Raw genomic sequence first — 56958 nt, forward strand, 5'->3', positions numbered from 1 at the left:
CAGGCCTGGCTGATCTCGTCCATCTGCTCGTCGCTGCGCCGCGTGGCGGCAAAGGCCGACGCTTCCGGCTCGATGATGTGACGGAACTCCTGCACCGTGCGCAGGAAGGCCTCCCGGTCCGGCCCGGTCGCGTACCAGGCCAGCACATCGCGGTCGAGCAGGTTCCAGCGTTCCCTGGGCTCGACCCAGCTGCCGATCTTGGGCCGTGAAGCCAGCAGGCTTTTGGCCATCAGCATCTTGATGGCTTCGCGCACCGCCGAACGACTGACATCGAAGGTCTCGGCCCATTTGGCCTCGTTGGGCAGAATCGTGCCGGGCGGATAATCGCCGCGCACGATCCTGAGGCCGATCTCGCCGGCCAGCGAGACATGGACGCTCGCTCCCGGAAAATGCGCGGCACCGGCCCTGCGCATGACAGCCGGACCGCGGCTGGCTTGTGCCTTGGCCCGCTCGGTTCGCTTCTTTGATTTCTCGTCCGGCATTCACGTTCCAATGCGTCGGCCGTCTGCGTCCGGACTGGTCCGAACCTGCACGGCGCGCCGATCTCGTTGCCGAAAAATCCAAACTACAGGCGCGTCAAAGCCGGAGCCTGCTGCCCCAACCGTTGCGTCCGTTCGGGAAGAGACGGGGCGCCCGTCAAAGGGCGCCCCGAAATCGAGAACCTACTTCTGGATGCAGGTGTCGACCGTGTCCTTTGTGCATTCGTCGAGGCCGGTGAACACCGGATCGGCGACGGCCTTGCCTTCGACCAGATCGATCATCACCGACGGTGCCTTGTAGCCCATTTCGAACGGCCGCTGACCAACCAGAGCGGTTACAAGGCCGTCACGGGCGATCGCCACTTCATCGCCGATCGTATCGGCGGCGCCGATGACGAAGTCGTTGCTGGCGATGCGGTCCTTGAGCGGCCCGAACAGGTCGCGATAGGGCTGCGGTGCGCCAAACAGCGGCCAGCCGCCCATGATGCCGAAGGCGTCGAGCTTGGGATTGGCGGCGAGGATGTCGGTCATCGCCTGCACGCCCTTGGCGCCGTCGTCATTGGTGAACACCGGGCAACCGGCGACTTCGGTCCAGCCGCCTTCGCCGGCAAGTGCCGCCAGGCCTTCCTTGCCCGACAGCGCGTCACGCATGCCCTGCGCGCGGCGCAGGATGTTGTCGGCCGCGGGATTGCCTTCGATGGTACAGATCGTGCCGCCGTTCGGCTTGCCCTTCTTGATGTACTCGCCGATCTTGTGACCCATCAAATAGTTGTCGGTGCCGAGATAGGTCTTGCGCAGCGCGGCATCTTCCTTGCTGAGATCGGCGTCGAGCGTCATGATCGGGATCGTCGGATTGGCGGTCTTGATCGTCTGAGCGATCAGCGGCGCGTTGGATGGCGAAATCGCCATTGCCACCGTGTCGGCCTTGCTCAGCATGTCCTGAACGATCTGCGCTTCGCCGGCCTCGTCGGAGGTCGATGCCGGGCCGGTGTAGAAGCATTCATATTCCGAGCTTGCATTTTCCTTGTTCCATTTCTCGCAGCCCTGGTGGATGGCTTCGAAGAATGGATTGTCGAGACCCTTCACCACGATGACGAGCTGTTTCTTGGCCAAAGCCGGCCCGGCGCCCAGCGCCATGGCGGCGACGGCGGCGAGCAAAAGTGTTTTTCTCATGTCAGTCCTCCCTTGAAACAGACGGACACGGCGTGCCCGCCACACAGATCGACCGGATGCTTAATGACCGAGGTTCGTTTCACGAGCACTCGTGTCGCCAAGACAGATCGATAAGCATTTCCAGATGCGGCATTGGCCCGGCTCACACAAGGGTGGCGCCGCAACCTCGACCGATAAACCTCCGCCGATTCCGCCCGGCTAACCGCCAGCGGCATCGGCATAATCTCCTCCGACGCTTAGCTAATATCGGCTTGCGGCCAACGTCAATGCTATTTGTCCTACAAAACGGATTTTTGGATAACCAAGGCTTCAATTCGTCCGACAATTGATTGACGAGCGCCGGCTTTTGCGTAAAAGAACGCTGACGCTGTTTCCGGGAGGAGATGGGGAGAGCGGGGCCAAAGCAGCGCCGGCATTCACGCCGGGAACAGCAGCGGGTCGCAAAACACGGGGAGGCAAAGACTGGTGGCGGTTCTCGAACTCACCAATATCTCGAGGCATTTCGGCGCCATCCAGGCGGTCAACGACGTATCGCTGTCGATCGAGCCCGGACAGGTGGTCGGCCTGATGGGCGACAACGGCGCCGGCAAGTCGACACTGGTCAAGATGATCGCCGGCAATTTCCGCCCCAGCCATGGCGTCATGCGCATGGACGGCAAGGAGTTGATCCTGCACAAGCCGGCGGAAGCTCGCCAGCACGGCATCGAGATCGTCCACCAGGACCTGGCGCTGTGCAACAATCTGACCGCCGCCGCCAATGTCTATCTCGGCCGTGAATTGCGCCGCGGCCTCGGCCCTTTACGCATCCTCGACTATGCCGCCATGTACAAGCGCGCCGGCCAGCTCTTCGCCGAGTTGAAGTCCGAGACCCGTCCGCGCGACCTCGTCAAGCAGATGTCGGGCGGCCAGCGCCAGGCAGTAGCGATTGCCCGCACCATGCTGTCGCAGGCCAAGATCGTGTTGATGGACGAACCGACGGCCGCGATCTCGGTGCGCCAGGTCGCCGAAGTGCTGAACCTGATCCGCCATTTGCGCGACCAGGGCATCGCAGTGGTGCTGATCAGCCACCGCATGCCTGACGTGTTCACCGTCGCCGACCGCGTCATCGTCATGCGGCGCGGCCGCAAGGTCGCCGACAAGACGATTGCGTCAAGTTCGCCCGAGGAAGTCACCGGGCTGATCACCGGCGCCATCGAACAGGTTTGATCTCAGCGAATTTCACCACGCACAGCACATGAAGGTCGACGATGGCACTGACAATTGACCAGCCGATCGAACAAAAACAGCAATCCTTGCCGGCAAGACTGTTTGCCAGCCAGACCTTCTGGGTGGTGATCGCGGTCATCCTGGCCTGCCTGTTCCTGTCTTTTGCCACCGACGCCTTCGCCACGTCGAAGAACCTTTACAACATTACCCGCAACATCACCTTCGTCGCCATCATCGCGCTCGGCATGACCTTCGTCATCATCACCGGCGGCATCGACCTGTCGGTCGGTTCGGTGCTCTGCCTGTCGTCGATGGTGCTGGCCGTCACCATGCATGCCGGCTACTCCATAGAAGTCGGCATCCTCGCCTCGATCGCCACTGCGCTCGCCATAGGCGCCTTCAACGGCATCATGATCGCCTATCTCGGCTTTCCACCCTTCGTGGTGACGCTCGGCATGCTGTCGATTGCCCGCAGCCTCGCCATGGTCGCCTCCAACAACACCGTCGTCTTCCAGTTCGGCCCGGATCACGACAAGCTTCTGGCGCTGGGCGGCGGCGCCTGGGTGTTCGGCATCGCCAATCCGGTCCTCTACATGATCCTTCTGGCGCTGATCACCGGATTCACGCTGCGCTGGACCAAGTTTGGCCGCCACATCTTCGCCATTGGCGGCAATGAGCACGCGGCGACGCTGACCGGCGTTCCCGTCAAGCAGATCAAGGTCGCCGTCTATATGATCTCGGCGCTGGCGGCGGGCATTGCCGGCATCATCCAGACCGGATGGCTGGGCGCCGTCACCACCAATCTCGGAACCGGCATGGAACTGCAGGTCATCGCCGCCACGGTCATTGGCGGCGCCAATCTCGCCGGCGGCGTCGGCACCGCCTTCGGCGCCATTGTCGGTGCCGCGCTCATCGAAGTGATCCGCAACAGCCTTGGTCTGCTCGGCATCAATGCTTTCTGGCAAGGCGTGTTCATCGGCGGCGCCATCCTGCTCGCGGTGCTGTTCGACCGGATCCGCAACTTCAGGCGCAATGACTGAATGTTTTTGGACTGAACCTTTCGGCTGGAAACCATTGCTTTGACATCGAAATCCCTGTTCGACCTCAACGGGCGGCTGGCGCTGATCACCGGCTCCGGCCAAGGCATCGGCCTGGCGCTGGCGCGCGGCCTTGCCGAGCATGGCGCAAGTGTCGTGCTCAACGGCCGCGATGCCGGCAAGGTTGCCGGTGCTGTCGCCGGCTTGCGCGACGCCGGGCTGAACGCCCATGCCTCGACCTTCGACGTCACCGATTTTCGTGCGGTCGATGTGGATGTGGCCAGGATCGAGGCCGAGATCGGCGCCATCGACATCCTGATCAACAATGCCGGCGTGCAGTTCCGCGCTGCGCTCGAGGACTTTCCCGAGGAGCAGTGGGAGCGGCTGTTCAAGACCAATGTCTCCGGCGCCTTCCATGCCGGCAAGGCGGTCGCCCGCAACATGATCGCGCGCGGCAAGGGCAAGATCATCAACATCGGCTCGGTGCAGAGCGAACTCGCCCGGCCCAACATCGCGCCCTACACGGCGACCAAGGGCGCGATCCGCAATTTGACCCGCGGCATGTGTACCGACTGGGCGAAATACGGCTTGCAAATCAATGCTATCGCCCCCGGCTATTTCCGCACCGAGATGAACCAGGCGCTGGTCGACAACCAGGAATTCTCCGCCTGGCTGGAAAAGCGCACGCCGGCCGGCCGCTGGGGTTATGTCGACGAACTGATCGGCGCCGCCGTGTTCCTCGCCTCCGACGCCTCATCGTTCGTCAACGGCCATACGCTTTATGTCGACGGCGGCATGACGGCTTCGGTTTGACGAGAAACCCTATCGCTCAGTCTGAAAATCCGTCGGCATAAGCGGCCCCCCAAGCTCACCACACCTCCTAGCCTTGACGCGACCCCGAACTCAGCCGCACAATCCCGTTGCAGGCGAAGGGAGGCCAGTCGTCTGCGGGAGGTATACCCATGACGGACGCGATCAGGCTCTATTGGGGCCGGTTCGGACATGTTTCTGTCCTGAATGTCGCCAGCGACTTCGTCACCCATGCGCATGTCGAGGCCCACATCATCATCTGGCTGGAGGGCACGGCCGGCGAGATGACCGTCGGCCGCGAGACGGTGCTTCTGGGACCCGGCACCGCCGCCGGCATCAATTCCTACCAGCCGCACAGCCACATTCTGTCGCAGAACGGCAGGCCCGGCCTGTTCCTCGCCTTCTACATCGATCCGGATTGGGCGCGCCGGCGCCGCGACCTGCCTTCGTCGGCGCCGCTGTTTGCACAGGCGGCAATCACGCTCGAACCATGGCTGCACCGGGCCGCCGCCAACCTGCTTGACCATTTGAGCGAGAATGAAAGCATCGACGACGTCGCCAATTACGAGATCGAGCGCTTCATCGATAGCGTGCTCGACGCCGCCGACGCCTCGGCGCCGCAGGAGGCGCGCATCCGGGTCAACACAATGCAGGACTTTCGCGTCCGCAAGGCAATCCAGCTGATGAAGGCCAATGTCTGCGAACGCATCTCGTTCGACGACGTCGCCCGCAGCGTTGGCTTGTCGCGGCCGCATTTCTTCGCATTGTTCAAGGAACAGACCAATCTCACGCCCAATGTCTACTGGAACACGCTGCGCATGGAGGAAGCCGTGCGGCAGTTGCAGTGGTCGCAGGAGCCGCTGATCTCGGTCGCCTGCAATCTCGGCTTCACCACCCAGGGCAATTTCTCGCGCTTCTTCCGCGACCATGTCGGCGTGCCGCCGACGCTTTACCGCGAGGCGGCGCGGGCCATGGCCTGAGCCAAGCCGCTCGTTTTTCAGACTCCTTGATAGGGCCGCAAGACCCATTGATAAGCGCAGCACCGGCCGCCGCCCTACCCTGCTGCGTATCGAATTCGTAGGGGAATGATCATATGGCCGAAGTCACCGTCTCCAGCGTCATCGACGCGCCGGTCGAAAAGGTCTGGGCGCGCATACGCGACTTCAACGGCCTGCCGGGCTGGCATCCGCGCATGGTCAAGAGCCATATCGAAGACGGCAAGAGCGCCGAAACCATCGGCTGCGTGCGTAATTTCGAGCTCGCCAGCGGCGCGCGTATCCGCGAAAAACTGCTCGACTTCTCCGATGCGAATTTCCGCGTCAGCTACTCCATCCTGGAGACGCCGCAGCCGCTGACCAATCACAAGGCGACGCTGCAATTGCGCCGCGTGACCGACGGCGATCGCACCTATGCCGAATGGACCGCGAGCTTCGACGCGGCGCCCGAAGAGGCCGACAAGATCGCCGCCGGCATGGCCGCCAATGTCTTCCAGGGTGGCTTCAATGCGTTGAAGAGCCATTTTTCTGGCCAGAGCTGAACCAGGGAGACTGCCATGGCGCTTGCCCTCCAGACCTTTTCGGCCGTCAGGGATGCCAACGCGGCGCTGAAGGCGCCCGGCACCCGCTATCTCGGCGGCGGCACGCTGGTCGTGCGTGCCGCCAATGAAGGCGATGTCTCCGTCACCGGCCTCGTCCGCTCGACCGATCCGACCCTATCCGGGATCACCGTTGCCGGCGGCAAGGTCCGCATCGGCGCTTCGGTGACAATGGCGGCCATCGCCCGCCATCCCGAGCTTGCGGCGCTGTCCAAGGCTGCGCGCGCCGTCGGCGGCCCGGCGATCCGCAATATGGCGACTGTCGGCGGCAATTTGTTTGCGCCGGCGCCCTATGGCGATTTCGCCGTGGTGTTGCTGGCGTTGGATGCGACGGTTGGCACCGATGATGGGGAATTGCCTATCGAGGATTTTCTGGCCAGGCGGGACGGCAGCCGCGCCATCGTCACGTCAGTCGCCTTCGCACTGCCGAAGGCCGAGAATTTCCGCTTCCTGAAAGTGTCGCGGGTCAAGCCGAAGGGCGTCTCGGTGCTCAGCATCGCCGCCGTTCTCGAACAGGCCGGCGACGGCACTGTCTCCTCGGCGCGGATCGCGCTCGGCTGCATGGCAGACCGGCCGATGCGCGCCCGCGCTGCGGAAAAGGCACTGATCGGCAGCAGGCTTGACCAGGACGGCGTCGCAGCGGCGCTGGCTGCAGCCGGTGAAGGCACTTCGCCAATCACCGATCCGATCGCCAGCGCCTGGTATCGCGCCGAGGTTCTCCCGGTCCATCTCGGCCGGCTTCTGCTTACTTAACCACCGCTTGGGGGCGCGCGTCTGTCCGATCAACCGGGCAGGCGCGCTGGGAGGAAAACATGGCAAAGGTTCCGGTTCAGTTCACGCTCAACGGCTCGGAGAAGGCCGAATTTGTCGACAGCGGCACGACGCTGCTGCACGCGCTGCGCGACAAGATCGGTGACACCTCGCCCAAGGGCGGCTGCCACCAGGGCACCTGCGGCGCCTGTTCGGTCATCATCGACGGCGAACTCCGGCTCTCTTGCCTGATCCTGGCCGAGACCTGCAGCGGCGCCGACATCCGCATCACATCGGGCCTCGCCGAGGCCGGCGTGCTGCACCCGCTGCAGCGTGCCTTCCTCGATGCCTTCGCCACGCAATGCGGCTTCTGCACGCCGGGCATGATCATGGCCGCCAAGGTGCTGCTCGACCACACGCCCAATCCGAGCCGCGAGGACGTGATCGAGGCGCTGTCCGGCAATATCTGCCGCTGCACCGGCTACGAGCCGATCATCCAGGCGGTGCTGACGGCGGCCCGAGCCAATTCGCAGAACGCGGCCTAAGGACCAAAAGAATGGAACTGCGCAAAAACTATTTCGCCGATCAGCGCAAGGACGGCCTGCACGAGATCGGCCATGGGCGGCCGCGGCTGGATTCGCCGGGACATGTGACGGGCAAGACCGCCTATTTCGCCGACCGCAACGTCCCGAATATGCTTCACCTGAAAATGGTGCGCAGTCCGCACCACCATGCCCGCATCCGTTCGATCGACACTTCCGAAGCGGAGAAGCATCCCGGCGTGGTGAAAATCCTCACCGCCAGGGATGTGCCGCACAATGTCTACACCATCCTGATCCTGATCCAGGTCGGACCGGAAGACGAGACGGTGCTGGCCGACGGCAAGGTACGCTGGAAGGGCGAGGCGGTGGTGGCGGTGCTGGCCGAGACCGAGCGCGCGGCTCAGGAAGCGGCAGCCAAGGTCAAGGTCGATTATGAGGTGCTGCCGGCCGTCTTCGACATGGAAGAAGCGCTGAAGCCCGGCGCGCCTTTGGTCAACGAATATCACGGCCAGAATTATTACCTCTACGACAGCGGCGAATGCCGCAAGGTGCGCTTTGGCGATGTCGAGGCGGGCTTCGCCGGCGCCGACCACATCCTGGAACAGAGCTACCAGTCCTCGCCGATCGAGCATGCGCCGACCGAGACCACGGGTTGCGTCGTGGTGCCGGAAGGCAATGACCGCTTCACCGGCTACACCAACACCCAGGCGATGTTCTTCACCCTCGACAACGCGTCGATCATCCTGCAGATGCCCGGCTCAAAACTGCATTTCGTCGGCGGCACTGTCGGCGGCGGCTTTGGCGGCAAGGTCGACGTCATCGTCGAGCCGATCGCCATTCTTGGCGCCAAGCTGACAGGACGTCCCGTTTCATTTATCTACAGCCGCGAGGAGGAGATGCAGATCTCCTCACCCCGCGCCGCCGAAAAGATAATCATCAAGGACGGCGTGATGAACGATGGCCGCATCGTGGCTCGCAAGGTCACCGGCTACACCGATGCCGGCGCCTATTCGCGCCACTCGCCCTATGGCGCGCAGAAGGGAGCGGCGCACTATCCCGGCCCCTACACCATTCCCAATGTCTGGATCGACACCTACTGCGTCTACACCAACCGCACACCCTCCTCCGCGATGCGCGGCTTCGGCGTCACCATCGGCGACTTCGCGCTTGAGGTGCAGATGGACAAGCTGGCGCGGCTGATCGGCATGGACCCGCTCGAATTCCGCTTCATCAACGCCTATCGCGATGGCGACATGAAGGCGCATCGCCAGCCGACCGAAGGAGCGGCGCTGATCGAGTGTATGCAGGAGGCGTCGCGCGCCGCCAACTGGCCGGTGGCGGAGAAGTATATGGCGATGTCCTCCTACAAGAAGGGAGCTTGAGATGGCGATAAGGCGCGGACGCGGCGTCGCCGCAATCAACTATCCCACGGGCATGAACCTTGGCGGCGACCCGACGCAGGCGCTGGTGCATTCGACGCCGACCGGCAATTTCATGGTGACGCTTTCCAGCGTCGATCTCGGTCAGGGCTTGAAGCAGATCATGGCGCAGATCTGCGCCGAAACCATCGGCGTGCCGACGGACCGGGTTACCATCGACACCGCCGACACCGACACCGGTCCGCACTGCATGGGCACCTTCGCCTCGCGCGGCACCCACCGCGCCGGCAACGCCGTCATCCAGGCGGCCAAGGAAGCGCGCCAGGTGATGCTGGAAGTGGCGGCGGAAGAGCTGGAGGTGAACGCCTCCGATCTCGAAACTGATGGCGAGGGCAACATTCTGGTCAAGGGCGCGCCGCAAAAGTCGATCTCGATCTTCGATGTCGCGCTGTCGGCTCATTTCAAGCGTGGCCGCTCGATCTCAGGCCGCGGCATGTTCCTGATCCCGCGCTCCTATCCGGAGAAAGAGACCGGCGCGATGAAGCCGTCGACCTGCTACGCCCATGCCTGCACGGTGGCCGAGGTCGAGGTCGATGACGAGACGGGCGAGGTTACGGTGCTGACCGTGAAGAACGTCTTTGAGATCGGCCGCGCGCTGAACCCGAAAATGGTCGAGCAGCAACTGGTCGGCGGTTCCTGGATGGGCATCAGCCACGCGCTCTACGAAACGACCGAGCCCTATTATCCCAACCGCGACCATGGCGGCACCGACTTCAACCAGTATCTGATGCCGGGACCGGGCGATCTCGCCCAAACCGAGATCATCGTGCTGGAGCGGCCGTCGGCGGATGGTCCTTACGGTGCCAAAGGGCCAGGCGAAATGTGCGCGAACCCGCAGATCCCCGCGGTTGCCAATGCCGTCTTCGACGCCGTCGGCGTGCGCATCGACACGCTGCCGATCACACCGGAGCGCATATTGCGCGCGCTGAAGGCGCAAGCGGCCAATTGATGACGCCAGAGGTGAACGCAGAGACTGTCGCGACCTCACCGGAGGCGGTGGCACGCCACCTCGCTGGATCGCGCTATCTCGCCGACGACAGCCTGGCGACGGCGATCTTCCTGGCCATACGGCTGGGCAAGCCGTTGCTGCTCGAAGGCGCGCCCGGCGTCGGCAAGACCGAAGCGGCCAAGGCGATCGCGCAGCTGCTGGGCCGCGATCTGGTGCGGCTGCAATGCTATGAAGGAATCGACGCAGCACACGCGCTCTATGAATGGAACTACCAGCGCCAGCTGCTCGCCATCCGCCATGCCGGCGAGCACGAGATCGACATCTATGACGACCGCTTTCTGATCGCGCGGCCATTGCTGCAGGTGCTGCGGGCGCCGGAGCAGCGCGTGCTGCTGGTCGACGAGATCGACCGCTCCGACCACGAATTCGAAGCGCTACTTCTGGAATTCCTCTCCGACTTCCAGATCAGCATTCCCGAACGCGGCACCATCCGCGCCGAAGCGCAGCCGATCGTCATCCTGACGTCGAACCGCACCCGCGAACTCGCCGAAGCGCTCCGGCGCCGCTGCGTCTATCACTGGATCGGCTATCCCGACGCCGAGCGCGAAGCCGCCATCATCATGCTGCGCGCCGGCGATGTCGCCGAGACCACCGCCCGCGCCGTGGCGGCCGCTGTGCAGGAGATCCGCGTCCGGCCGCTGGCCAAGCCGCCCGGCATCTCCGAGGCCGTAGAATGGGCCAACGCCGCCACCATCCTGGAGAAGGGCGGCAGCCCGTGGCCGGAAGCCTTCCGCCGCGCCATCGGCGTGCTGATCAAGGACGAGGAGGATTTGTCCGCGATCGCGCCGGAGCTTGGCCGGATTGTCGAGGAGGCGCTGGGGTGACGTGTGAGGTCAACAGCTCGTTCACAGCGAGGTGGCCTCACCTGGGCACTCTGCAACGCTGGCGGGACAGCGCCCCCCTCTGTCCTGCCGAACATCTCCCCCACAAGGGGGGAGATCAGCCGTCATCCTGGCTTTCGCCAATCTCCAGCGGCGCAGAAAGAACCGAAGCGCCAAAGCTGCTGATCTCCCCCCTTGTGGGGGAGATGTCCGGCAGGACAGAGGGGGGCGCGAAGGAATGATGCGTCAGGGAACCCTTCCTCTCGCCTCCGCGCCCTTCCTCCACTTCGCCCGGCTGCTGCGCCGCCACGCCTTTGCCGTCGCCCCCGAGCAGGTCTCCAGCTTCATGCAGGCGGTCACCCTGCTCGGCCCCCGCTCGATGGCCGACATCCGCGAGGCGGCGCTCGCAACGCTTGCCCCCCCGCCCAATCGCCGCGGCGAATTCGAGGCGCATTTTCGCAATCACTTCCATGGCGATGGCCAACCCTCGATCGAAGGCGAGGAAGACGAGGAAACCCGCATCAAGGACGATCACGGCACGCGCCAGGAGGAGAAACAGACCACGCGCCAGGAGAAAGGCGGCGAACTGTCGTCGGCAATCGAACAGCTCAGCAGCCGCGACTTCCTCCGCGACAACGATGGCCTTGGGCCCTTCCGCCGCAAGCTCGCTTCAGCCCTCCCCGCGCGCCGCTCATTCCGCACCGTGCGCACCCATTCGCGCGGCAAGCTCGATCTGCGCCGCTCGCTCAGGGAAATCGTCAGCGCCGATGGCGATATCCCCTCGCCGCAGCTCCGCCGCCGCCAAACCGTTTCGCGCAAGCTGCTGATCCTGATCGATGTTTCCGGCTCGATGAAGCTGCATACATCGGATTATCTCAAACTGGCGCACGCCGCCGTACAAGGTGCTGACCGTGCCGAAATCTTCACCTTCGGCACGCGGCTCACCCGCATCACATCCGCACTGCGTATCCGCGATCGCGACCAGGCTCTCGCCCGAGCGGCGGCACTCGTCGACGACTGGGACGGCGGCACGCGCATGGGACCGACCCTGCTCGCCTTCCTCTCGGTGCCGCGTTTCTCAGCTTTCGCCCGCGGTGCCGCTGTGATCATCCTGTCGGACGCGCTGGAGCGCGGCGACCATGCCGATCTCGAGACCGCAATGCGCCGGCTGAGCGCCCGCGCCTTTCGCCTGTCGCTGGCCACACCGCTGGCCGGTGACCCGCGTTTCCTTCCCGCCACGGCAGCACTCCGCGCCATCCTGCCTAATCTCGACGATCTCATCGACGGCTCGTCGCTCGGGAGCCTCACCGATTTCATCCTGTCGCTCGCCCGCCCCGCCCCGGCGGCGTCGGCAATCTGGAAAAGGGTATCGTGATGCAGAAAGCCATCGACGCGCATTTCCACATCTGGCGCCAGCAGGACCAGCCATGGCTGGTCGGGCCGATGGTGCCGCGCATTTTCGGCCCCTACGAACCGATCCGCCGCGACTATCCGATCGAGGAATTTCTCGCCGATCAGCAAGGCGCAGGTGTCGAGAAGGCCGTCTATGTCCAGACCAACTGGGCCAAGGAGGATTTCGAAAAAGAAGTCGCCTTCCTGCAGAAGACTGCCGACGAGACCGGCTGGCCGCACGCTATCGTCGGCTATACCGATATGACCGTCGACGATGTCCGGCCCCAGATCGATCGATTGAAAAAGTACCCGCTGCTGCGCGGCGTGCGCATGCAGATGCATTGGCACGAGACGCCGGCCTTCCGCTTCGCTGCCTCGGCCGATCAGGTCATCGACCCCAAGGTGCGGGCCAATGTCGCGCGGCTTAAAGACTATGGCCTGTCTTTCGACCTGCAGCTTTTCCCTGCCCAGATGAAGGACGGGCTGACGCTGGTCGGCGAGAACCCGCAGATCAACTTCATCCTCACCCATGCCGGCATGCTGACCGGCTTGGAGCCGGAAACCACCGAGGCCTGGAAAGCCGGCCTGAGTACGCTATCAACAGCGCCGAACTTCTACGCCAAGCTGTCGGGCCTCGGCACCTTCGCCCACCGCAACGATCCGGCGTTGATTGCCTACATCGTCGACAATGCCATCGACATTCTGGGCGCTGACCACCTGATGTTCGGCTCCAACTTCCCGATCGAAAAACTCTGGACGACCCATGCCGAACTGATCAAGGCGCACCGCGCCGCGGTAGGCAAGCATGGCGCAGCCGCCGAGGCGGATATCTTCTGGAACACGGCCGAGAAGGTTTACAGACCGGCATAGCGCACTGCTTCCCCTCTCCCACAGGGAGAAGGGAAATCCGCCCCTCACCTCACTTCAAACTCGGGATCGACCGGAATCTGCATCGCCGTCACCAGATGGTTGGTCTGCCCGGCCAGCCCGATGATCGACACCATCTCGCCATGCTGCGCATCGGTCATGCCTTTGGCGCGGGCAGCTGCCGTATGCGAGTGGACGCAGTAGGAGCAGCCATTGGCGGTCGACACCGCGATATAGATCATTTCCTTGGTCAGCGGGTCGATGGCGCTCTCCGTGGCCATCACCACCTTCACCTGTTCCCATGTCCGTTTCAGCAAGGCCGGATCGTTGGCGAGACCACGCCAGAAATTGTTGACGAAATCCGATTTGCGCGTCGCGCGGATGTCATCGAACACAGCCTTCGCAACCGGGATTTTTTCGACCTCAGCATCGCTGAGGAGTTTTGTGGCGGCCATGGCGTTTCCTTTCGTTGAATCGGTGGATCAGGTGGTTGAATCAGGTCTCGAGCAAGGGCGGCTAACCGGCTATTCCGATTCAGTTTTTGATGCTGACAGAACCATGGCGATTGGCCGAAGCATCTCAGCTTCGTCATTCACGGGCGAAGCAGGCGCGAAGCGCCGTCGCGGAGACCCGAGGATGACGAAGGCGCTGAGGCCTTCGCCAATTGGCGACGTATGCGCACCCTCAAACACCGACCAGAAACCTAATGAACCGCCGCATACATGATCTTCTCCTCCGTCGCCTCGGCGGGCGAAAACTCCTCGACCATGCGGCCCTGCCGGCACACCAGAATCCGGTCCGACAGGTTCATGATTTCCGGCAGGTAGGACGAGATAACGACGACGGCCAATCCCTCGTCGGCCAGCCGGTTGATGATCTGGTGGATCTCGGCGATGGCGCCGACATCGACGCCGCGCGTCGGCTCGTCGAAGATCACGATACGCGGCTGCTGCACCAGCCCCTTGCCGATCACCACCTTTTGCTGGTTGCCGCCGGAAAGCTCGACCACGCGGGCATTGTCGTTGATCGCCTTGATGTTCAGCGTCTTCGTCCATTCAGCGGAAAGCGTGCGCATCTCCTGCTGGTTGATCACCCAGGCCTTTTCGCGGCCCGCCGCCAGCAGCCCGCCGAACAGGTTCTCGGCAATGCCCATCGTCTCGAAAATGCCCTCGCTTTTGCGGTCCTCTGTGACGTAGACGATGCCGTCGGCGACCGCCTCACTGGGCACGAGATAGCGCACCGGCCTGTCGTCGAGTTCAATCGCGCCACCGCGCAGGAAATCGCGCTTGTAGATGCCCGACACGATCTTGAAGGTCTCGGTGCGGCCGGAGCCGATCAGCCCGAACACGCCGGTGATCTGTCCCTCGAAGATCGAGAAGGAGGTGTTGCGCACGACATTGCTCATCGAAATGTCCTGCACCGACAGCACCTTCTTGCCGGCCTTGCGCAGCCTGGCCTCGTCGCGCTGGCGATAAATCTGTCCCGACAGTGTACGCCCGACCATGGCGGCGACGATCTTGTCGCGATCGAAGGCCGATGTGTCGTCGGTTATGACCAGCTCGCCATCGCGCAGGATTGTGATGCGGTCGGCGATCATCAGCGCCTCTTCCAATGCATGGCTGATGAAGACGATCGAGACGCCGTTCGCCTTCAGCCGCCGGATCAGTGCGAAAAAGTGCCGCTTCTCCTCCGGCGTCAGCGTCGCCGTCGGCTCGTCGAAGATGATGATCTCGGCATTGTGGTGAACGGCGCGCGCGATCTCGACCATCTGACGCTTGGCCGCGCCGAGCGTTGCCACCATGGCGTTCGGGTCGACCGGGAAGTTCAGCGATTGCAAAAACTGTTGCGCCGAAATGTAGGTGCCGCGCAGCCGGTTGAGAAACTTTTCGGTGCCGAGATAGAGGTTCTGCGCCACTGTCATCGACGGCACTAGGCTGGTCTCCTGGAACACCATTGCGATGCCGGCCTCGAGCGCCGCATGCGGCGAGGCGTAGGCGATCTCGCCGCCTTTGTGGAACATCTTGCCGGAAGTGGCGTCGACGACGCCGGCAATGATCTTGGTCAGCGTCGATTTTCCGGCGCCATTCTCGCCGAGCAGCGCGTGGATTTCGCCCTTGCGCAGTTCGAAGCTGACTTGTCTGACCGCGGGCACGCCGCGATAGTTTTTGGTGACGTTTTCCAGGCGCACGATCGGTTCCATCAGAGACCTCCTGCGTCGATGGCCAGCACGCAATCGCCGCCCCTGGAGGCGATGAACAGGCGGCCGTCCGTTTCCGCCACGCTGCAGATGCCATGGCGCCTGCCGTCGGCGCGGCTGTGCAGGCTGAATTGCGGCTGCATGTTCTGATCGAGCCTGACCACCAGCCCATAGGAGCGGCTCGGCGACCAGGGCTTGTGGATGCCCATGGTGCGGATGCCGCCGCATTGCAGCGGTTCGAGGAAGCTGCGATTGGAGGCCAAAGCCGGCGCGATCCAGTAGGCCGGCGCCACCTGGTCTAGCATGTCGCGCCGATAGTGGGTTTCCTGGAGAACGAATTCGATCAGCCGGTTGCGTGGCGCGAACAGAGCCAGCCACGCGCCGCCATCGCCGGCCGGCGCGAGGCGCGCGGGATAGCCGGGCAGATGCGTCAGCACGGTCGAGCGGCTACCGGTCGCACCATCGAAGCGAACGAGCTGATGGCGCCAGCTTTCGCTGACCAGCACATCCCGCCCAATGGGATGCAGCCCATAGGGAAAGGCGATATCGCCGGCCACTTTGCGGAACTCGGCGGCGGCCGCGTCCCGCCTCCAAAGCGAACCGGACGCGCCCTTCTTCATCAGGTCGGCGGCCCATTGCGACGACGTGTGCTCAGCCGAGCCATTGGCCAGCCACAACGTGCCGTCGTCTGCATAGGCAAGCGCGGTGATGCAGCTGACGCCGGCCGGCAGCGAAACCTCCTTGCCGGCAACCAGCAGCTTGCCGCTTTCCAACCCCACCGTCAGTTCGCCCGACAGTGATAGAGCCAGCGCCGTGATGGGGGAAAGAAAGGTCCCGACAACTTTCGGCTCCACCCCTGCGGCAAGCGAATATACCGCATTGCCGCTGGAAACGAGCAGCCGGCCATCGGCAACCAGAAGATTGTCGGGCTCCGTCAAATCGGCGAACACTGGCGCCTCGTCCAGCCGCGTGTTGGGACGGAAGGCACCGTCGAGCGGTGGGATGGTCACCGCCTTGCCACGAAACAGGTCGAGCACAGGATCGAGGATCATGGCTTCGCTCCCCAGTAAGAAGCGGAGCTGGTCCAGTTCGGGTCGGCGCCCGCAATCTTGTAGCGGCCGATGCGGTTGTTAAGGATGCCGCCGACGAACAGGAAACCCTTGTGCTCGCGCATCGAGGTGACCATCGGATGCGCGCCGCCGGTGAGGTCGCCCATCGCCTCGACAATGCCGCCCTTGTCGTTGAATTTCACCACGCCGCCGGTGTTGATGTTGGGGAACAGCCACTCGTCCTGCGGCAGCCGGCGCGTCATGCGCTTGCGCATATCGGGATGGCGCAGCGACAGGTCGAAGCTCGGCGTGCGCATGCCGAGCCATGCCATCCAGTAATTGCCGTCCGACGCCCGGTTGATGTTGTCGGGATAGCCCGGCATGTCGCGGATGACGCATTCGGCGGTGCCTGCTTTCGGCCCTTCCAGCCAGTATCGATGCACACGGCAGGCCCAGCTCTCAGCGAAGAACAGCGACTTCCCGTCATGCGCCATGCACACGCCATTGGTGTAGCGGTAGCCGTCGAGCAGTGTCTTCGTCGAACCGTCCTTCGGGTCATAAACCAGCAGCCGGCCGGTGGCGCGGTTCTCGATCGAGTCCAGCGCCCAATCGTGGGCGTCATAGCGCTTGGTGGAGTCAGTGAAATAGATCCGCCCGTCCGGCGCGATGTCGCAATCGTTGGGGTCGCGCAGCCGCGCATCGTCGACGATCGAGGTCCAGGAACGCGACGTCTCCGCCGACAGGCGTTTCACATCCCGATCCGGCGAGACGGAATAGAGCCCCATGGCGCCGACGCAGCTGATCAGATTGCCCGATTTGTCGAAGGCCAGGCCCAGCGGAAAGCCGCCGATATGGGCAAACACCTCCGATTTCATATAGTCCGGCGCGAAGAAGCGGACGATCTCGCCATGGCGCGTGCCGCAATAGAGGTGATCGTCGCGGTCGAGGATGACGTCTTCCGGCCCTTCCAACTCGCCGAGCCCGATATGGTCGGCCGCCGACAGCCGGTTGTCGAGCGCGTAGGGCGTGCCTGAGCCCGGCACCGCAGACTGTGTCTCGCCCATCTTGAGATAGACCGGCGCGACATAGACTTCGTTGAGCACCTTATGGCGGTTCTTCAGCCAGCGGATGTCGATCGTCACCGCCACCGCCAGCATGATGCCCAGCACCATCTGGTTGGTGCCGGTGCCATAGCCCAGCCGGATCAGCCCGTTGGTCATGGTCAGCACGATGATGGCGCCCATCAGCCCCTTGATGACCGAGCCGCGGCCACCACCCAGGCTGACGCCGCCGACCACCGCCGCCGTCAGCGCCATGATCTCAAGGTTGAGGCCGGTGCCCGGCCCTGCCCCACTCAGGCGGCAAGCGATCAGGAAGCCGCCGATCGAGGCGCAGAAGCCGGAAAAGACATAGGTCATGAACACGGTGCGGCGCACGCGAATGCCGGCATTGTGCGCCGAGCGCCTGGATCCGCCGACCGCCAGCACATGCCAGCCCGGCCGTGAGCGCGTCAGCGCGATATGGGTGACGATGGCAAGAATGATCGCCAGCCACACCGAGACCGAAAGCCCCCAGAAGGTGCTGTCGCCGATGAAGTCGAGCACATCCGATGTCGCCTGGGAAAGCTGCACGTCGGCGGCATAGGTGGTGACGAGAATATCGAACAGCGCCCGGCCGAAGATGAACGTCACCAGGGTGGTGAGGAAGGCGCGCAGCCTGAGGTAGCCGACGAGGTAGCCGTTGACGGCGCCGAAGATCAGGCCGGTGGCGAGCGATGCCGCCAGCGCCAGCCAGATAGACTGTTCGAGAATGAAGAAGACATAGACGGCGGAGAAACAGGACAGCGCGAAGATCGAGCCGACGGACAGGTCGATGCCGCCGCCCAGCATCACCACCGTCATGCCGGTGACCACCATCGAGAACTCGCCGAGCTGGCGGGTCGATTCCTGCAGCGAGGTCAGCTTGAAGAAGCCGGGAATGATCGAGCCGAACACGCTGAGCGTCGCCACCAGCGCCAGGAACGGAATGGCGTTGTCGGTCCAGCGTTTTGTCAGGATCTCGCCGACCAGATGGTCGGGCACGAGATTGTAGCGCCAGGACTGGAGGCGTTCGCGAAAGGACATCGGCGGCTGCTATTCCATGAGGGAACGAGGTGACCGGATTGTCCAGTCACCTCGTTTATTTCAGTCGAAAAGCGCGGCTTACTTCGCCGCCGCTTCGGCCTGCAGCGCCTTCAGGTCCCAGCAGCTGTCGGGCTTGAGGTCGGCCTTGGTCGTAGCCTTCTCCAGCGTGTAGATGTAGGTGTGCGACGTGCCGGCCGGCTGGCCGCTCTGCAGCAGGAACTTGATGATAGCGTTCATGTCGCCGGACTGGCGGGCCAGATCGGTCATCACCACGGCGCCGTAAGTTCCGTCCTGCAATTTGTCGCAATCGGCCGCCTTCTCGCCGCCGCCGGTGGTGACCAAAAAGACCTTGCCGTCGAGCTTGGCGTCGCGGATGGCGGCGGATGCGCCGGTGGCGTCACCATCCCAGAAGTCGATGATCGAGCAGATGTCGGGGTTCTGCTGCAGCATTGTCGTCGTCACGTTGCGCGACGTCGTCGGATCCCAGTTGGAGTCGGGCTTGGCCACGACTTTGAAGTCGGGGTGCTTCTCCAGCACCTTCATGATGCTGGCATACTGGTAGAGACTGGACGAGTTGGCCTGATCACCCTGCACAAGGCCGATCTTCTTCGACGAATTCTCGCCGCAGCCCTTGATCGCCGCTTCGGCCTCGAGTTGGCCGAGCCGGTCCCAGTCGCTGCCGACAAAGGCGTCGGCCGGGAAGTTGGCGGGATTGTCGACCAGTATGACGTAGGTGCCGGCGGCCTGCGCCTTCTTCATCAGCTTGGAATAGGAGTTGAGGTCCGGCGCATGGATGATCAACACGTCCGGCCTTGTGTCGGACGAGATCGCGTCGGTGATCGCCTGTGCACCGGCATCGACGACCCAGTTCGGATCGCGTGTTTCGAAGGTGCCGCCCCAGGCCTCGACTTCCGTCTTCAGATAGTGCGACCAGCCCTGCGCAAGGTCGAAGCCCATCGCCAGCGGCACCAGCATGACGCGCTTGCCCTTGAGCGCCTGCGCGTATGCGGCCGGGCCCGGATCGTCGGCGGCGAAGGTCGGCGCGACGAAGGCGGTAGCGGCAAGCGCCGTGGCGGCCGCCATCAGTGTTCTGATCAGTTTCATGTCACATCCTCTGTTTTTCACTTATTGCCGGCCGGTCGGCATGACCCGGTCGGGTACCCCTTAGATGTCGCCCTGCTGCGCGGTCTGTTCGTCACGCGGATTGATGATGCCGTCGACGATGATGGCTCCGAGCAGGATCGCCGCCTTGATCAGGTTTTGATAGAGCAGCGGAATGTCGATGATGGTCATCGCGTTCGACAGGATGCCGATCAGTGCAGCGCCCACCAGCACATTGCGCACCCCGCCCCGCCCGCCGGAAAGGCCGATGCCGCCGATCACCGCCACCAGCACGATGTCATAGAGCAGCGTCGAGTTGACGACGCGGGTGTTGATCGAATGCAGGCTTGCCGCCGTGAGCAGGCCGGCGATCAGCGCGACGAAGGCCGAAACCACATAACGCAGCACCAGCATTGGCCGCACCGGAATGCCGATGTTGCGCGCGGCGACCGGATTGTCGCCGGCGAAATAGATGTAGCGGCCCCATTTGGTGTAGCGCAGGAACAGGAAGAACAGGAAGGCGAGCCCGGCGAAGACGAACACTTCGATCGGAATGTCGAGGAAACGCAGGCCGCCGAGCAACTCCACCCAATGGCCCTGAGGCACCGGCACCGCATCCTGTGTGATCAGTTGCGAGCGGACATAGCCGAAGACGAAGGAGCCGGTCGCCAGCGTCACGAAGATCGCCGGCACGTCGGCATAGGCGACGAGAAAACCGTTGAGCAGGCCGATGGCGAGCACGCCTGCCAGCACATAGGCGAAGGCGAGCCCATCAGGCGTTCCGGCGTTGAGCAATTGCAGATACCAGGCGACCGACATCGCCATGATCGCCACCGCCGACAGGTCGATGCCCCTGCCGATTATGACGACCGCCATGCCGAGCGCCAAAATGCCCAGCACCGACACCGAGCGGACGATGGCAACGAGATTGTTGGCAGCGATGAAACCAGGCAGCCCAATGGCAGCGGCGACGAACAGCACCACGGCGATGGCAAAAACAATGCCTTCCTGATTTAGGCTCCTGACATTTGGCCAGCCAATCGTGTTCATGTCTGCATTCGCCCCGATGGCAGCTCTGCCACCCCTTCCGAAGAAAGCTAATCGGCTCGGCGCCGCTTCGTCAAATGAATCCGCGCTCGGAACACCCGTTGGCAGTGATAATCTTCCAGTGGACGCACCGATTGCTAGAACTGGCGCAATGCTAGGAAAAGGCTGCGCTTTTGGCATTCGGTTGCGCCATTGCGCGTATGCGCGAAGGTGCCGTTCTGAGGCGAAAGCACAAGGCGGAATTAATTGCCGCCTGAGCGGCGAAAATCGCGAATTCAGGTCCTGGTCATGTGGCCTGAAACTTCGGCGCCTGCACCGGGCGGCAGCACGAGGAACCGCAACGCCGCCGCCAGCCCGATGGCGCCGATGACCAGGAAGGCGATGCGAAAATCGACGAGGTCGAGCGCCGGCCGGTGCCTGACGATCTGCGACAGGTTCAGAATGGCAGCCGCCACCGCCACGCCGAACAGCATCGATATCTGCTGCAGCATGGACGACAAAGTCGCCGCCGAGTTGCGCTGCGCGGCATCGATGTCGGCGAAGGCCAGAGTATTCAGCGCCGTGAACTGCATCGAGCGCGTCAGGCCGGCGATCAGCATCAGCATCACTACCAGCGCCTGCGGCGTTTCGGGCGAGATCGCCGCGCAGGCCATGATCGAGGCCGAGGCGATCAGGCCGTTGACGACCATGACCGTGCGAAAACCAAAGCGTCGCAGCGTCGGCGTCGTCACCGTCTTCATGCCGAGATTGCCGAGGAAGTAGGCCACGATCATCAAGCCGGCATCGACCGGCGAAAGGCCAAAGCCGACCTGAAACAGCAGCGGCAAAAGGAACGGCGTGGCGTTGATCGCCACGCGGAAGATGGTGCCGGCGGCAAGCGTCGAGATGGCGAAGGTCTGCACCCTGAACGCGCTGAGATCGAGCAGCGGATGCGGCGCGCGCCGGAGATGCCGCACCGCCAGCCAGCCGATGACGATGCCGGCGGCAACCAGCAGCACGGCGGGCAAGGCGCCGTCTTCCGGATGTGCGATGCGCTCAAGGCCGTAGAGCAGCAGCGCGAGCCCCAGCGACGTGAGGAAAAACCCCGGCCAATCCAGCGGCTTGGGATCGGCCGCGCGGTCGCCCGGAATGAAGCGCGCGACCAGCGCCAGCCCGACCAGCCCAAGCGGGATGTTGATGAAGAAATTCCAGTGCCAGGACAGGTACGTGGTAATGAAGCCGCCGAGCACCGGCCCGACCACGGGAGCAAACAGCGCCGGCCAGGTGATCAGCGCCGTGGCGTTGAGCAGCTCCGATTTCGACGCATTGCGCAGCACCAGAATGCGCCCGACCGGCGTCATCAGCGCGCTGCCAAGGCCTTGCACGACACGGGCCGCGACGAACTGGGTAAGGCTCTGCGAAAAGCCGCAAGCTAGCGAGGCCAGCGTGAACAGTACGATCGCCAGCAGGAAGATGTTGCGCGCGCCGAAGCGGTCGGCAAGCCAACCCGATAGCGGCACGAACACTGCCATGGTCAGCATATAGGCGGTGATGCCGATACTCATAGCCACAGCCGGCACGCCGAAGGATTCTCCCATCTGCGGCAGCGAGGTCGAGATGATCGTCGAATCCAGCAGCTGCATGAAAAACGCGATGGCAACGATCAACGCCACGCGCCGCGCATTGCTGGCGGTTGCGGCGGAGGCCTCGGTGTCGGGAACGGCAGTCATAGCGAACCGCGTTGAACAGCATATGGCTGGCCCCGTCCAGAGCTTATCCAACAAACTTCCGTGTCGGCTCGCAGCCTGTTATGGATGGGCGGGCGGCCAAGGACATTGCATGAAGCCTATCTATATCGACTACCTCAATGCCCTAGATATCGAAGCCCTGGAGATGACCGACGGCGAAATCATTGCCGCTGTCGAAGCCGGGCTTGTCGCGCAAGGCAATGGCCAGACGGTGATCGAGCCGCGCGTCCATCTTGAACCCGACCCTTCCTTCCATGGCCATTTCAACGTTCTGCGCGGCTACGTTGCGCCGCTCGACACGGCGGGCGTGAAAATCGTCGGCGACTATGTCGACAATTATCTGCACGGGCTCCCTTCAGAATTTGGCATTCTAAACCTGTTCGATCCGCGCACCGGCACGCCGCGCGCCATTCTCGACGCCACCGTCATCACCGACATGCGCACCGGCGCTGTCACCGCCATCGGCGCCAAGCATCTGGCGCGCAAGAATTCCAAGGTGCTGGCCCATATCGGCGCGCGCGGTACCGCCTACTGGAACGTGCGCCTGCTCGACCATCTCTTCGACTTCGACGAGATCCGCGTTCATTCGCGCCGCCCGAAAAGCCGCGACGGCTTCGCCGCCAAACTCTCCGCCGATCTCGGCAAGACCGTCACGGCGGTCGCCGATTGGGAGAGCTGCGTCAAGGGCGCCGACATCGTCGTCGAGGCCTCGCGGCTGCCGGAGCCGCAGCCGCTGCTCAAGACCGAATGGATCAAGCCTGGTGCACTGGTCGTGCCGTACGGCACGATGAGCGCGGTGGAGCTGTCGCTGACCGACATCATGCAGAAAATGGTCGTCGACGATTGGGGCCAGTGCAAGGGCGGCAAGTTCGGCTCGCTGCGCGCTCATGTCGAAACCGGAAGGCTGAGCGAGACCACGCTGCACGCCGAGCTCGGCCAGATCGCCGCCGGCCTCAAGCCGGGCCGGCAAAGCGACGACGAGACGATCCTGTTCTGGCATCGCGGCCTGTCGCTGTCCGACATTGCGCTGGGCAAGGCGATGCTGGCCAAGGCTGCTGATAAAGGCATCGGCCAGAGGCTGCGCTTCGCATGAGCGCGCTCGTCCTCACCGGCGCCGGCGTCAGCGTCGAGGATGTCGCGGCGGTCGCCCGCGGCGGCCGCAAGGTCGAGGTTGAACCGACGGTCATCGAGAGGCTCGACAAAGCGCGAAAAGTGCTCGACCAGGTCGCCGCGTCCGGCCAGCAGATTTACGGCCTCAACACCGGGCTCGGCGCCAATCTCGGCACGTCGGTCGAGGGCGATGCCAGCGCCTTCCAGCGCCAGTTGCTGGAAGGGCGAAGCGGCGCTGTCGGCGAACCGTTGCCCCAAGAGGCGGTGCGGGCGACCATGCTTGCGCGCGCAGCGATGCTGGCAGTCGGCGGCTCCGGCATTTCGCCGGTGGCTTTCACCGCCCTTGTCGATGCGCTCAATGCCGGCGTGCATCCGGTAATGCCGCAGTTGGGCTCGATCGGCGCCGGCGATCTCGTGCTGATGGCGGCGCTCGCCCGTCTGCTGACCGGCGACGGCGAAGCTGACTATCAGGGTCGGCGCATGCCGGCGGCCAAGGCGTTGATGATGGCGCGGTTGGCTCCGATCAGCCTGGCGCCGAAAGACGGCCTGTCGCTGATCAACGCCTCGGCGGTATCAGCCGGCACTGGCGCGTTGGTACTGGCCGACGCGCTGTCGGCCTTTGCGCAACAGCAGCAGGCGGGAGCGCTGACCATGGAAGGGTTTGGCGCCAACCGCACCATCCTCGATCCGCGCCTGCATCTGGCGCGGCCGGCAGCCTGCCAGCAACTCGCGGCCAAGGGCCTGCGCGACCTGCTTGCCCGCGACGAGGAGCCGACGCCGACCACCTTGCAGGACCCGCTGTCGATCCGCTGCATGCCGTCGATCCATGGCGCGCTGATCCAGGCGATCGACCAGGCGCGGCTGGCGCTGGAGATCGAACTCAATGCCGCCGCCGACAATCCGCTGGTGCTGGGCGATGACGGGCTGGTTCTGTCGACCGGCAATTTCCACACCGCATCGCTGGCACTTGCCTTCGAGACGCTCGGCTTGGGGATCGCGCAATGTGCCGCGGCAAGCGTTGCCCGCTTGATCCAGCTCGCCGGCTCCGGCCGCAACGGCCTGCCGAAATATTTGTCGCCGGTCGGCGGCGCCTCGGCCGGTTTCGTGCCGCTGCAAAAGACGGCAACGGCAATCCTGGCCGGCATCCGCCACAAGGCCAATCCGGTGATGCTGGATTTCCTTCCCGTGTCCGAAGGCGTCGAGGACCATGCGACGCAGACCCCTCTGGCGGTGTCGAAATGCGCCGAAATGATCGCGCTATGGCGCCGGCTGATCGCCTTCGAACTGATGGCCGCCGCGCAAGCCGTCGATCTGCGCGACGGTCTCAAGCTGGCGCCCGGCACAGCAGCGGTCCATACCGCGGTGCGCGCGCATGTGGCGATGCTGAGGGAGGACCGGCCGCTGGGAACGGATGCCGAGGTACTCCATGCCATGCTCGCCGACGGAACATGGCAAGGTGCAGCGATGATCGGCAAGGAGGCCGAGTAGTCAGCCCTTTGCGTCCACCCGTTTCATGAACAGGCTGAGCTCGGCCGGATCCATGCGCACGACATGCCTGTCTTCCGGATAGGCGCCGCTATCGACGTCGGCAACGTACTCGGAAAACGCCGCGACGCGTTCCGCCTGCAGACGATCGTACTCGGCGGCGAAGTTGCGGTAGACCTTGGAATGGCGCGGCATGTGGCCCCGGTTCTGGCCAAGAATATCGTCGGCAAACAGATATTGCGCGTCGCAGCCGGTGCCCGCACCCATCGACAGCATGATCAGCGAGGTCCGTTCCGAGATCGCCTTCGCCACCTCGATTGGCACCACTTCGATCTCGGCGCCGAGAGCTCCAACGGCCTCATACTGCTTGACCGCCTCAAAAATCTGCATGGCGGTGTCGGCGGTCTTGCCGACGGCCTTGAAGCCGCCGGTCCAGGTGGCGCGGGACGGAATGAGGCCGACATGGCCGATGACGGGGATCGCGTCGTCGGCGAGCCGCTTCACGGTGGCGAAACCGGCGCTGCAATAAACGGCGTCGGCGCCGGCCTTGTAGAGCCGGAACGCCCAGCGCAGGAAATCGTCCGCCGTGCCGATCTCATAAAAATTCTCGCCCGGCATGGTGAACAGGCTGGGCGCCGCATCGCGATACTCAGGGTTGAGCACCAGCTCGGGCGGCACCGAGACGATATCGACCCCTGCCCGCTCGGCAGCCTCGGCCTCGTCCATGGTCAGGACGCGCAGCATGGTCAGCTGGCGCTTGCCCTTCATGGCGCGCAGATCGGCGACGGTCGGTCTCTTTCGGCTCATCGGGATGTCCCTGTTGGCTGGTTGCTTTTCCCGGTCACCTTACCGGCCCCGTAACAGGCCGGATAGAAGGCGGGTGGTTTATTCGCTACTCGGCCGCCGCCGACATATCGAGCTCGTGAAATTCACCGCGATAGGGCCGCGCCGTCGGCGGCAATTCGCGCTTGAGGAAATAATCCTCGTACCGCAGCTGCTTCAAAAGCACCGGCCAGACTTCGCGATAGGCATGCCACATCGACGGGTTCGCCACCGGCAGATCGTGCTTGATCAGCTCGTGCAGCCTCGGCAGCGCATGATAGGGCACCATCGGGAACATATGGTGTTCGACGTGATAATTCATGTTCCAGTAGATGAAGCGGCTGACCGGGTTCATGTAGACGGTGCGCGTGTTCAGCCGGTGGTCGACGACATTGTCGGCCAACCCGATATGCTGGAGCAGGCCGGTCAGAACCATGTGCCAGCTGCCATAAAGACGCGGCAGGCCGATCAGCACCAGCGGCAGCCATGAACCCAGCGCGATCGCGAGGGCGATCGTCGCAACGTACACGGCGACATGCCAGCGCGCCGCCGTGATGGCCTTGCCCTGTTCGGTCTCAGGAATGTAGCTCTTTTCGTCGTCCGACAGCTTGCCCAACGCCTGGCGCGCCAGGATCGGCAGCGAATAACGGAAATCGAGAATGCCGGTGAAGGCAAGCGCCGCCTTGACCAGATTTGGCGGCCGCATTACCGCGATCTCGGCGTCACGGCCGACGATGATCGTGTCGGTGTGATGCCGCGCATGGCTCCAGCGCCATTGCACCGGATTGCGCACCACCATGAAGCTGGCGATTTCGTAGATCGCATCGTTCATCCAGCGTGTGCGGAAAGCGGTGCCATGGCCGCATTCATGCCAGCGCGAGTCGCTCGACGATCCATACAGCACGCCATAGACGAGCAGGAACGGCACCACCCACCACGTGCCCCAGAACCAGATGATGCCGGCGGCCGAGCCCAGGATGGCTGCGATCCAGATGATGGTATCGCGGATCGCCGGCCCGTCGGAGCGCTGCATCAGTTCCTTCATTGCCTTGCGCGGCACGTCGGTGTGATACCACTCGGCCGAGGCCAGCCCGGTCTCGATCGCCCGGCGGGTGCTTTCGCCGACCAGGCCGTAATCGCGCTTTGTCTTGGCCGCCGTCGCCATCACCGTCTCGCCTACCTCAAAGCCCGTTGGCGCGGAACTTCCCGTCGAGAAATGTTTTCGCCCGCGGCACGTCGTCCTCGGTCAGATGCTCGATGATAACAGGGATGTTCGGGTGCTTCTCACTGAGCCGCTGCAGATAGAGATCGTAATTCAGCGATCCCAGCCCGGGCGCCGGCAGCTCGATCTCGCCGACGCCGCGGAAGGTCAGCCCCTCATGCGCGTCCGCGTCGCCGATATCGGCATGCTTCTCGGTCTTGTCGCTGCCTGAGCGCTTGACGTCCTTGGCGTGCGCGATGCGGATCTTGTCGGCCAGCGTGTCGAACACCTGGTTCAGCACCTGGTCCATGCGGTCGATATTGTGCGCCTCGAAATAATTGGTCGGATCCATCAGCAGGCCGAGGCCCGGATGGTCGACCTGCGCGAACATTTTGACCGTCTCCTCGACCGAACCGACGACATTGTTGACATAGGTTTCGAGCAGGAACACCGCGCCATGGTCGTAAGCCGTCTGGGCAAGATCCGAGATCACCTTGCGGCATTCCTCGAAGCCTTCCTCGGTCTTGTTTTTGGGATGATGCACCCAGTCGGATTCGGTGTTGTAGGTGCCGGTCTCCGAGATCACGTAGGGCGAGCCGAAGTCGCGCGCATTGCGGATGATTTCCTTGAGATAGCCGACGCGCTTCTCGCGCTCGGATTTGTCGGGATGGATGATGTTGGTGTAGCCCGAGATGCAGCAGACCGGCAGATTGTGGTCGCGAAACGTGTCGCGCACTGTCCTCGCCTTGTCCCCGGTGATCTGCCCGGCCGTGAGATCGACATCCCTGAAATGCATGTCGAGCTGCACTGTGTTGAAGCCGAGTGCACGGATGCGGCGGGCGGCCTCCGCGAGCTCATAGGGGAAATAGCCGGTGAAGATACCTGCCTGCATCATGATGTGAACTCCTCCCGGTAAGCGATTCAGCCGCCACACTATTCGGCGGCATGTTCAGTCGATCGATATCTCGGACAGTTTGACGGTGCGGCCTTGCGCCATCGAGCGGTAGCCCGCCTCGACCAGTGCCATTGTCTTGACGTTATCGGCGACGGAGAGCGCCGGCGGCGCGCCTGTCTTCACCGCATGCTGCAATTGCTCCATCACGCCGATGAAGGCATGCGGGAACCACATCGTGTCCCAGCTCGGGCTGACCCATTCGCCGCCGGTCGTCTTGGTCGACGCATAGGTCAGCGTCGAGGCCACGCCTTTCGGCCAGCCGATCGTGCCTTTGGCGACACCCTTGGTGCCGTCGACGCGCCAGTTGATGTGCTGGTCGTCCTCATAGCCCTCCTGGCGCGGTCCGGACCAGACATCCTCCAGCGACACGGCGAGCACGCCGGAGGGAAAGCGCAGCGTCGAGACGGTGATGCCGTCTGAATGGTCGAATGTCGTGCGCGGATCCTTGCGCGTCAGCGTGGTGATTTCCGAGGGATCGCCGAACAGGAAGCGCAGCACGTCCAGATGATGCACGCTCATATTGGCGAGCGTCAGCCGGTCGTAGTCCTGAAGGAAAGTCTGCCAGTGCGGGATCGCATGCATGTCGATCTGCGCAAAGACGATGTCGCCCAGCGCGCCGCTGTCGATGATCTGCTTCAGGACGCGCATCGACTGGTCGTAGCGCATGTTCTGGTTGACCGAGAGGATCTTGCCTGACTTGGCTGCCTCGTCGCGCAGCTTCACGGCTTCATCGACCGACAGCGCCAGTGGCTTCTGCGCCAGGATCGCCTTGATGTGGGGCTGCTTCAGCGCATGGCGGATCAGCGCCGGCTGCTGGTCGGGTGGAAAGGCAAGGTCGACGATCTCGACCTCGGAATCCTCGATCAGCTGTTCCGGTGTGTCGTGGATGGTCGGAATGCTCCAGCGTGCAGCTACCTTCTCGGCGCTGGCCTTGGTGCGCGAAGCGATGGAGACGACTGGGAAACCGGCCTGCGCATAGGCGGCAAGATGGCATTCGGCCATGATCATGCCGGCGCCGATGCAGCCGATCCGGTATTCGCTGGTGCGAACCCTTACATCCGGCTCGAAACCCTGGCCTGCCATCCATTCCTCCCTGGAGGACGGATATAACGCCATGGCCCGTCGATCAGCCAAGGTCCGCTCCATCAATTCCCATCAGAACCATGCCGGGGTGACGGTGCGAACTAGTTTGCGGCAATCAGCACAGTGCTTTCCGGCGACCAGCTGAGCATTACATCCTGGCCCTCGGCCAGCCGGTCATTGCCGGTATTCTGGACGATGACCTTCAGCGTCTGGCCGGCGCGCTCGACGAAATAGGTGCTGTTGTTGCCGGCGAAGATGCGCTTGGAGATCTGGCCCTTCAGAGCGTTGGCATTGGCCGCATCCGCAACCCCGGCATCGGTCGCGATGCGAATGCGTTCGGGACGCACGGCGCAGCTGGCCTTCGTACCGGCGGCAAGCCGATCACCCACCCCGGCGGCGATCGCCGTGCCGTCAGGCAGCCGGATGCCGTTGCCGGTCGCATCGCCGCGAAAAATGTTTGCGTCGCCAAGGAAGGTGGCGGCGAACTCGCTCTTCGGCCGGTTGTAGATCTCCTCCGGTGGCCCTTCCTGCACGAGCTTGCCGTCGCGCAAGATGCCGATGCGGTCGCTCATCGTCAGCGCCTCTTCCTGGTCGTGGGTGACGAAGATGGTGGTGATGCCGACCTCGCGCTGGATGCGTTTCAGCTCGATCTGCATGTCAACGCGCAGCGCCTTGTCGAGCGCGCCGAGCGGCTCGTCGAGCAGCAGCACGCGCGGCTTGGTGACGATGGCGCGCGCCAGCGCCACACGCTGGCGTTGGCCGCCGGAGAGCTGGTGCGGCCGGCGCTCGCCGAGCTTCCCGAGTTGGACGAGATCGAGCGCGCGCTGCACTTCGGTGGCGATCGTCGCTTTCGTTTCGCCGCGCACCGACAGGCCGAAGGCGACATTGTCGGCAACGCTCATATTGGGAAACAGCGCATAGTTCTGGAACACCATGCCGATGCGCCGCTTTTCGACCGGCACGCGTTCCACACTCTCGCCGCCAATGGCAATGCGGCCAGTATCGGGAAAGTCGAAGCCGGCGATCTGGCGAAGCAGCGTGGTCTTGCCGCTGCCCGATGGGCCGAGCAACGCATAAAAGCCGCCATCGGCGAAATCGATGGAGACGTCGTCCAGCGCCTTGTGCGCGCCAAAACTGCGCGAGACGTTCGATACCTGCACGCCGGCCATTATTTCTCTCCGCCGAATTTGAAGAAGCGCGCCGTGAGCAGCATCAGCGCCATCGACACGACGATGATGATGGTCGAGACCGCGTTGATCTCGGGCGTGAACCCCTTGCGGATCGCGGCGTAGATTTCGACCGGCAGCGTCGTCTGCCCCGGGGTCGCCAGGAAGTAGGAGACGACGAACTGGTCGAACGACACGGCAAATGCGAACAAGCCGCCGGCAATGACGCCGGGCATGATCCACGGCAGCGTCACACGCCTCGTCACTTGCCACTGGTTGGCGCCGAGCGAGCGCGCCGCCTCTTCCAGCTCCGGTGCAAAAGTCTGCAGCCGGGCCGAGACGACGACGATGACATAGGGCAGCGCCAGCGCCACATGGCCGAGCAGGATGGCGAACAGGCCGCGACCAATGCCGACGCCGAAGAAGAAGATCAGCATCGCCGTGCCGGTGATCAGCCACGGAATGGCGATTGGCGGAAACAGCAGCGCCTGCAGCACTTTCTTGCCGCGGAAATCATAGCGGAACAGCGCTAGCGAAGCGGCCGAGCCAAGCACCACTGAGATGAGCGTGGTGATGACCGCGATCTCGAGGCTGTTCCAGGTGGCCGCGATCAGCTGGTCGTTCTGCCAGAGCGAGGCATACCATTCCGTCGTCCATTCGAACGGCAATTGGTAGAAGGGCGAGACGTTGAACGACATCAGCGCCATGATGATGATCGGCAGATAGAGGAAGGCGAGCAGCAGTCCGATGTAGAAGCGGCCTAGTCCTTCGAGGATGCGGGTCGTCATCATCAAGCAGCCCTCCGCAGCACCGGCGAGGCAACCGCCAGGATCACCAGCACCACCGCCAGCAGGATGAAGGAAAGCGCCGCCCCCAGCGGCCAGTTGAAGACGGCGACGAACTGGTCCTCGATCACCGTGCCGTAGAACGTGCCGGTGCGGCCGCCGAGGATGCGCGGCTCCATGAACGAGCCGACGACCGGCACGAAGATCAGTGCCGCACCTGCCACTAGGCCGGGCATCGACAGCGGGATGATCACCCGCTTCAGCACCTGCAGCCGCGAGGCGCCGAGCGAACGTCCGGCCTCGATCAGCGAGTCATCGATGGCCTGCAAAGTGAGGTAACAGGTCAGCACCATATAGGGCACGTAGGAGTGCACCAGGCCGATGATGACTGCGGGGTAGGAATACATCAGATCGATGTTGATCTTGAACGGCAGCACGGCGTTGAGCGCCGTGTCGAGGATGCCGCCCTCGCGCAGCACCATCGCCCAGGAGAAGATGCGCACCAGCCCGTTCGACCAGAACGGCAAGATGACCAGCAGGAAGATCGCCTCGCGGCTGCGCCCCTTCAGCACCTTGGCCAGCACATAGGCCGCGGGATAGCCGATGACGACGCACCAGAGCGTCACCTCAAGGCCGAGCCGAAGCGAAGCCAGCAGCAGCGTCAGGTATAGGCTCTGCGAGAAGAAGGCGGCGTAATTGCCAAGGGTGAACGCCCACGGCTTTCCCGACAGCGGCAGGTCGGTCATGAAGGAGAAGAATACCATGGCCGAGAGCGGCAGGAAGATCGCCACCGTCAGCCAGAGATAGGCCGGCGCCAGCAGCGGCAGGGCCGATCTCAGCCCGCTGCGCGACGCGACCGCACCCTGTACTGCCATGATACCCTCCTCCCCAGGATTGAAGGGCCAGCCGGCGCCAACCGCCGGCTGGTCCGGACGTGAGCGTTACTTCACGTCGACTTTGAGCTGCTGCCACAGCGCCAGATAGGCCTCGCGCTGCGCGTCGGTGATCGGCGCCTGGAACTGGATGCGCTTGGCCACCTCGGGATCGCCCATCACCTTGCGGTTGAAGGAGTCTTCAGGCAGCGCTTCCACCGCCTTGGTGTTGGCCGACACCGGAGCGCCGACCTTGGTGACCCATTCGACATAGAATTTCGGATCGATCATCCAGTTGATGAAGGCCTGCGCACCTTCGACATTCTTCGAGCCCACCGGGATCGAGAACGCGTCGAGCCAGGCGACGGCGCCTTCCTGCGGAACGACCAGCGAGACCGGCAGCTTGAAGTGGGTCTTGGCGCGATCGGCCGAGCCGCTCCAATAGGTGCCGATGTCGATCTGGTTGGAGGCGACCATCTGGTTCCAGTCGTTCTCCGAGCTCCAGAAGGTCTTGATCTGCGGCATCAGCGAGGTCAGCTTGGTCTTGACCGCGTCCATATCCTTGATGTCGTTGATGTTCTGGCCGGTGGCGATGGCGCCGAACTGCACCGCTTCGACAGCGTCGTCGCGAATGACGACCCGGCCCTTATGCGCTGGGTCCCACATTTCGGCGATCGAGGTCGGTGGCTTGTCGAAGGACTTTTCGTTGATAGCCAGCGCCGTCAGGCCCCACACCCACGGCACGCCATAGACCTTGCCGTCATGGTCGAGCATCGGCGATTGCGCCTTGTCCTTGCTGATGTCGGCATAGTTCGGCAGCTTGGAGGTATCGATCGGCTGGATCAGCTTTTCCGCCATCGCCTGACCGTTGAAGGCGGCGTTGATCATGACCACGTCATAGAGGCCCGGATTGGTGCGGATCTTGGTCAGCATTTCCTGTTCGGAATTGAAGAAGTCGTTGACGACCTTGTTGCCGGTCGCCTTTTCGAAGGCTTCGATCGCCCACGGCTCGTCGGCGCCGTAGCCCTTCCAGTTGAGCACATGCACTTCGGCGGCACTGGCGGCCAGCGTGAGCGCGGAGGTGATGACGGCGGTCGCCGTCAGCAGGGCAGTCAGTCTTGGCATGCGCATGTTCGTTCCTCTCTTGTTTGCCCGCTTGGCGGGTCAGGCTGTCTGATGGGCCTTCTGGTTCTGGCCCGGCTCGCCCGTGGCGGCCTGGCTCAGGAAAGTCTGGATCTCGCTGTCGGTCGGCGCCGATGAGCCGCCATGGCGGGTGACGGAAAGTGCTGCCGCCGCATTGGCATAGCGCGCCGCCTCGAAGGGATGCACGCCGCGCGCGAGTGCACTGACGAAACCGCCGATATGGGTGTCGCCGGCGCCATTGGTGTCGATGGCATCGACCTTGAAGCCGGCAATGGTCTGCGTCTCGCCATTGACCAACCTCACGAAACAGCCCTTGGCGCCGGCGCGGATAACGACGCCTTCGGCCTTTGGGCAGTGGTCGGCGAGCAGCCGGGCGGCGAGTGCCTCGACATCGCCTTGCCCAGCGATCTCGACCGCTTCCGTCATGTTGCAGCTCAGCCATGTCGTACGGGCAAGCACCCGCGACAGGATAGGACGTGGGATATCCGCGATGACCGGCGTTGGATCGAAAACGAAGGGAATGTTTTCTGGCAGCGCCTCGATCCAGTCGGTCAGCGCGTCGCGGCTGCCGGAATAGCTCAGCGTATAGCCCGACGTGAACACCCAATCATCAGGCGCGACCACCACGGGCCTCATCATCTCGAGGCTGAGAATGCTCTCCGCACCGGGCCACGACACGAAGGTGCGCTCGGCATCCCCGGAGATCATGGCGACGCAATTGCCGCTGTCCATGACCGGCGATGGCGACGTCAGCGTTATGATGCCTTCGGCCGCAAACGCGGCGCGCAAAAAATCGCCATTCGGTCCGCTGCCGAGCTGGCCGCCGAACACCACCGTCATGCCGGTGCGGCTGGCCGCGACCATCATGTTGAAGCCGCCGCCGGCGACCTGCGCAAAGCTCGACGCGGTCTTCTCGCAGCCCGGCGCCGGCAAGGCGTCGATGCGGTAGACATAGTCGACGACGGCGCTGCCGATATGGACCAGACGCCCACTCATGCCGCGGCATCCTTGCTGGCCTTTGCCGTGCGCGCCGCGACGAGGTCTTCGGCAAGCGAGCGCACCTCCCCCATATCTATGCCGACGAGCCCGGCAATGTGTTGTTGCGGCAGTTGCGAAAAGCCGACGCAGGCGCCGGCCATGCCTGAGGCAATCGCGCCGATCGTGTCGGTGTCGCCGCCGAGATTGGCGCTGATGATTGCCGCTTGCCAGGGATCGCCCTGCGCGACTTCAAGCACGGCGAAAGCTGCCGGCACGGACTCCTGGCTGGCCACACCGGTGCCGACGAGATCGGTGATGAGCCCGATCGCATCCCGCATGGTCTTGCCGCGCACGAGCTCCTGCGCCCAGGCGATACGCGCGGCGATATCGCCACCAGTCACCCAATGTCCGAGCCGGGCGCCTCGCCGCGCGGCTGCTACCGCGCTGTCGGAAGCGGCACGCCAGTCGCCACCGGCGACGCCGTGGCTGGCGGCGGCGGCAACTGCTGCGGCCGAAGCGATGGCGATCGAAGTGTTGTGCGTGGCACGGCAAGTTTCGGCCACCTTGGCGACGAAAGCGTCGAGCGGTTCCAGCGGCATCATGATGCCGACCGGCGCGATGCGCATGGCCGCGCCATTGGTGTCGCCCCGGCTTCCCGCCTCTTCCGCCGGCACGCCGTCATTGATGGCGTCGATGGCGCGCTTGGTCGATGGTCCCAGCAGGTCATAGCTGCCGCGCGCCTTGACCTCGCGCTCCCAGTCGAGCAGTGCGTTCACCCAGCGCGCATGATCGAAGCGGTCGCCGGACTGGACCAGAATGCGACCAAGCAGCAGCGCCTGTTCGGTATCGTCGGTGATGGTGCCGGCAACGAGCCCCTTCGACACCGGATGATCGGCAAACGGCGCCACGAAATCCTCGACATGGCCGTATAGCTCGGCGATCCGCGCCGGCGACAGAAGCTGCGTCGGCATGCCCAGCGCATCACCGAGCGCCCCACCGACAAGCGCGCCCATGGCGCGATCGAGCGCGTCGTTGGTTCTGTCCGGCATCGCTCAAAACCTCATATGCAGCGCGAAATGCGCCGGGTTGAGCAGGCTGGTTACATATTCGATCGGCCGGTCGTCGGCCGCACGCGTCAGCCGGCGTCCGCGCAGGAATGGCGTGCCTTGCGGGCAGCCGAGAATGGCGGCGTCTTCGGCATTCAGCATCTCGATGCCGACCCATTCCTCGCCATGGTCTGGGATGAGGCCGGCGCCGCGCAGCGTCTGGTGCAGCGAGCCTTCGCGCAGACCGCGCAGCGGCACGTCCTCCAGTTCGGGCGACAGCGGCAGGCGGCTGCGTTCGATGGAGATCGCATGGCCGTCGCTGGCATTGGTGCGCACCCGGTCGACGGCGATGAAGAACGGGCTTTCGATGCCAAGCAGCGCGGCAAGATCGGCATCCTCGATCACTTCAAGCCGCAGCGTCCGCGTCTCGGCATTGGCGCCGGCATTGGCCAGCGCCCGCGACCAGCCAATGCTGTCATCGACCGGCTTGCCGTCGAAAGTGACGAAGGAGCCGATGCCGACCTTAGTCGTGATCAGCCCACGGCTGGACAACTCCTCGAGGCCCTTGCGGACCGTGTTGCGGCTGACGGAAAAGCGCTGGACGAGTTCGTTCTCGCTTTGCAGGCGGTCGCCGAAGCCAAGCACGCCGGAGCGGATCTCATGTTCGAGAACGGTGGCGATCTGCTCGGGCTTGCCCGTGCCGGGAGAAAGTTGAACCGCGCGCCGCTTCATATGGGTACCTGTTCAGTAAACCTGTATAGTCCTGTTCGATATTGGAGTTGAAGGGCGACGTCAACGATATATTTGGATTCACGCATATGCGTTGTGCTCAGGAGGTGCCCCGGGCATCGTTTGTTCGCATGGCGACGCTAACCGCGCAGGGCGTCCCGTCTCCGAGACAGAGCGGGGGCAGCGCTTCCCTCAGGCGATTAGCCTTGCGCTCACACGAAGAAAAATTCCTCAATCCGTTGCTTGGCCGTCCGCAGCGCTGGCAGGATATCCCGCTCCATCGCCTCGACGGAGAACCGCGCCGACTGCGTCGAGACGTTGATCGCCGCCACGGTCTTGCCGGCGCGGTCATAGATCGGCACCGCTATCGAGCGCAGGCCAAGTTCCAGCTCTTCATCGACGACGGCAAAGCCATCCGCCCTCGCCGCGTCGATGGCCTTGGCCAGCGCGGCGCGGCTGGTGATCGTCTTCGGCGTGCGCCGTTCGATCCTCGCCTCTGCAAGCAAGGCCTTCAGCTCATCCGCGCCCAGCCCCGCAAGCAGGACGCGCCCCATCGAGGTGCAATGCGCCGGCAGCCTGGTGCCGACATCGAGCGAAACGCTGAGGATGCGGCGGCCAGGAATGCGCGCGACATAGACGACTTCCTCGCCCGACAGCACCGCCGCGTTACAGGCCTCGTCGAATTGGCCCGCGACGTCGCGCATGATGGATGCCGCGAATGTCCACAGCGAGGCGCCGCCGAGCCAAGAGCGCACGATGGCGAGCAGGCGCGGCGACAGCGAAAACTGCCGGCCGGATTGCGTGGCATAGCCGGTGGCGGTCAGCGTCAGCAGGAAGCGACGCGCGCCGGCGCGGGTCAGCCCCGCCTCCTCCGCCATTTCGGTCAGCGTCATCCCGGCCGGATGCCGGGCCAGTATCTCCATGACTGCAAGGCCGCGCTCCAGCGAGCCGACATGGTCGCGCGTCTTTGCCTTGTCCTCCATGCGGCCTCCGCAAGACAATGCGCCGCCTTGACTCGTCTCGGCGGCGCGATGTAAAAATATCTCATACAAAACAAATGTTCGCAATACGAACTTTTTGAACTTCGGAGTTCTTGGCGATGGTCAATTTCCTGCCGCTCAAACAGGCCGTGGCTGAGAACCTGCATGATGGCGATACGGTCGCCTTCGAAGGCTTCACGCATCTGATCCCGACGGCGGCGGCGCATGAGGCCATCCGTCAGGGCTTTCGCGACCTGACGCTCATCCGCATGACCCCCGACCTGATCTACGACCAGATGATCGGCATGGGCATGGCCAAGAAGATCATCTTCTCCTATGTCGGCAATCCCGGCGTCGGCCTGCTGCGCCGCGCCCGCGACGCCATCGAGAACGGCTTCCCCCGGTCGATCGAGATCGAGGAGCACAGCCATGCCGGCATGGCCAACGCCTACGAGGCGGGAGCTGCCGGCCTGCCTTGCGCGGTGTTCCGCGGCTATCGCGGCGCCGGGCTGGCGGCAATTAATCCCAACATCCGCTCGGTCACCTGCCCGTTCACCGGCGAGGTGCTTGCCGCCGTTCCTTCCATCCGCCCGGACGTGACCTTCATCCACGCTCAGAAGGCCGACAAAAAGGGCAATGTGCTGGTCGAAGGCATTATCGGCATCCAGAAGGAAGCGGTACTCGCGGCCAAGCGCGCCGTGGTGACGGTAGAGGAAGTCGTCGACAATTTCGACGACCTGCATCCCAACCTCACCGTGCTGCCGCGCTGGACCATCGCTGCGATCTCGGTGGTATCAGGCGGTTCGCATCCCTCCTACACGCACGGCTATTATGTGCGCGACAATGCCGCCTATCTCGAATGGGACGACATCGCCGCCGACCGTGAAAGATTCCAGGCCTGGATGCAGGCCAATGTCCTCGAGCGCACCGCGGACGATTTCGCCGGCCGCGTAAAGCATCTGAGGAGCGCGGCATGAGCGGCTTTACTCCCAATGAGATGATGACGATTGCCGCCAGCCGAGCCCTGAAAAACGACGATGTCTGCTTCGTCGGCATTGGCGCGCCGTCGGCCGCCTGCAACGTCGCGCGGCTGACGCATGCGCCCGACATCACGCTGATCTATGAAAGCGGCACCATCGGCACCGCGCCCGATGTTTTGCCGCTGTCGATCGGTGACGGCGAACTTTGCGACACCGCCGTCACGACCGTCTCGGTGCCGGAGATGTTTCGTTACTGGCTGCAGGGCGGCCGCATTTCGATTGGTTTCCTCGGTGCCGCCCAGCTCGACAAGTTCGGCAACATCAACACCACCATCATCGGCGACTATGCGCATCCCAAGACCCGCCTGCCCGGCGGCGGCGGCGCGCCGGAGATCGCCACCTCGTCGAAGGAGATCTACATCACCATGGCGCAGTCCAAGCGCGGCATGGTCGAGAAGATCGACTTCTTCACCTCCTTCGGCCATGGCGATGGGGGCGATCACCGCCAGCGCCTAGGCATCGACACCGCTGGACCGACGCTGCTGATCACCGACCTCGCCATCTGGAAGCCCGACCCGATGAGCAAGGAATTCACCGTTGTGTCGCTGCATCCCGGCGTGACGCGGCAGCAGGTGCAGGACAGCTGCGGCTGGATCGTAAAGTTCGCCGAGGCGCTTGACGAAACGCCGGCGCCGACGGAACTCGAGCTGACGACATTGCGTGACCTGCAGGCCCGCACCAAGGCGGCGCATGAGGGAAGCGGAAAAGAAAAGGCTGCATGACATGACCGAGGCATTCATCTGCGATTACATCCGCACCCCGATCGGCCGTTTCGGCGGCTCGCTGTCGTCGGTGCGGGCCGACGATCTCGGCGCCATTCCGCTGAAGGCGCTGGTCGAGCGCAATTCCGGCATCGACTGGCAGGCCATCGACGACGTCGTCTATGGCTGCGCCAACCAGGCCGGCGAGGACAATCGCAATGTCGCGCGCATGTCGCTCCTGCTCGCCGGATTGCCGCAGGAAGTGTCAGGCTCGACCGTCAATCGCCTCTGCGGGTCCGGCATGGACGCGCTCACCATCGCCGCCCGCGCCATCAAGGCGGGCGAAGCCGAGTTGATGATCGCCGGCGGCGTCGAATCGATGAGCCGCGCCCCCTTCGTCATGCCCAAGGCCGAGACCGCCTTTTCGCGCCATGCCGAGATCCACGACACCACCATCGGCTGGCGTTTCATCAACCCGCTGATGAAGAAACAGTATGGCGTCGATTCCATGCCGGAGACCGGCGAGAACGTCGCCGAGGATTTTTCAGTGTCGCGCGCCGACCAGGACGCCTTTGCCGTGCGCAGCCAGGACAAGGCCGTCGCGGCACAGGCCAATGGCCGGCTGGCGAAGGAGATTACCCCGGTGACGATCCCACAGAAAAAGGGCGATGCGATTATCGTATCGAAGGATGAGCATCCCCGCGCCGGCACCACGGTCGAGTCGCTAGCCAAATTGCCGACGCCGTTCCGCCAGGGCGGCACCGTCACCGCCGGCAACGCGTCCGGCGTCAATGACGGCGCGGCAGCGCTGATCATCGCCTCCGAAGCGGCTGTGAAAAAATACGGCCTGACGCCGATCGCCCGCGTCCTCGGCGGCGCTGCTGCCGGCGTGGCGCCACGCATCATGGGCATCGGCCCTGCCCCGGCGACACAAAAGCTCTGCGCCCGCCTCGGCCTGACACCGCAGCAATTCGATGTCATCGAGCTCAACGAAGCTTTCGCCTCCCAAGGCATCGCCGTGCTCCGCCAACTCGGCATCTCCGAGGACGCGGAGCACGTTAATCCGAATGGCGGCGCCATCGCGCTTGGTCATCCCTTGGGCATGTCGGGCGCGCGTACCACTGGCACCGCGGCACTGGAACTGCGCGAGCGCAGCGCCCGCTATGCGCTGGCCACCATGTGCATCGGCGTCGGCCAGGGCATCGCGGTGGCGCTCGAACGGGTTTGAGTTTGCACCGCCCTTAATAGGGCAAACCGACATAGTTTTCAGCCAGCGCGGTCGACGCCGCTTGCGAATGCACGAGATAGTCGAGCTCGGCTTCCTGGATGCGCTGGCCGAACTCGCCCGTATCGGGAAAGCGGTGCAGCATCGTCGTCATCCACCAGGAGAAGCGCACCGCCTTCCACACTCTGGCCAGCGCCTTGGCTGAATAAGCGTCGAGCCTGCTTGGTGATTTGTCCAGATAGAATTCGCGAAGCCCGGCAAAGAGATAGCGCACGTCGCTGGCGGCAAGGTTGAGCCCCTTGGCGCCCGTCGGCGGCACGATATGGGCGGCGTCGCCGACCAGGAACAGCCGGCCGAAGCGCATCGGCTCGGCGACGAAGGAGCGCAGCGGCGCAATCGATTTTTCGAAGGACGGGCCGGTAACGACCGCGGCTGCGGTCTGTTCCGGCAGGCGACTGCGCAATTCGTCCCAGAAGCGACCGTCGCTCCAGGCGTCGACCTGTTCGTCAGCCGGGACCTGCACATAGTAGCGGCTGCGATGCGTCGACCGCATCGAGCACAGCGCAAAGCCCCGCTCATGGTTGGCGTAGACCAGTTCGTGATCGGCCGGCGGCACTTCGGCCAGCACGCCGAGCCAGCCGAAGGTATAGGTCCGCTCGAAGGTTTTCAGCGCCCGCCCAGGCGCCGATTTGCGGCTGACGCCGTGATAGCCATCGCAGCCGGCGATGAAGTCGCAGTCGATGCGATGGCCGACGCCGTCCTTGCTATAGGTGACGTAAGGCGCCTCGCCATCGAAACCATGCAGCGCGACGTTGGCCGCCTCATAGACGGTGGTCAGCCCGGCCGCCTCGCGCTTGTCCATCAGATCGTGCGTCACTTCGGTCTGGCCATAGACGGTGACATGCTTTCCCCCAGTCAGTGCCGTGAGGTCGAGCCGGTGCAGGCCGCCGCCGAAGGCAAGCGAGATGCCGGCATGCAGCAGGCCCTCGGCATGCAGCCTTGCAGCTGCGCCCGCCTCTTCGAGCAACTCGACGGTGCCTTGTTCGAGCACCCCTGCCCGCACCCGGCCAAGCACATGCTCCCGGCTCGAACGTTCGAGGATCACCGTCTCGACGCCAATGGTGCCGAGAAGCTGGCCAAGCAGCAGCCCGGACGGTCCGGAGCCGACAATGACGATCTTTGTGCGCATCAGTGTCCCAGGCTTTCAATCTGTCCGGCGAGTTCCGCGGCAAGCCGCAAGGCGGCCGCGGTCGCAACCGCTATTTGCGGCAAGAGCAGCCATTCCAGCGTCCAGGCCGCGCCCGAGCGCTCCTGCTCATGCACCAGCGCCTGGTGCATGCCGGAAAGCTGCGTGGCGTTGAAGCGGGCCAGCGCCACCAGCGCTTCGGCCTTGACCGGATTCTGCTTGTGCGGCATGGCCGATGAGCCGCCACCGCCGGATAGTTTGATCTCGGTGCCGCTCTGCGCCATCAGGGCGACGTCCTGGCCGAACTTGCCGAGGCTGCCGGTGATGAGCGACAGCAAACCGGCGAACTCGGCCAGCGCATCGCGCTGGTTGTGCCATTGCGGCGCATCGCCAAGGCCAAGCTTTGCGGCAAGGGCGGCGCGCACTGCGGGGCCTTTGTCGCCGAGCTTTTCCAGCGTGCCGGCGGCGCCGCCGAATTGCACTACTAGCAGACCCTTGGATTGCTCTGAGAGTCTCTGCTGATGCCGTTGCAGCGGCGTGCGCCACACCGCCACGCGGTCCGACGCCTGAATTGGGATCGCCGGCTGCATGCGCGTAATCGCTGTCAATGCACGGCTGCCAAAACGTTCTTCCAGCCCCACCAGCCGCAAAATGTTTTCAGTCAGCAGCAGGTCGAGATGTTCAATGAGCCGGCGCAGCCGAAGAACCAGGCCAGTGTCGATGACGTCCTGGCTGGTTGCGCCGAAATGCACGCCGGCGTCGTGCGGCGCGCCGACCGCTGCCTTCAACTGGCGCACCAGTTCGGGCACGATCACGCCATCCTTCGCCACACCGGCCCGCAGCCGCGCGGTGTCCGGCTTGTATGACAACAGGACAGGTATAATCGCCGCGGCGGCATCCGTGCCGATAATCCCGCTTTCGGCTTCCGCTTGCGCCAGCGCGCGCTCGAAATCGAGCATGGCGGCGATTTCCCCATCCACCGAAAAATGCCGAGCCGCCTCCTCGTCGCCGAGCAGGCCGGAAAGCAGCGGATGGTCGAAGGGCGATACGGTCATGTGCTGGTTTCCTCCGTCAGCTGTCGAAGAAGACCGTTTCCTTCTCCCCCTGGAGATGGACGTCGAAAATATAGTCGTCGCCTTGCCGCTCGGCGATCAGCGTCGGCACGCGCACCTTGTGCTCGATGCGGGCCAGGATCGGATCCTCGGCATTGGCCTTGGCCTCGTCGGAGAAATAGAGCCGCGTGTGGAGGCCGATATTGATGCCGCGGGCGACGATCCACAGGCTGATATGCGGCGCCATCAGCCGGCCGTCGCCATACGGCACGCGTCCCGGCTTGATCGTCTGAAAACTGCACAGGCCGGTTTCCATGTCGGTCGGCTGACGGCCCCAGCCCTGAAAATCCGGATCGGCATCGCCGCGCAATTCGGCCGGCGAATTGTAGAAGCCATTGGCATCCGCTTGCCAGATCTCGACCAACGCATCCCTGAGCGGCGTGCCGGTGCCGTCGAGCACGCGAATGCGCAAACCGATGCGGTCGCCCTTGGCGTTGTCGTTGAGCATCGTGGCGCCCAGGTCTGTCGGGTAGACGCCGCCGATACCGCCGAAATTCGGCGTCAGCCCGATATGCACGTAGGGCCCGGCGGTCTGCGACGGGCTCTCCTTCAGCCGGGTCAGCGATTGCGCCATCAATTGCCCTCCGGACGGTTTTCGAACAGCGAGGCGCGGCGTCCGCGCAACACGATGTCGAACTTGTAGGCGCGCGCGTCGAACGGGATCGTCGCCTGCATGTCGAGCGCGGCGACCAGCGTCTCAATCGCCGCCTTGTCGCGGATACCGCGCACGATCGGGCATCGCCAGATCAGCGGGTCGCCCTCGAAATACATCTGGGTGATCAGCCGCTGTGCGAAGCCGTGGCCGAACACCGAGAAATGGATGTGCGACGGCCGCCAGTCATTGGGCCCGTTCGGCCAGGGATAGGGACCTGGCTTCACCGTGCGAAAGGCATAACCGCCATCGGCATCGGTGATGGTGCGGCCGCAGCCGCCGAAATTCGGATCGAGCGGCGCGAGATAGCCGTCCTTCTTGTGGCGGTAGCGGCCGCCTGAATTGGCCTGCCAGAATTCGAGCAGCGCGCCTGAGACGCCCTGGCCGCGCTCGTCGAGCACGCGGCCATAGACGATGATACGCTCGCCGATGGCGCTCTCTCCGGGCTTTGCGAAATTGTGGATCAGGTCATTGTCGAGTTCGCCCAGCATGGCGTGGCCGAACACCGGACCGGTGATTTCCGAAGCCGTGTTGTCGAAGGCCAGCAGCGCCTTTGATCGAAGCCGCCCTGCAGCATGCCCGGTTGCAGGCGCTTGACCTGGAAACGATTGCGCATGAGCTCGTTCTGGACATCGACCGCGTTGCGATTGTCGAACGCGGGATAGCCGATGGCGACGACTTCCTGGCGCAGCATATCGCGCGCGTCGGCGACCGCGAGCGACAGCGGCGTGATGTTGTCGGGCAGGCCTTCGACTTCGAGGATCGCCATGTCCCAATAGGGATGGATCATCCGGACATTGCGGATCTTGAAGACGTTTCCCGCCGCCGAATCGCGCTTGAAGTCGATGCCGGCGGCGCGGCCGTTGATGAATTGCAGATTGCGGTCGCCAAGGCCGTCCGCAAATATCTGCGCCACATGACGATTGGTCATCAACAGGTTGCGGCCGACGACGAAGCCCGTGCCGCCGTAAGGGATATTGGTGTTCCACAACAGTTCGATACGCCCGATCGCCGGCAGGGCGGCTTCGATGCGCTGCTTCAATGCGGCCTCGCTGGTAAGCTTCGTCCACAGCGAATGGCCAGGTGTCGGAGCGCCGTCGAAAGTCAGCGTCGTAAAGGTGCCATCCTTGATGTCATAGACCGGCCGCAACTCCGGGATGATTATGGCTTCCAGATCGGAAAGCTGCTCGGGCGCGACTTCGGCGCCCCGCGCGAGGCTCTCCATGCCAGCGCGCGCCGATTCAAACGCCGCCTCCGTCTTGCCGGCTCCCGCAGGCGCAAGGGATTCCAGAGCGCCGCCTGCCATCGTCTCCACGTTGCCGAGGACCGATTCAGTCCCCTCGCCCCCGGTGACGAGATCGAGATATCGACGGATTCGCTGCTCTCTGCTGACCGGCATAGTCGCCCCCAAAGGTTCTGTCGAAGTAAATAACTGTATTGCCCCATTTTAGACTGGTGCAATTCTGATTGGCAGGCAAGGAAACAAATCAACTCGCGTCGAAGATGACCGGAGTGCAACGTCGGCATGTCTTTGCCGCAGTCGCTCGCGCGGTGTATGACGCTCGCATTATTTCAGCGATGCCGTATGTGATCTCCGTCACAGACGCTCACGCTGTTTGCGCCCAGCTATCGCAACAGGCGGAAAGGCCATTGCGGCCGCTCGGTTTTACAGAAATTTTATCACCTAACCATTTTAATCAGTTGGCGCCTGCACGCGCGGCTCCTCCCGCCGCGCGTGCAGACGGCTTTCCGCCCGGCACGAGCCAGGCACTGGGCGCGACCACTGCGCCACGCCTTTAGAAGGCGTAATCGCAAGGGATGAACGCCGGCCTTTGACGCGGTGCACTCTTGCCTTAGACTTCGGCCCTTAAACTTCGCCGATTGCGGCAATTGGGAATTTGGAACATGGCTTTTGGCGGCCCCAACGACAGAAACGATCTGCCGCGCCTGGCACGCATCGATCCAAAGCTGTTCGATATCCTGTTCAGCGGCTGCAAGGTCGAGCGCTACGCCGCCGGCCAGCATCTGTTCGTTCAGGAAGATGCCGCCGACCGGATCTACGGGGTCATGAGCGGCACGGTGGAAATCTCGATCTATTCGCCCGGCGGGCAGAAGCTGGTGGCCAATATCGAGCTGTCGCGCAGCCTCGTCGGCGAGATCGGCGCGCTTGACGGGCGGCCACGCACCGCCACCGCCATCTGCCTGACCGCTTGCGAGCTGGTTTCGCTCAGCAGGACACAACTCTTTGATCGCATTGAGAAAAATCCACCGCTGGCACGCGCGATGATCGAACTTCTGTGCGCCCGGCTGCGCTGGGTCAGCGGCGAACTCGGCGACCAGGCCTTCTTCGGCATCGAGGCGAGGCTCGCCAAACGCCTGGTCTTCCTGGCCAAGGTGATGGCCGACAGCGCCGGCTGGATTCCGATCTCGCAATCGGAACTCGGAGAGTTCCTCGGCGCCACGCGCGAGTCCGTCAACAAGACGCTCAACGACTGGCGCAACCGCTCGTTCATTGCCATCAAACGCGGCGGCCTGCGCATCACCGACACCGGGGCGCTGCGCCATATCGCCGAATCGCAGGACGACGACTGACGCCGATCCCGAATCAGCCCCGGCCAAGACTCAGAGCCGCGAAATCAGGTAGCGCAGCGCCGAGCGGCTGGGCATGAAGAAGTATCCACCACCCTTGGTGGTGACGAATTGCGGCATGTCACGGAGCGTCGTGACCTTTTCCCATGACGGAATGGTGAACCTGCCATCACCGCTGCGCGAACCAATCGTCGGGTCCTTTTCAGCGACGAGGCCCTGGAACGTGGCCGACGAAACCCAGGTCTGCTGAATGAATTCGTACTGGCGCTCTATATCGGCGTTGAGGCACATGAACAGCAGCCCTTTTTCGACCTTGCCATTCTTGCCGTCCTGCTTCTCATAGGTACGGCCGACCCGCAGGATACGATGGCGCTTGCCGATATTGATCTGCGTATCGCGGTCCTCACCCAGCGAGTCGCGTGGGTTGGAACGGCGAATGTGGGCACCAAGCGGGCAGCGATGGCCTTGCGGATCCTCGGCGCCAGCCGCGAAGTTGTTGTCGATGACGCGTCCCGGATGATCGGGGTTGCGCACCAGCGAGCTACCGTTCTGCCAGCGGCCGAGCATCTTGGCGGCAATCCAGTCTTGCGTGATGGCTTGGTTGCCGAGTTGGCTCGCGACCAAGGCTGCAGCCTTTTTGCAGTAGTTGTTGAAGACGTCGACGTGCTGCTCGAACTGGCGAATAACCAGGAATGAACCGTTGCGCCCGAAATCGCGCGGCGGTGGCGGCAGGCCCGGAATCAGCCGGCTACGGCGCACCTGAGAAAGGATTCCGGTCCGATCGCGTGATGCGCTTACCGAGGGCGAGGCTGGATAGAACCCATGCTCATCACGATAGCCGAACAGGAACTCGCCGGGCGCGACCAGATGCATGGGCGCGGCGCCCCTGCTGGCGCGGGTCGTGCCCCGGACAATCGGCTGCGAAATCCCGTCCGCGAAACCGAAATGCTCGTAGGCTGGCCCACGTTCCGACCGATCGTCACGCTTTGCCCCGTCGGACGATTTCGTCTTCGTGTCGGTCGGACCCCGGTTTACGGCGAGCGGCAGTTCGGCGACGACCTTCATGCCTGCACCGGTCGTCTTTCGTCTCACGGTGGCAATCTCGGTCTTCAACCGTCCCAGGTCTTCAGCATAGCAGACGATGACCAGGTCCACAGGGTTCTCCAACGACCCCCACTCCCATTCGTCCGGGCCGTCGCGGCCTCGGTCGTCCAGTATGCGCCCACGCTCGGGATTGCCCATGCCATGGCGAAAGGCGATCGGAAATGTTTCCAGTGGATCGCCCTCCACACCCTCGTCGAGCCCAAACTGCCGCAGGCCACCGGGACCAAAGGCGACTATCATAGCTCGCCCGGCGGGCCTGCCTTCGCCGAAACTCGTCTGCTCGACAACGAAATCGAGCCAGGCTCTGCGCTTGGGCGCCGGCAACTTGTCCGGCACCCGGATCGCAAGCATATGCGAATAAGCGAGCGGGCCGAGCGGGCCGAAGAAGATGGACTGGATCTCGCCGGTTTCCAGCTGCTGCTCGAGAGGCGCCGGAAAGGCAGAGCTGATATTGGCCAGCAGCGAAGTGGTCTTTTGAACGGTGGTTGTTTCGCTCGCCGGGCGCCGTAGCGAACCGAACAAGCTCAGCCAGTCGCGCGCCTCGTTGCCGACGGCGGAAGCAATGCCGCGCCTGACCCGGGAATTGATCCGGATGCGCTCTGTGTTGATTTGGGGATAGGCGGAGTACCAGAACAGGGTCGGCACCTGCTGGCGCCGCGCCCAGCGCTTGAAACGATCGCCGTCGCGCGCGCCGTCCAGGAACAGCCATCGTGTGCGTGGATAGCCCACGGTGTTGCTCCACACGCCGGTCAGGCCGGCGGACGCCTTGGCGATGAAGTCCTCAAGATAGCTTTCCCAGCTGCCGCCGTAGTTGGAGAAGAACATCAATCGGTTGGAGCCGGGCAGCAGTATCCAGCGGGCGAAATGGATGGTGTTGATGGTGTTGAGGAAGCCTGGCTTGAATACCTTCTGGGCAGCTATCGAGATCAGGTAGAAAGAAAACCTGAGCGCCAGCCGCCGCAGAATGCCGGCCTTCATCGTCGAAATCGCAGTCAGATGGTTTTGTGCCGCGTGGCCCTCCTTGACGAGTATCGCGTTCAATTCAGATATGCCGATCGATGTGCTTTCCGGCCGATCCCTGTCCTCGCGGCGTCGCAGCGCCAGCAAGCACGAAAACGCCAGCAGCGCCGCTGCCACCAACACTCCAAGTCCCGACAACAGAAGTGAGGTGATTGCTACGGCTATGGCGGTGAAGGAGATTTCCTGGGAACTGATGTCGATAGATCTGCCGAACACCACACTGTAGGTCATGTACCAGCAAGCAGCCCAGATGATCGCCACCGTGACGAAGACCGGTGGTACCAGCAACGTCGTCATCAGGGCACGGCCCCAATGACCCGGCGGCTTTTCCAGCAGGCTCTCGGCCGGCTCGAACGCCCAGGCAAACGTCCCTAATGACTGGACATGCTGGCGAACTTCAGCGAGCACGGCAGGAGCGTTGCCGGCGCCCTTGCGTGGCCGCTCGACGATGTCGCGCACGGCTTCGAAAAGCTGCTGCTCGGCCTTGATACGCTGGACCGAGTGCCCCGGCGTGCCCGAAAACACCAGTCCGGCATTGCTGCCGAAGGACGGCGATATGTCGACATTGTGCTTGCGCAGGAAATCGTTCAATGCGCCGCCATCGCGCAGATCGCAGACATCCTTGAAGATCGGCCGCAGCCGGTGCCCGATGGCGTGCGTGACCGCATCGATGACATCGTCGATGCTGCCGTCACCGGAAATCTCGAGAACCAGAGCTCCTTTTTCCTGACCGGAATCAGCGCCGATCTCGTCGGTGCCGATCACGGTCAGGCTGGTGAAGTGGACGGTGCCGGCAATGTCGAGCGCGGTGCGGATATCTTCGACGGCCGGGTTGCCGAGGCTGGCAACCTTGTCGCGGACAGCATCCAGCGACGCGGATCGGGTGACCGGGCAGACCACCGTCACCATGGACTGCTTTACGGTGCGGCAGAGTTCTGCCCGTTCGAAATCGACCTTGAGGGTTTCGGGATAGGCGCCGATGCGGGTCATCCGCCCGGCCTTGCCGGGCATGCGGCGCACGCCCTGCTTCTGGAACAGGGCGCGCAGGCTTTCGCCGATCTGGATCCTGGCAATCTCGGCGCCGATGCACTGATGAATGCCGTGGCCGAACACCATGTAGTCGCGATGCGGGCGCGATGTGTCGAACTGGTCCGGGTTCTGCACGGCGTCGGCATCGAACATCGCCGACAGCGTCGCCGGCATCACCACCGTGCCGGCCTTCACCAGGCGCTCGCGGCGCGTACCCTTGCCGATGATCGCGTCGCGGGCCGTGTAGCGCCAGGGGCCAACCCAGATCGGCTTGAAGCGCATGGCTTCAAGGACGGCCCTGTCGAGCTTGGCGGTATCGTTTTCGGCCAATGCGGCATCGATAGCCTGCCGTGCGTCGGGCCGCGACAGGATCACGTCGAGGCAATTGCCGGCGGCCAGCACATTGGTCGGGACGAAGCCGGCGATCATGCCCAGCATGATCGAATTGAGGTCGTCCCGCGACAGGCGGCCCTGATCCATCTGGACAACCAGCCTCGCCAGCGGTTGCTCGGCCTTCAAGCCCCGGTCCCTAGCCGACTGGATGGAGCGATCGATGACTTTGAGAAGACGGTCGCCCGCCACCACTGCGAGTTCGCGCATGACGGGGCTCGCCGTCGGGTCCGAAAAGAACAGCGCACTCAGCGCGATCGCCCAGTCGGCGAATTCGGATTCATCGTCGATCTCGACGCCGAAATAATCTCGACAGATATGCACCGGGACGATCTTCATCAACCTGGAGATCGCATCGAAGCCGGGGCTGGCGCGCGTCATGATCTCTTGCGAATGACGCGCCGCGATCGGCCTGACGGCGGCTTCGACCTCGGCCGGCGGGAATGCACTCAGCACCGACGATTTCATGCGCCGGTAGTCGGCGCCGTCCTGCATGCCGAGGATGAAGTTGGATCCCCGGGCAAGCTCGGTCATTTCCGGGCCGTATGGGGTCTGGAATTCGTCGCCGCGCTCCAATATGTCGCGGACATCGGCGTTCTTGGTGACCACGAGAACACCGAAGAGCTTGCCGGTCGGCCGGAAACGCCGCAACAAGGAAAGCGCCCAGCGGGGGTCTTCGGCCAGAGACCCGACGATGCGCGCAATCAGCCCTGTCTTCCGGATCCGGCCGAGATCGAAGGGCGGCATTTCCGACAGCGGGCGCTGGTTTTTCTGGGCCGCGCGAATAGCGTCGAAATACTTCAGTTTGGTCATGCGCGTTCAAGCCCCCCGGCTATCCACGTTATTGCGATGCCGGCCGTTCAAGGCCTAGGTTTGCATCGGTTGCACGTATGTGAATCTTTTCACAGTTGGTCCATGTTCCAGCCAGCACTGACGCCATGTTCATTTGGCCAGTTGGAAATTGGCGACGAGGAACTCGTTCGCGGCCTTGTCGGTGAACGGTATCCAGCGCACACGCTGTTCTGAAAAATCGGGATGCCGGGTTGTGAAAATGGTCATCTCGCGCCGCGCCTGTTCCGGCCGGCCGCTTCGCATCAGCGCGCCGATCTTCAGGAACCTGGAATAGAAATAGCCGGGAGACAGGTTGAGCGAGCGGTCAGCGGCAGCGATCGCCGCCGGCCAGTTCTCGACCAAACAATAGGCCGCCGTCAGTTCCCCCAGATTGTGGAAGCGGTAGAGGTCGAACGGGCTCAATCGCTCGGTATCGAGAAAGAACGGTATCGCGGTCGCGGCATTGCCGAGCAGCAGCTGGGCGCTGCCCATGGCCGAGCGCGCGAAGGCAAAGCTCGGATTGATGTGGATCGCTTCCTCGAGATGGTCGACGGCCGACCGCGGTTCGCCGCGCATGATGTCGACGGCGCCGAGATGGGCGTGCGGGCGCGCATCCAGGCTGTCCACCAGCAACGCCTTGCGGGCAAACTGCTCGACCTTGTTCAAATCGTCGCTGTCGCCGAAACGCAGCCATGCCCGCCAGAAATACCACCACGCCAGTTCGTTGAGCACGGCGCTCGAGTTGGCGTCCTCGCGGTAGGCCTTCTGGAAGAACTCGAGTGCGGTTTCGGTGTCGCCGCGGGTGCGCCGGTTCATGTGCCAGCGGCCCCGTCGCACCAGTTGCCAGGTCTCCAGGCTTTCCCAGGGAACCTGGAAGGTGCGTGCCTGTTCCGCCCGGTCGACCTCCTTGTCGAGGATCGAAACGATCTCAGCGCCGATCTGGTCGCGCAGGTTGAAGATGTCGACCAGATCGCGATCGAAGCGCTGCGACCACACCAGCCGCCCGTTGGACGCGTCGGCCAGCGAGGTGTTGAGGCGGATCTGGCCACCATTGCGCATCAGCGTGCCGCTGACGATGTAGCGCGCGCCGAGCGCGTTGCCGATCACCCGCGTGCCCAGCGTGTCGTCGCGGAACTGGAAGCTGGAGCCCTTGGCGATGACCGAGAGCCATCTGGTGTTGGAAAGACCATAGATGATGTCCTCGGCGATGCCGTCGGCCATGTAGCCGATGTCATGCTCGCCGCCATCGGCGTGGAAGGGCAGGACGGCGATCGCCGGCGGCCCCTTGGACGACAGCTTCTGCTGCGCATTGGCCTGGGGAATGGCGGCGAACGACGCCGCCGGCGAGGATCCGTTGCCACTGCGGCCGGCGATCAGAACGCGCACCGGCAAGGCGATGTTCTTCAGCATGAATTCGCCGAGATCGGTGAATTCGGCCGCCGTCTTGTCCTTCACATGGTGCCAGGTCGTCTCCGAAACGGCGAGACCGTCGCCCGGCGCGAATTCCTGGATTCTCGCGGCGATGTTGACGTCGTCGCCGTAGAGGCGTCCACCACGCACGATGACGTCGCCGGTGTTGATGCCGGCCCGAAACGGCATGCGCATGTCGTCGGCAACCTCGGCGTTGAGGGCGACGATGCGGCCCTGGAAATCAAAGGCCGCGCGCAACGCCTCGATCGGATTGCCGAACTCGGCCATGATGCTGTCGCCGGCGTCGCCGAACGTGCGGCCGCCAAATGTGCCACAGCTGTCGGCGATGATGTCGCGCCGTTCCTCGAATGCCGCGACAGCAGACTCGTCGTCGATGCCCATCAGCCGGGAGAACCCGACGGCATCGATAGAAATGATTGTCGCCAGCTGACGGGTGTAGTTCCGTACAGCCATGTTCGAGCCCCCGCTCCCTTTCTGGTTCTGGTCCAGCACAGGCGACGACCCGTTCCTGAAACACTTCGCCGCGCGCTGAGAGATGAAGATTCCGGCGGGGTTGGCGCGCCATGCCACCCCGCCAGGACCAGAAGTCTAGCAGGGTCTTGGGCAAAGCTCTACCACCATCGGGTTGTCCAGCGCGGGCCGTGGCAGCACTCATGGTTGGCCGGCGGTTGGCGCAAATATTGGCGTGCCGTCGCTCTGAGCGCGGCGATCCAGGGCTTCACGGAAGCTGCGCGATGTCAGCTCTCGGAACAAACTGTGCTGCCTGCGAGTTTCCGGTGCGGTTCATGCCAACGTGAAATGAGGGTAATCATGCGAAATCTTGTTCTGGCGACCGGTGTCGTCGTTCTTCTGGCCGGCTCGACGGCCTTTGCCGCGGATGACAGCCCACTGCCGCCGACGAATGCCCAGAAACTGTCGGCAATCATCGCCAAGGTCGAGCAGCGCGACGGCTTTCGCTATGTGAAGGAGGTCGACTGGGACAAGGAAGGGTACACCGTCACCTATTACACCGCCGACAAGGCGAAAGTCGAAATCACCTTCGATCCCGTGACCGCCGAACCGAAATAGCGCCGATACCGACACCGCTTCGGCAATTCCGTCCGCTGCGTTTTTTGCCTAGAATGGTGGCAGTTGTCGGACAACGGGGCGACCATGCTTTCTTCCAATCGAATTGCCAACTCGTTTGCGCTTGTCGTCGCACTTGCTGGCGGGGCGGTCTGCCTTGGTCCAGCGCGTGCCGACGGGCCGTCCTTCGACTGCCGCAAAGCCAGCCTGCCGGTGGAAAAGGCGATCTGTGCCGACCCGCAACTGTCGGCAATTGATGCCTTGGTGGCCGAGGCCTTTACGGGTTTCGAGCCAGCCTTTGGCGGCGACAAGCGCAAGATCGCCCGTGCGCTCATCGCCGACAGGAACGCCTGTGGGCAGGATGCCGCCTGCATCGTCAGCGCCCAGAACAATGCGCTGCAGACCTACGGCAATGCGCCGTCCTGGGTGCAGGACTACAACATCGCCCTGATCGGCAAGAAGGCGCTCGACACCGCGGCCCGCCATCCGGGCAGTCTCGACCAGCCCCTGCCCTCGTCGATCGGCCAATGCGCCTTGACCCACATCACCGCGCTGACGACGCGGCTCGGCGACGACCCGCTGGAAACCGCCGGCCCTGAAGCCGGCAGCCTGGCGCGGTTCAGCAATGGCGGCGCCGGGGTTTCCTACGAGCGGGAGCCTGGCCTTGCCAGTTCGAAAGCCGGCGATCCTGTCGTCATGTGCCTGATATCGATCCCGAGGGATTGTCCGCAGGGCGACGAGCGCGGGCGGGTCTATTACGGCGTCGACCTCACGATAAAAGGCACATGGGTTTTGCCGGATTCGCAACATCTATGCGGCGGCGCCTGAAGATTTGCCGCAAAGCACTGCTGGATGCACTCTTGCGCCGATCCGCCTTTGATGGCTGAGTGCGCGTAACAGTTGCAGGGCACGGGGGTGCATGGCCATGGTTAAGCATGTTTTGAAGCGCATCCTGATGATGCTTGCCGGCTATTTCGTTTCGGTGCTGATCGGATTGTTCGCGGTCGTGGCGATATATTGCGCACTCGCCGTATTGCCCAACGCGCCGGACTATTTCGGCGCCATGCAATTTTCGCCCATTGTCGTGCTGCTGTGGCCGCCGCTCGGCATGGTCGTCTATTTCCTGACGATCGTGCTGACCGGCCTGCAGACGCTGATCTTCGCGCTGCTCGCCGAATTCTTTGCCCTGCGCAATTTCCTGGTGCACATGCTGTTTGGCGCCGCTGCCGCTGCAGCCGGCTTCTTCCTGGTCTGGCCGGCCGCGGAAGAGGATGCCGGACGCTGGGCCGATATCGGCATCATCGCCGCCGCCGGCCTCGTAGCCGGTCTGGTCTATTGGCTGATCGCGGGCCGCGACGCCGGCTTCCGGCGTCCGCTCATCCAGCGCTGATCGCAGGAAACGGGTGACCGTCCATCGGCCAAAAATCTAATAAAACCAGATAGACAAAGTGAGTTCCTCGTTTCGTTGAACGAGGAACTCCGCTGGTTCAGCTCGTCGGCGAACGCACCGCTTCGATCGCGTCCAGCGCCTGCATCAGCCGCGTGTCGCGGTCGTAGACGTCGTTGAAATATTCGACTTTGCCGGACATGTCCGGCCAGGCAGTGAAGTAGGAGACATAGACGGGAATCGTGCGTGTCACGTCTTCGCTGGCATGGCCGTGCTTGAGCTTTTCGGCGATGTCGTCGACCGAGACGCCGAGCACCGCCGCCGCCATCCCACGTGGATCCTGAAGGCGAATACAGCCATGGCTGAGCGCCCGCATATCGCGCTGGAAGAAGGATTTTTGCGGCGTGTCGTGCATGTAGATGGCGTGCTTGTTGGGGAACAGGATCTTCAGTTCGCCCAGCGCATTGGCTTCGCTCGGCTGCTGGCGCACGCTGTAGGGAATGTTGGCGCCGTAGGCGCCCCAATTGACCGAGGAAGAGGGAACCCGCCTGCCGCGCGAATCGGTCACCTCGTAGCCGGCACGGTCGAGATAGCCCGGATCGCCACGCAGCCTTGGCAGCATCTCGTTGACGATGATCGACTGCGGCACGCCCCAATAGGGATGGAAATCGACCTGCTTGATCTCCTTGAAGAAGAAGGCGGTCTGGTTGGTGGTCCGGCCGATGACGACGCGGGTCTTCAGCTTCTCCTCGCCATTGTCGATATAGCTGGCGGTGAAGGCGGGCTGGTTGATGAAGACCCGCGGGCTGCCGAGATCGGACGGCATCCAGCGCAATTCTTCCAGCGCGACCTGCACCTTCTGCAGCCTGTCTGCCTTGGATGCGCCGGCGAGCGAGGCGACGGTGCGCGGGCCGATGACCCCATCGCCCTTCATGCCGGCCTTCACCTGCACGGCCTTGATGATCGGAACCAGTTCGGGAACATAGACATCGCTGGTGCCGAGACGAGACAGGATCTCGCCATAGGCGCCGCCCATCTCGTCGTCGAGATTGCGCGCGATCAGCGTCAGCAGCTTCGGCAGTTCGGCGCTGGTCTCGCCGGGCTTCAGCAACAGCTTGGGATCGACGACGATTTCGTTTTCGGCGCTCGCCTGCAGCGATTCAAGTTCGACGCGCAGCGCCTGATATTCCGCGTTCTGCGGGTGCCGCGATTCGAGGTAGGTGCGCACTTCCTGGGTGTGGGCCAGTGTCTTGAGCGCGCCTTCCATGTCGACCGGCTTCGGCGGAAATTCATAGTAGCCGGTGATGCGATTGGGATCGACGCGTCCGCTCTGGGCGTCACGGGCATAGCGCAGCACGCGCGCCGACAGCGCCATCTCGAAGCGGACGAGTTCCTTCAGATGGGCGTCGGCATCGACTGCCGATGCGTTGGCTGCCGGCACCTCGACCGTGTAGTCGGCCGACGTGAGACCATAGCTTGCGGCTTCGCCAAGCACCCGCACCGCATCCTGGGCGCGGGCATTGGGATTGCCCTCGTTCACCCAGATGAAATCAGGATTGGCAGAGTAATAGGCAATCAGTGCCTTGGCGATATCGGGCTCGGCATAGAGTTCATAGTCACTAAGGCCTGCAACGGCTTCGCGGAAGGCAGTGCTGGTCGCCGACGGCACAAAGGCGGCGTCTTCAGCTGTTGCCACCTGGGGAGGTGCTGCCACCAACGCGGCAAAGTCGACGCGCACCAGCCGGTCGGCCTTGTAGGTGTAGTAGGACGGGCTGCTGATCCTGGTGCCGCCGCCGCCCGATACGGCGGGCTTCGGCTTGCGCTTTGGCGGCGGCGGGAATTCGCCTTGCGGCCTGTGCTTGACGCCACCGCCGAACAGCATGTCGAACAGGCCTTGCGCGCTTGCCTGCGGCACACCGAAGGCCAGTGCTGCCGCCACTGCAAGCGGCATCACGGTGGCTTTATTTCCGAGGAATTTCATTAATCACCCGCTCCGGCTGCAAGCCGGCTCCCGTTCCGCGCCGCTAGACGATCTTGCCAACCGCATGGCGGATGTAAGGCGCTACTATACCGATTCATACCGATTTCGTTAAGCTTCCATAAATTTCCGCAGGCCTGTTGCAGAACGGTTTCACAACATCGTGACGTCTGGAGCGGCGTTGCCGCTCCAGACCGGTCAAAGCGGCTGCTGCTTCAGGCGTTGGCGCCACCGTCGATGGTGAGCGCGGCGCCGGTGACGAAGCGCCCTTCCGGACCGGCGAGCCAGGCAACCATGCCGGCGATCTCGTCAGCCTTGCCGAAGCGGGGCGTCGCCATCTTCCGCCGCTGGTGTTCGGCATGCGGGCCTTCGGCCGGGTTCATGTCGGTGTCGGTCGAACCGGGATGAACGACGTTGGCGGTGATGCCGCGCGGACCGAGGTCTCGCGCCAGCGCCTTGGTCAGGCCGACCAGCGCAGCCTTGCTGGTCGAATAGGCGCTGAGGCTGGTGTCGGTGACGCGCTCGGCCAGATTGCTGCCGATCGAAATGATGCGGCCGCCCTCGCCCATGTGAGCCGCTGCCGCCTTCGAGGCCACGAACGGCGCTCTCAGATTGGCCTCAATGGTCTCGTCAAAGTCGGCCAGCGACATCTGTTCGATGGGCGCCGCGCGCCAGATGCCGGCGCTGTTGACCAGGATGTCGAGCCGGCCGAAGGCATTCACCGCCTCGGTGACCGAATTTTCGATGGCGGCAGCGTCGCGATTGTCGGCTTGGATGGCGATCGCGCGACCACCTGCCGCTATAATCTCGGCGACGACAGCTTGGGCCGGCGCCGAGCTGTTGACGTAGGTGATGGCGACGTCGGCGCCATCGGCCGCAAGCCGTTTTGCTATCGCAGCACCTATGCCGCGGCTGCCGCCGGTGACCAGTGCTGCCTTGCCGTTCAATCCGTTCGCTGACATGTCATTTCTCCGTTATGTAACGATCGATACATAAATATCTGGCAACCTTGCCTGGCGACGTCAAGTGAATTATGTGTCGATCAACACAGAAAAGATCGTCATGCCGGAAAGAGGCCGTCCCCGCACCTTCGATCGAACCGCCGCCTTGCGGCAGGCGATGGAGCTGTTCTGGGCCAAAGGCTATGAGGGCACCTCGATCGCCGACCTGACCGCGGCGATGGGGATCAGCTCGCCCAGCCTCTATGCCGCCTTCGGCAGCAAGGAGGCGCTGTTTCTGGAAGCGACCGAGTATTACACCCGCAACGAAGGCACCGAGATCTGGAGCGCGCTGGACGAAGCGCCGACGGCATGCCAGGCGATCGAGAATTTCCTGCGCCAGACGGCAATAGCGTACTCTCAGGACGACCGCCCGCAGGGCTGTCTCATCGCGCTGGGCGCACTGCACCAGGATTCAAGCAGCGGCGCGATCTGCGATGATTTGCGCCGCCGCCGCGCCGAAAACCACACCCTCTTGCTGAGACGGCTGGAACGCGGTGTG

General features: G+C 63.6%; 51 protein-coding genes and 1 pseudogene (2 of these 52 only partly in view). 22 read left to right on the forward strand and 30 right to left on the reverse strand.

All coding sequences use genetic code 11. The features are described from left to right. A protein-coding gene (locus tag NKL06_RS31190) for a FadR/GntR family transcriptional regulator (protein WP_023690787.1) crosses the window boundary here: on the reverse strand, positions 1 to 482 show its 5' portion. The gene continues 301 nt to the left of window position 1, outside the view; only the first 482 of its 783 coding nucleotides appear in the window; the start codon lies at positions 480 to 482; the stop codon falls past the left edge of the window. A gap of 180 nt (positions 483 to 662) precedes the next feature. Further along, positions 663 to 1652, reverse strand: coding sequence for a sugar-binding protein (locus NKL06_RS31195; protein WP_023673050.1), 990 nt, complete (start codon positions 1650 to 1652; stop codon positions 663 to 665). A 465-nt stretch (positions 1653 to 2117) separates the two neighbouring features. Between NKL06_RS31195 and NKL06_RS31200 the strand changes: the two genes are divergently transcribed. The 12 genes from NKL06_RS31200 (at position 2118) to NKL06_RS31255 (ending at position 13122) form a co-directional block, all read left to right on the forward strand. Continuing rightward, complete coding sequence (locus NKL06_RS31200) at positions 2118 to 2858, forward strand: ATP-binding cassette domain-containing protein (protein ID WP_023682237.1); 741 nt, start codon at positions 2118 to 2120, stop codon at positions 2856 to 2858. A 41-nt stretch (positions 2859 to 2899) separates the two neighbouring features. After that, on the forward strand, positions 2900 to 3898 hold the full coding sequence (locus tag NKL06_RS31205) for an ABC transporter permease (RefSeq protein WP_023673048.1): 999 nt from the start codon (positions 2900 to 2902) through the stop codon (positions 3896 to 3898). Between the two features lie 39 nt (positions 3899 to 3937). Next, complete coding sequence (locus tag NKL06_RS31210; protein ID WP_031207964.1) at positions 3938 to 4708, forward strand: SDR family oxidoreductase; 771 nt, start codon at positions 3938 to 3940, stop codon at positions 4706 to 4708. Between the two features lie 149 nt (positions 4709 to 4857). Beyond that, positions 4858 to 5685 (forward strand): AraC family transcriptional regulator, encoded by an 828-nt coding sequence (locus NKL06_RS31215; RefSeq protein ID WP_023690785.1) that lies wholly within the window; start codon positions 4858 to 4860, stop codon positions 5683 to 5685. A gap of 113 nt (positions 5686 to 5798) precedes the next feature. After that, positions 5799 to 6242 (forward strand): SRPBCC family protein, encoded by a 444-nt coding sequence (locus NKL06_RS31220; RefSeq protein ID WP_023682239.1) that lies wholly within the window; start codon positions 5799 to 5801, stop codon positions 6240 to 6242. A gap of 15 nt (positions 6243 to 6257) precedes the next feature. After that, on the forward strand, positions 6258 to 7052 hold the full coding sequence (locus NKL06_RS31225; protein WP_023690784.1) for an FAD binding domain-containing protein: 795 nt from the start codon (positions 6258 to 6260) through the stop codon (positions 7050 to 7052). A 59-nt stretch (positions 7053 to 7111) separates the two neighbouring features. Continuing rightward, positions 7112 to 7594: a (2Fe-2S)-binding protein gene (locus NKL06_RS31230; protein WP_023690783.1), complete on the forward strand. Its 483-nt coding sequence runs from the start codon at positions 7112 to 7114 to the stop codon at positions 7592 to 7594. An 11-nt stretch (positions 7595 to 7605) separates the two neighbouring features. After that, positions 7606 to 8973, forward strand: a complete 1368-nt coding sequence (locus tag NKL06_RS31235) for a xanthine dehydrogenase family protein molybdopterin-binding subunit (RefSeq protein ID WP_023690782.1) — start codon at positions 7606 to 7608, stop codon at positions 8971 to 8973. A gap of 1 nt (position 8974) precedes the next feature. After that, a complete protein-coding gene (locus tag NKL06_RS31240; RefSeq protein WP_023690781.1) occupies positions 8975 to 9979 on the forward strand; it encodes a xanthine dehydrogenase family protein molybdopterin-binding subunit in 1005 nt (334 codons plus the stop codon). Further along, positions 9979 to 10863 carry an AAA family ATPase gene (locus tag NKL06_RS31245; protein WP_023690780.1) on the forward strand — a complete coding sequence of 295 codons (885 nt, stop codon included), beginning with the start codon at positions 9979 to 9981 and terminating at the stop codon, positions 10861 to 10863. Before NKL06_RS31240 ends, NKL06_RS31245 begins: the two co-directional genes overlap by 1 nt. 235 nt (positions 10864 to 11098) lie before the next feature. After that, positions 11099 to 12235: a vWA domain-containing protein gene (locus NKL06_RS31250; protein ID WP_023690779.1), complete on the forward strand. Its 1137-nt coding sequence runs from the start codon at positions 11099 to 11101 to the stop codon at positions 12233 to 12235. Next, entirely contained in the window at positions 12235 to 13122 is an 888-nt protein-coding gene (locus NKL06_RS31255; protein ID WP_023682245.1) for an amidohydrolase family protein, read from the forward strand. Before NKL06_RS31250 ends, NKL06_RS31255 begins: the two co-directional genes overlap by 1 nt. Before the next feature lie 44 nt (positions 13123 to 13166). On the opposite strand, the gene NKL06_RS31260 is transcribed toward NKL06_RS31255, so the two are convergent. The 7 genes from NKL06_RS31260 to NKL06_RS31290 all read right to left on the reverse strand — a co-directional run bounded on the left by NKL06_RS31260 (position 13167) and on the right by NKL06_RS31290 (position 22345). Beyond that, positions 13167 to 13574, reverse strand: coding sequence for a carboxymuconolactone decarboxylase family protein (locus NKL06_RS31260; RefSeq protein WP_023668181.1), 408 nt, complete (start codon positions 13572 to 13574; stop codon positions 13167 to 13169). 248 nt (positions 13575 to 13822) lie between these two features. Further along, positions 13823 to 15319, reverse strand: coding sequence for a sugar ABC transporter ATP-binding protein (locus NKL06_RS31265; protein ID WP_023690778.1), 1497 nt, complete (start codon positions 15317 to 15319; stop codon positions 13823 to 13825). Next, positions 15319 to 16368, reverse strand: coding sequence for an NHL repeat-containing protein (locus NKL06_RS31270; protein WP_023690777.1), 1050 nt, complete (start codon positions 16366 to 16368; stop codon positions 15319 to 15321). Before NKL06_RS31270 ends, NKL06_RS31265 begins: the two co-directional genes overlap by 1 nt. Further along, a complete protein-coding gene (locus NKL06_RS31275) occupies positions 16365 to 18488 on the reverse strand; it encodes an ABC transporter permease (protein ID WP_023690776.1) in 2124 nt (707 codons plus the stop codon). Before NKL06_RS31275 ends, NKL06_RS31270 begins: the two co-directional genes overlap by 4 nt. Positions 18489 to 18566: 78 nt before the next feature. After that, a complete protein-coding gene (locus NKL06_RS31280; protein WP_023690775.1) occupies positions 18567 to 19592 on the reverse strand; it encodes a sugar ABC transporter substrate-binding protein in 1026 nt (341 codons plus the stop codon). Between the two features lie 60 nt (positions 19593 to 19652). Next, positions 19653 to 20639 (reverse strand): ABC transporter permease, encoded by a 987-nt coding sequence (locus NKL06_RS31285; RefSeq protein ID WP_023690774.1) that lies wholly within the window; start codon positions 20637 to 20639, stop codon positions 19653 to 19655. A 272-nt stretch (positions 20640 to 20911) separates the two neighbouring features. Then, positions 20912 to 22345 (reverse strand): DHA2 family efflux MFS transporter permease subunit, encoded by a 1434-nt coding sequence (locus NKL06_RS31290; protein WP_023690773.1) that lies wholly within the window; start codon positions 22343 to 22345, stop codon positions 20912 to 20914. Positions 22346 to 22454: 109 nt separating this feature from the next. Between NKL06_RS31290 and NKL06_RS31295 the strand changes: the two genes are divergently transcribed. Both NKL06_RS31295 and NKL06_RS31300 read left to right on the forward strand, forming a co-directional pair. After that, positions 22455 to 23456 (forward strand): ornithine cyclodeaminase family protein, encoded by a 1002-nt coding sequence (locus NKL06_RS31295; RefSeq protein WP_023690772.1) that lies wholly within the window; start codon positions 22455 to 22457, stop codon positions 23454 to 23456. Then, positions 23453 to 24961, forward strand: coding sequence for an HAL/PAL/TAL family ammonia-lyase (locus NKL06_RS31300; protein ID WP_023690771.1), 1509 nt, complete (start codon positions 23453 to 23455; stop codon positions 24959 to 24961). The genes NKL06_RS31295 and NKL06_RS31300 overlap by 4 nt, the downstream gene beginning before the upstream one ends. Here NKL06_RS31300 and NKL06_RS31305 read toward each other — a convergent pair whose 3' ends face one another. From NKL06_RS31305 to NKL06_RS31360, 12 genes are all read right to left on the reverse strand, one after another. Next, entirely contained in the window at positions 24962 to 25765 is an 804-nt protein-coding gene (locus NKL06_RS31305; RefSeq protein WP_023682254.1) for a 3-methyl-2-oxobutanoate hydroxymethyltransferase, read from the reverse strand. A gap of 85 nt (positions 25766 to 25850) precedes the next feature. After that, complete coding sequence (locus NKL06_RS31310) at positions 25851 to 26945, reverse strand: fatty acid desaturase family protein (protein WP_023690770.1); 1095 nt, start codon at positions 26943 to 26945, stop codon at positions 25851 to 25853. Between the two features lie 16 nt (positions 26946 to 26961). Beyond that, a complete protein-coding gene (locus tag NKL06_RS31315) occupies positions 26962 to 27876 on the reverse strand; it encodes a sugar phosphate isomerase/epimerase family protein (protein WP_023705643.1) in 915 nt (304 codons plus the stop codon). A 54-nt stretch (positions 27877 to 27930) separates the two neighbouring features. Further along, on the reverse strand, positions 27931 to 29019 hold the full coding sequence (locus NKL06_RS31320) for a Gfo/Idh/MocA family protein (protein ID WP_352581527.1): 1089 nt from the start codon (positions 29017 to 29019) through the stop codon (positions 27931 to 27933). 101 nt (positions 29020 to 29120) lie between these two features. Then, positions 29121 to 30188: an ABC transporter ATP-binding protein gene (locus NKL06_RS31325; protein ID WP_023690769.1), complete on the reverse strand. Its 1068-nt coding sequence runs from the start codon at positions 30186 to 30188 to the stop codon at positions 29121 to 29123. Then, positions 30188 to 30976 (reverse strand): ABC transporter permease, encoded by a 789-nt coding sequence (locus NKL06_RS31330; RefSeq protein ID WP_023696229.1) that lies wholly within the window; start codon positions 30974 to 30976, stop codon positions 30188 to 30190. The genes NKL06_RS31325 and NKL06_RS31330 overlap by 1 nt, the downstream gene beginning before the upstream one ends. Continuing rightward, a complete protein-coding gene (locus NKL06_RS31335) occupies positions 30976 to 31845 on the reverse strand; it encodes an ABC transporter permease (protein ID WP_023690767.1) in 870 nt (289 codons plus the stop codon). Before NKL06_RS31335 ends, NKL06_RS31330 begins: the two co-directional genes overlap by 1 nt. A gap of 66 nt (positions 31846 to 31911) precedes the next feature. Then, positions 31912 to 32973, reverse strand: a complete 1062-nt coding sequence (locus NKL06_RS31340) for an ABC transporter substrate-binding protein (protein ID WP_023690766.1) — start codon at positions 32971 to 32973, stop codon at positions 31912 to 31914. Between the two features lie 33 nt (positions 32974 to 33006). Beyond that, entirely contained in the window at positions 33007 to 33981 is a 975-nt protein-coding gene (locus tag NKL06_RS31345) for a PfkB family carbohydrate kinase (protein ID WP_023690765.1), read from the reverse strand. Beyond that, positions 33978 to 35012, reverse strand: a complete 1035-nt coding sequence (locus NKL06_RS31350; protein ID WP_023690764.1) for an ADP-ribosylglycohydrolase family protein — start codon at positions 35010 to 35012, stop codon at positions 33978 to 33980. The genes NKL06_RS31345 and NKL06_RS31350 overlap by 4 nt, the downstream gene beginning before the upstream one ends. Positions 35013 to 35015: 3 nt before the next feature. Continuing rightward, the gene (locus NKL06_RS31355; RefSeq protein WP_023687928.1) at positions 35016 to 35741 is read right to left on the reverse strand and encodes a GntR family transcriptional regulator; all 726 of its coding nucleotides are present in this window, start codon (positions 35739 to 35741) and stop codon (positions 35016 to 35018) included. 209 nt (positions 35742 to 35950) lie between these two features. Then, on the reverse strand, positions 35951 to 36721 hold the full coding sequence (locus tag NKL06_RS31360) for an IclR family transcriptional regulator domain-containing protein (RefSeq protein WP_023690763.1): 771 nt from the start codon (positions 36719 to 36721) through the stop codon (positions 35951 to 35953). A 116-nt stretch (positions 36722 to 36837) separates the two neighbouring features. On the opposite strand from NKL06_RS31360, the gene NKL06_RS31365 reads away from it, so the two are divergent. Genes NKL06_RS31365 through pcaF form a run of 3 tightly spaced genes read left to right on the forward strand, consistent with a single transcriptional unit; the run spans position 36838 to position 39687 of the window. After that, positions 36838 to 37695, forward strand: a complete 858-nt coding sequence (locus NKL06_RS31365) for a CoA transferase subunit A (protein WP_023690762.1) — start codon at positions 36838 to 36840, stop codon at positions 37693 to 37695. Further along, a complete protein-coding gene (locus NKL06_RS31370) occupies positions 37692 to 38480 on the forward strand; it encodes a CoA-transferase subunit beta (protein ID WP_023690761.1) in 789 nt (262 codons plus the stop codon). The genes NKL06_RS31365 and NKL06_RS31370 overlap by 4 nt, the downstream gene beginning before the upstream one ends. A 1-nt stretch (position 38481) precedes the next feature. After that, positions 38482 to 39687 (forward strand): 3-oxoadipyl-CoA thiolase, encoded by a 1206-nt coding sequence (gene pcaF, locus NKL06_RS31375; protein ID WP_023690760.1) that lies wholly within the window; start codon positions 38482 to 38484, stop codon positions 39685 to 39687. A 13-nt stretch (positions 39688 to 39700) separates the two neighbouring features. Here the strand turns inward: pcaF and pobA are convergent, their stop codons facing one another. The 5 genes and pseudogenes from pobA to NKL06_RS31400 form a co-directional block, all read right to left on the reverse strand. Beyond that, positions 39701 to 40873, reverse strand: a complete 1173-nt coding sequence (gene pobA, locus NKL06_RS31380) for a 4-hydroxybenzoate 3-monooxygenase (protein WP_023690759.1) — start codon at positions 40871 to 40873, stop codon at positions 39701 to 39703. Next, positions 40873 to 41925, reverse strand: coding sequence for a 3-carboxy-cis,cis-muconate cycloisomerase (locus NKL06_RS31385; protein WP_023690758.1), 1053 nt, complete (start codon positions 41923 to 41925; stop codon positions 40873 to 40875). Before NKL06_RS31385 ends, pobA begins: the two co-directional genes overlap by 1 nt. A 16-nt stretch (positions 41926 to 41941) precedes the next feature. After that, complete coding sequence (pcaG, locus tag NKL06_RS31390; RefSeq protein WP_023690757.1) at positions 41942 to 42556, reverse strand: protocatechuate 3,4-dioxygenase subunit alpha; 615 nt, start codon at positions 42554 to 42556, stop codon at positions 41942 to 41944. Next, a pseudogene (pcaH, locus tag NKL06_RS31395) lies at positions 42556 to 43200 on the reverse strand (protocatechuate 3,4-dioxygenase subunit beta); the annotation flags it as partial. The pseudogene pcaH and the gene pcaG, both read right to left, overlap by 1 nt. Continuing rightward, positions 43098 to 44033 (reverse strand): trypsin-like serine peptidase, encoded by a 936-nt coding sequence (locus tag NKL06_RS31400; RefSeq protein WP_352581532.1) that lies wholly within the window; start codon positions 44031 to 44033, stop codon positions 43098 to 43100. The pseudogene pcaH and the gene NKL06_RS31400, both read right to left, overlap by 103 nt. Before the next feature lie 506 nt (positions 44034 to 44539). Here NKL06_RS31400 and NKL06_RS31405 point away from each other — a divergent pair. Continuing rightward, positions 44540 to 45226: a Crp/Fnr family transcriptional regulator gene (locus NKL06_RS31405; protein WP_023682508.1), complete on the forward strand. Its 687-nt coding sequence runs from the start codon at positions 44540 to 44542 to the stop codon at positions 45224 to 45226. A 30-nt stretch (positions 45227 to 45256) separates the two neighbouring features. Here NKL06_RS31405 and NKL06_RS31410 read toward each other — a convergent pair whose 3' ends face one another. Both NKL06_RS31410 and NKL06_RS31415 read right to left on the reverse strand, forming a co-directional pair. Continuing rightward, on the reverse strand, positions 45257 to 49579 hold the full coding sequence (locus NKL06_RS31410; protein WP_023690754.1) for a cytochrome P450: 4323 nt from the start codon (positions 49577 to 49579) through the stop codon (positions 45257 to 45259). 129 nt (positions 49580 to 49708) lie between these two features. Then, on the reverse strand, positions 49709 to 51481 hold the full coding sequence (locus NKL06_RS31415; RefSeq protein ID WP_023690753.1) for an adenylate/guanylate cyclase domain-containing protein: 1773 nt from the start codon (positions 51479 to 51481) through the stop codon (positions 49709 to 49711). A gap of 357 nt (positions 51482 to 51838) precedes the next feature. On the opposite strand from NKL06_RS31415, the gene NKL06_RS31420 reads away from it, so the two are divergent. The 3 genes from NKL06_RS31420 to NKL06_RS31430 all read left to right on the forward strand — a co-directional run bounded on the left by NKL06_RS31420 (position 51839) and on the right by NKL06_RS31430 (position 53483). Then, positions 51839 to 52096, forward strand: a complete 258-nt coding sequence (locus NKL06_RS31420; protein WP_023690752.1) for a PepSY domain-containing protein — start codon at positions 51839 to 51841, stop codon at positions 52094 to 52096. 84 nt (positions 52097 to 52180) lie between these two features. Continuing rightward, on the forward strand, positions 52181 to 52921 hold the full coding sequence (locus NKL06_RS31425) for a lysozyme inhibitor LprI family protein (protein ID WP_023807422.1): 741 nt from the start codon (positions 52181 to 52183) through the stop codon (positions 52919 to 52921). Between the two features lie 91 nt (positions 52922 to 53012). Continuing rightward, entirely contained in the window at positions 53013 to 53483 is a 471-nt protein-coding gene (locus tag NKL06_RS31430; protein WP_023668992.1) for a hypothetical protein, read from the forward strand. A 97-nt stretch (positions 53484 to 53580) separates the two neighbouring features. On the opposite strand, the gene NKL06_RS31435 is transcribed toward NKL06_RS31430, so the two are convergent. Both NKL06_RS31435 and NKL06_RS31440 read right to left on the reverse strand, forming a co-directional pair. Next, positions 53581 to 55461: a L,D-transpeptidase family protein gene (locus NKL06_RS31435; RefSeq protein ID WP_023690750.1), complete on the reverse strand. Its 1881-nt coding sequence runs from the start codon at positions 55459 to 55461 to the stop codon at positions 53581 to 53583. A gap of 212 nt (positions 55462 to 55673) precedes the next feature. Beyond that, positions 55674 to 56420 carry a 3-oxoacyl-ACP reductase family protein gene (locus NKL06_RS31440; protein WP_023690749.1) on the reverse strand — a complete coding sequence of 249 codons (747 nt, stop codon included), beginning with the start codon at positions 56418 to 56420 and terminating at the stop codon, positions 55674 to 55676. 100 nt (positions 56421 to 56520) lie between these two features. Between NKL06_RS31440 and NKL06_RS31445 the strand changes: the two genes are divergently transcribed. Next, a protein-coding gene (locus NKL06_RS31445) for a TetR/AcrR family transcriptional regulator (protein ID WP_023690748.1) crosses the window boundary here: on the forward strand, positions 56521 to 56958 show its 5' portion. It continues 171 nt past the right edge of the window; 438 of the gene's 609 nt are visible here — the first part of the coding sequence; the start codon lies at positions 56521 to 56523; the stop codon falls past the right edge of the window.

The organism is Mesorhizobium sp. C268A (assembly GCF_040324475.1).
Classification (GTDB): Bacteria; Pseudomonadota; Alphaproteobacteria; order Rhizobiales; family Rhizobiaceae; genus Mesorhizobium.

Coding starts and splice junctions, on each gene's coding strand:
- NKL06_RS31195 (WP_023673050.1), bottom strand. CDS start 1,652: ATGAGAAAAACACTTTTGCTCGCCGCCGTCGCCGCCATGGCGCTGGGC.
- NKL06_RS31205 (WP_023673048.1), top strand. CDS start 2,900: ATGGCACTGACAATTGACCAGCCGATCGAACAAAAACAGCAATCCTTG.
- NKL06_RS31215 (WP_023690785.1), top strand. CDS start 4,858: ATGACGGACGCGATCAGGCTCTATTGGGGCCGGTTCGGACATGTTTCT.
- NKL06_RS31220 (WP_023682239.1), top strand. CDS start 5,799: ATGGCCGAAGTCACCGTCTCCAGCGTCATCGACGCGCCGGTCGAAAAG.
- NKL06_RS31225 (WP_023690784.1), top strand. CDS start 6,258: ATGGCGCTTGCCCTCCAGACCTTTTCGGCCGTCAGGGATGCCAACGCG.
- NKL06_RS31230 (WP_023690783.1), top strand. CDS start 7,112: ATGGCAAAGGTTCCGGTTCAGTTCACGCTCAACGGCTCGGAGAAGGCC.
- NKL06_RS31235 (WP_023690782.1), top strand. CDS start 7,606: ATGGAACTGCGCAAAAACTATTTCGCCGATCAGCGCAAGGACGGCCTG.
- NKL06_RS31240 (WP_023690781.1), top strand. CDS start 8,975: ATGGCGATAAGGCGCGGACGCGGCGTCGCCGCAATCAACTATCCCACG.
- NKL06_RS31245 (WP_023690780.1), top strand. CDS start 9,979: ATGACGCCAGAGGTGAACGCAGAGACTGTCGCGACCTCACCGGAGGCG.
- NKL06_RS31250 (WP_023690779.1), top strand. CDS start 11,099: ATGATGCGTCAGGGAACCCTTCCTCTCGCCTCCGCGCCCTTCCTCCAC.
- NKL06_RS31255 (WP_023682245.1), top strand. CDS start 12,235: ATGCAGAAAGCCATCGACGCGCATTTCCACATCTGGCGCCAGCAGGAC.
- NKL06_RS31260 (WP_023668181.1), bottom strand. CDS start 13,574: ATGGCCGCCACAAAACTCCTCAGCGATGCTGAGGTCGAAAAAATCCCG.
- NKL06_RS31265 (WP_023690778.1), bottom strand. CDS start 15,319: ATGGAACCGATCGTGCGCCTGGAAAACGTCACCAAAAACTATCGCGGC.
- NKL06_RS31270 (WP_023690777.1), bottom strand. CDS start 16,368: ATGATCCTCGATCCTGTGCTCGACCTGTTTCGTGGCAAGGCGGTGACC.
- NKL06_RS31275 (WP_023690776.1), bottom strand. CDS start 18,488: ATGTCCTTTCGCGAACGCCTCCAGTCCTGGCGCTACAATCTCGTGCCC.
- NKL06_RS31280 (WP_023690775.1), bottom strand. CDS start 19,592: ATGAAACTGATCAGAACACTGATGGCGGCCGCCACGGCGCTTGCCGCT.
- NKL06_RS31285 (WP_023690774.1), bottom strand. CDS start 20,639: ATGAACACGATTGGCTGGCCAAATGTCAGGAGCCTAAATCAGGAAGGC.
- NKL06_RS31290 (WP_023690773.1), bottom strand. CDS start 22,345: ATGACTGCCGTTCCCGACACCGAGGCCTCCGCCGCAACCGCCAGCAAT.
- NKL06_RS31295 (WP_023690772.1), top strand. CDS start 22,455: ATGAAGCCTATCTATATCGACTACCTCAATGCCCTAGATATCGAAGCC.
- NKL06_RS31300 (WP_023690771.1), top strand. CDS start 23,453: ATGAGCGCGCTCGTCCTCACCGGCGCCGGCGTCAGCGTCGAGGATGTC.
- NKL06_RS31305 (WP_023682254.1), bottom strand. CDS start 25,765: ATGAGCCGAAAGAGACCGACCGTCGCCGATCTGCGCGCCATGAAGGGC.
- NKL06_RS31310 (WP_023690770.1), bottom strand. CDS start 26,945: ATGGCGACGGCGGCCAAGACAAAGCGCGATTACGGCCTGGTCGGCGAA.
- NKL06_RS31315 (WP_023705643.1), bottom strand. CDS start 27,876: ATGATGCAGGCAGGTATCTTCACCGGCTATTTCCCCTATGAGCTCGCG.
- NKL06_RS31320 (WP_352581527.1), bottom strand. CDS start 29,019: ATGGCAGGCCAGGGTTTCGAGCCGGATGTAAGGGTTCGCACCAGCGAA.
- NKL06_RS31325 (WP_023690769.1), bottom strand. CDS start 30,188: ATGGCCGGCGTGCAGGTATCGAACGTCTCGCGCAGTTTTGGCGCGCAC.
- NKL06_RS31330 (WP_023696229.1), bottom strand. CDS start 30,976: ATGATGACGACCCGCATCCTCGAAGGACTAGGCCGCTTCTACATCGGA.
- NKL06_RS31335 (WP_023690767.1), bottom strand. CDS start 31,845: ATGGCAGTACAGGGTGCGGTCGCGTCGCGCAGCGGGCTGAGATCGGCC.
- NKL06_RS31340 (WP_023690766.1), bottom strand. CDS start 32,973: ATGCGCATGCCAAGACTGACTGCCCTGCTGACGGCGACCGCCGTCATC.
- NKL06_RS31345 (WP_023690765.1), bottom strand. CDS start 33,981: ATGAGTGGGCGTCTGGTCCATATCGGCAGCGCCGTCGTCGACTATGTC.
- NKL06_RS31350 (WP_023690764.1), bottom strand. CDS start 35,012: ATGCCGGACAGAACCAACGACGCGCTCGATCGCGCCATGGGCGCGCTT.
- NKL06_RS31355 (WP_023687928.1), bottom strand. CDS start 35,741: ATGAAGCGGCGCGCGGTTCAACTTTCTCCCGGCACGGGCAAGCCCGAG.
- NKL06_RS31360 (WP_023690763.1), bottom strand. CDS start 36,721: ATGGAGGACAAGGCAAAGACGCGCGACCATGTCGGCTCGCTGGAGCGC.
- NKL06_RS31365 (WP_023690762.1), top strand. CDS start 36,838: ATGGTCAATTTCCTGCCGCTCAAACAGGCCGTGGCTGAGAACCTGCAT.
- NKL06_RS31370 (WP_023690761.1), top strand. CDS start 37,692: ATGAGCGGCTTTACTCCCAATGAGATGATGACGATTGCCGCCAGCCGA.
- pcaF (WP_023690760.1), top strand. CDS start 38,482: ATGACCGAGGCATTCATCTGCGATTACATCCGCACCCCGATCGGCCGT.
- pobA (WP_023690759.1), bottom strand. CDS start 40,873: ATGCGCACAAAGATCGTCATTGTCGGCTCCGGACCGTCCGGGCTGCTG.
- NKL06_RS31385 (WP_023690758.1), bottom strand. CDS start 41,925: ATGACCGTATCGCCCTTCGACCATCCGCTGCTTTCCGGCCTGCTCGGC.
- pcaG (WP_023690757.1), bottom strand. CDS start 42,556: ATGGCGCAATCGCTGACCCGGCTGAAGGAGAGCCCGTCGCAGACCGCC.
- NKL06_RS31400 (WP_352581532.1), bottom strand. CDS start 44,033: ATGCCGGTCAGCAGAGAGCAGCGAATCCGTCGATATCTCGATCTCGTC.
- NKL06_RS31405 (WP_023682508.1), top strand. CDS start 44,540: ATGGCTTTTGGCGGCCCCAACGACAGAAACGATCTGCCGCGCCTGGCA.
- NKL06_RS31410 (WP_023690754.1), bottom strand. CDS start 49,579: ATGACCAAACTGAAGTATTTCGACGCTATTCGCGCGGCCCAGAAAAAC.
- NKL06_RS31415 (WP_023690753.1), bottom strand. CDS start 51,481: ATGGCTGTACGGAACTACACCCGTCAGCTGGCGACAATCATTTCTATC.
- NKL06_RS31420 (WP_023690752.1), top strand. CDS start 51,839: ATGCGAAATCTTGTTCTGGCGACCGGTGTCGTCGTTCTTCTGGCCGGC.
- NKL06_RS31425 (WP_023807422.1), top strand. CDS start 52,181: ATGCTTTCTTCCAATCGAATTGCCAACTCGTTTGCGCTTGTCGTCGCA.
- NKL06_RS31430 (WP_023668992.1), top strand. CDS start 53,013: ATGGCCATGGTTAAGCATGTTTTGAAGCGCATCCTGATGATGCTTGCC.
- NKL06_RS31435 (WP_023690750.1), bottom strand. CDS start 55,461: ATGAAATTCCTCGGAAATAAAGCCACCGTGATGCCGCTTGCAGTGGCG.
- NKL06_RS31440 (WP_023690749.1), bottom strand. CDS start 56,420: ATGTCAGCGAACGGATTGAACGGCAAGGCAGCACTGGTCACCGGCGGC.